Annotated in this window: 57 protein-coding genes, 1 tRNA gene and 1 pseudogene (1 of these 59 running past the window's edge); 35 read left to right on the top strand and 24 right to left on the bottom strand. The window is 71.1% G+C overall.

From position 1 onward, the window contains the following. Together ACWC5C_RS00550 and ACWC5C_RS00545 are read left to right on the top strand one after the other, a co-directional pair. Positions 1-470, top strand: partial view of a sigma-70 family RNA polymerase sigma factor gene (locus ACWC5C_RS00550; RefSeq protein WP_450872344.1) — the 3' portion only. Its footprint begins 139 nt before the window's first position; only the last 470 of its 609 coding nucleotides appear in the window; its start codon lies beyond the left edge, outside the window; it ends in the stop codon at positions 468-470. Between the two features lie 104 nt (positions 471-574). After that, positions 575-1,294, top strand: a complete 720-nt coding sequence (locus tag ACWC5C_RS00545) for a DUF1775 domain-containing protein (protein ID WP_450872342.1) — start codon at positions 575-577, stop codon at positions 1,292-1,294. Between the two features lie 338 nt (positions 1,295-1,632). On the opposite strand, the gene ACWC5C_RS00540 is transcribed toward ACWC5C_RS00545, so the two are convergent. Continuing rightward, positions 1,633-2,103: a hypothetical protein gene (locus ACWC5C_RS00540; protein WP_450872340.1), complete on the bottom strand. Its 471-nt coding sequence runs from the start codon at positions 2,101-2,103 to the stop codon at positions 1,633-1,635. Next, positions 2,100-2,756 carry a hypothetical protein gene (locus tag ACWC5C_RS00535; protein ID WP_450872338.1) on the bottom strand — a complete coding sequence of 219 codons (657 nt, stop codon included), beginning with the start codon at positions 2,754-2,756 and terminating at the stop codon, positions 2,100-2,102. The genes ACWC5C_RS00540 and ACWC5C_RS00535 overlap by 4 nt, the downstream gene beginning before the upstream one ends. A 123-nt stretch (positions 2,757-2,879) precedes the next feature. Here ACWC5C_RS00535 and ACWC5C_RS00530 point away from each other — a divergent pair, with 123 nt between their 5' ends. Beyond that, on the top strand, positions 2,880-3,398 hold the full coding sequence (locus ACWC5C_RS00530) for a GNAT family N-acetyltransferase (RefSeq protein ID WP_450872336.1): 519 nt from the start codon (positions 2,880-2,882) through the stop codon (positions 3,396-3,398). Positions 3,399-3,431: 33 nt separating this feature from the next. Here ACWC5C_RS00530 and ACWC5C_RS00525 read toward each other — a convergent pair whose 3' ends face one another. Further along, positions 3,432-5,519: a DHA2 family efflux MFS transporter permease subunit gene (locus tag ACWC5C_RS00525; protein WP_450872335.1), complete on the bottom strand. Its 2,088-nt coding sequence runs from the start codon at positions 5,517-5,519 to the stop codon at positions 3,432-3,434. Positions 5,520-5,705: 186 nt separating this feature from the next. On the opposite strand from ACWC5C_RS00525, the gene ACWC5C_RS00520 reads away from it, so the two are divergent. Together ACWC5C_RS00520 and ACWC5C_RS00515 are read left to right on the top strand one after the other, a co-directional pair. Beyond that, positions 5,706-7,106 (top strand): peptidoglycan-binding domain-containing protein, encoded by a 1,401-nt coding sequence (locus tag ACWC5C_RS00520; protein ID WP_450872333.1) that lies wholly within the window; start codon positions 5,706-5,708, stop codon positions 7,104-7,106. Positions 7,107-7,295: 189 nt separating this feature from the next. Further along, positions 7,296-7,967, top strand: coding sequence for an HAD-IA family hydrolase (locus tag ACWC5C_RS00515; protein ID WP_450873208.1), 672 nt, complete (start codon positions 7,296-7,298; stop codon positions 7,965-7,967). A 76-nt stretch (positions 7,968-8,043) separates the two neighbouring features. Here the strand turns inward: ACWC5C_RS00515 and ACWC5C_RS00510 are convergent, their stop codons facing one another. Next, positions 8,044-8,625 (bottom strand): TMEM165/GDT1 family protein, encoded by a 582-nt coding sequence (locus ACWC5C_RS00510; protein WP_450872331.1) that lies wholly within the window; start codon positions 8,623-8,625, stop codon positions 8,044-8,046. Positions 8,626-9,296: 671 nt separating this feature from the next. Here ACWC5C_RS00510 and ACWC5C_RS00505 point away from each other — a divergent pair. From ACWC5C_RS00505 to ACWC5C_RS00480, 6 genes are all read left to right on the top strand, one after another. Beyond that, positions 9,297-9,956 carry an HNH endonuclease family protein gene (locus ACWC5C_RS00505; protein ID WP_385444791.1) on the top strand — a complete coding sequence of 220 codons (660 nt, stop codon included), beginning with the start codon at positions 9,297-9,299 and terminating at the stop codon, positions 9,954-9,956. Positions 9,957-10,069: 113 nt separating this feature from the next. Continuing rightward, complete coding sequence (locus tag ACWC5C_RS00500) at positions 10,070-11,746, top strand: alkaline phosphatase D family protein (RefSeq protein ID WP_450872329.1); 1,677 nt, start codon at positions 10,070-10,072, stop codon at positions 11,744-11,746. A gap of 88 nt (positions 11,747-11,834) precedes the next feature. Further along, complete coding sequence (locus ACWC5C_RS00495) at positions 11,835-13,871, top strand: FAD/NAD(P)-binding protein (protein ID WP_450872328.1); 2,037 nt, start codon at positions 11,835-11,837, stop codon at positions 13,869-13,871. A gap of 141 nt (positions 13,872-14,012) precedes the next feature. Next, a complete protein-coding gene (locus ACWC5C_RS00490; RefSeq protein ID WP_450872326.1) occupies positions 14,013-14,492 on the top strand; it encodes a DoxX family protein in 480 nt (159 codons plus the stop codon). A 211-nt stretch (positions 14,493-14,703) separates the two neighbouring features. Further along, the gene (locus tag ACWC5C_RS00485; protein ID WP_450872325.1) at positions 14,704-15,393 is read left to right on the top strand and encodes a DedA family protein; all 690 of its coding nucleotides are present in this window, start codon (positions 14,704-14,706) and stop codon (positions 15,391-15,393) included. A gap of 122 nt (positions 15,394-15,515) precedes the next feature. Further along, a complete protein-coding gene (locus ACWC5C_RS00480; RefSeq protein ID WP_450872323.1) occupies positions 15,516-16,196 on the top strand; it encodes a lytic transglycosylase domain-containing protein in 681 nt (226 codons plus the stop codon). Here the strand turns inward: ACWC5C_RS00480 and ACWC5C_RS00475 are convergent. Continuing rightward, positions 16,177-16,959, bottom strand: a complete 783-nt coding sequence (locus tag ACWC5C_RS00475; protein ID WP_450872321.1) for an alpha/beta fold hydrolase — start codon at positions 16,957-16,959, stop codon at positions 16,177-16,179. The genes ACWC5C_RS00480 and ACWC5C_RS00475 overlap by 20 nt on opposite strands. A gap of 332 nt (positions 16,960-17,291) precedes the next feature. Between ACWC5C_RS00475 and ACWC5C_RS00470 the strand changes: the two genes are divergently transcribed. Continuing rightward, entirely contained in the window at positions 17,292-18,227 is a 936-nt protein-coding gene (locus ACWC5C_RS00470) for an MASE1 domain-containing protein (RefSeq protein WP_450873207.1), read from the top strand. A 156-nt stretch (positions 18,228-18,383) separates the two neighbouring features. Next, positions 18,384-18,536 (top strand): annotated as a pseudogene (locus ACWC5C_RS00465) (histidine phosphatase family protein); the annotation flags it as partial. A gap of 45 nt (positions 18,537-18,581) precedes the next feature. Here the strand turns inward: ACWC5C_RS00465 and ACWC5C_RS00460 are convergent. Both ACWC5C_RS00460 and ACWC5C_RS00455 read right to left on the bottom strand, forming a co-directional pair. Next, the gene (locus ACWC5C_RS00460; protein ID WP_450872319.1) at positions 18,582-19,094 is read right to left on the bottom strand and encodes a DinB family protein; all 513 of its coding nucleotides are present in this window, start codon (positions 19,092-19,094) and stop codon (positions 18,582-18,584) included. Positions 19,095-19,321: 227 nt separating this feature from the next. After that, positions 19,322-20,263 (bottom strand): phosphotransferase family protein, encoded by a 942-nt coding sequence (locus tag ACWC5C_RS00455; RefSeq protein WP_450872317.1) that lies wholly within the window; start codon positions 20,261-20,263, stop codon positions 19,322-19,324. A gap of 130 nt (positions 20,264-20,393) precedes the next feature. Here ACWC5C_RS00455 and ACWC5C_RS00450 point away from each other — a divergent pair, with 130 nt between their 5' ends. After that, positions 20,394-20,867: a hypothetical protein gene (locus ACWC5C_RS00450; protein WP_450872316.1), complete on the top strand. Its 474-nt coding sequence runs from the start codon at positions 20,394-20,396 to the stop codon at positions 20,865-20,867. Positions 20,868-20,889: 22 nt separating this feature from the next. Here ACWC5C_RS00450 and ACWC5C_RS00445 read toward each other — a convergent pair whose 3' ends face one another. Then, positions 20,890-21,255 carry an MmcQ/YjbR family DNA-binding protein gene (locus ACWC5C_RS00445; RefSeq protein WP_385445471.1) on the bottom strand — a complete coding sequence of 122 codons (366 nt, stop codon included), beginning with the start codon at positions 21,253-21,255 and terminating at the stop codon, positions 20,890-20,892. 117 nt (positions 21,256-21,372) lie between these two features. Between ACWC5C_RS00445 and ACWC5C_RS00440 the strand changes: the two genes are divergently transcribed. From ACWC5C_RS00440 to ACWC5C_RS00420, 5 genes are all read left to right on the top strand, one after another. Continuing rightward, on the top strand, positions 21,373-21,924 hold the full coding sequence (locus tag ACWC5C_RS00440; RefSeq protein WP_450872314.1) for an MBL fold metallo-hydrolase: 552 nt from the start codon (positions 21,373-21,375) through the stop codon (positions 21,922-21,924). 270 nt (positions 21,925-22,194) lie between these two features. Then, entirely contained in the window at positions 22,195-22,608 is a 414-nt protein-coding gene (locus ACWC5C_RS00435; RefSeq protein WP_450872312.1) for an SdpI family protein, read from the top strand. Positions 22,609-22,651: 43 nt separating this feature from the next. Continuing rightward, positions 22,652-23,329 carry a hypothetical protein gene (locus ACWC5C_RS00430; RefSeq protein ID WP_450872310.1) on the top strand — a complete coding sequence of 226 codons (678 nt, stop codon included), beginning with the start codon at positions 22,652-22,654 and terminating at the stop codon, positions 23,327-23,329. Beyond that, positions 23,326-23,958, top strand: coding sequence for an SdpA family antimicrobial peptide system protein (locus ACWC5C_RS00425; protein ID WP_450872309.1), 633 nt, complete (start codon positions 23,326-23,328; stop codon positions 23,956-23,958). Before ACWC5C_RS00430 ends, ACWC5C_RS00425 begins: the two co-directional genes overlap by 4 nt. After that, complete coding sequence (locus ACWC5C_RS00420; RefSeq protein ID WP_450872307.1) at positions 23,940-24,938, top strand: sporulation-delaying protein SdpB family protein; 999 nt, start codon at positions 23,940-23,942, stop codon at positions 24,936-24,938. The genes ACWC5C_RS00425 and ACWC5C_RS00420 overlap by 19 nt, the downstream gene beginning before the upstream one ends. Before the next feature lie 75 nt (positions 24,939-25,013). Here the strand turns inward: ACWC5C_RS00420 and ribD are convergent, their stop codons facing one another. Beyond that, positions 25,014-25,730, bottom strand: coding sequence for a bifunctional diaminohydroxyphosphoribosylaminopyrimidine deaminase/5-amino-6-(5-phosphoribosylamino)uracil reductase RibD (ribD, locus tag ACWC5C_RS00415; protein WP_450872305.1), 717 nt, complete (start codon positions 25,728-25,730; stop codon positions 25,014-25,016). Positions 25,731-25,767: 37 nt separating this feature from the next. Then, positions 25,768-26,988 carry a helix-turn-helix domain-containing protein gene (locus tag ACWC5C_RS00410; RefSeq protein WP_450872304.1) on the bottom strand — a complete coding sequence of 407 codons (1,221 nt, stop codon included), beginning with the start codon at positions 26,986-26,988 and terminating at the stop codon, positions 25,768-25,770. Positions 26,989-27,168: 180 nt separating this feature from the next. Between ACWC5C_RS00410 and ACWC5C_RS00405 the strand changes: the two genes are divergently transcribed. Genes ACWC5C_RS00405 through ACWC5C_RS00385 form a run of 5 tightly spaced genes read left to right on the top strand, consistent with a single transcriptional unit; the run spans position 27,169 to position 28,325 of the window. Then, on the top strand, positions 27,169-27,591 hold the full coding sequence (locus ACWC5C_RS00405; protein ID WP_450872303.1) for a hypothetical protein: 423 nt from the start codon (positions 27,169-27,171) through the stop codon (positions 27,589-27,591). Further along, positions 27,588-27,788 carry a hypothetical protein gene (locus ACWC5C_RS00400; RefSeq protein WP_450872301.1) on the top strand — a complete coding sequence of 67 codons (201 nt, stop codon included), beginning with the start codon at positions 27,588-27,590 and terminating at the stop codon, positions 27,786-27,788. Before ACWC5C_RS00405 ends, ACWC5C_RS00400 begins: the two co-directional genes overlap by 4 nt. Next, on the top strand, positions 27,785-28,003 hold the full coding sequence (locus ACWC5C_RS00395) for a hypothetical protein (protein WP_450872299.1): 219 nt from the start codon (positions 27,785-27,787) through the stop codon (positions 28,001-28,003). The genes ACWC5C_RS00400 and ACWC5C_RS00395 overlap by 4 nt, the downstream gene beginning before the upstream one ends. Further along, entirely contained in the window at positions 28,000-28,170 is a 171-nt protein-coding gene (locus tag ACWC5C_RS00390; protein WP_450872298.1) for a hypothetical protein, read from the top strand. The genes ACWC5C_RS00395 and ACWC5C_RS00390 overlap by 4 nt, the downstream gene beginning before the upstream one ends. Further along, complete coding sequence (locus ACWC5C_RS00385; protein ID WP_450872296.1) at positions 28,167-28,325, top strand: hypothetical protein; 159 nt, start codon at positions 28,167-28,169, stop codon at positions 28,323-28,325. The genes ACWC5C_RS00390 and ACWC5C_RS00385 overlap by 4 nt, the downstream gene beginning before the upstream one ends. Positions 28,326-28,503: 178 nt before the next feature. On the opposite strand, the gene ACWC5C_RS00380 is transcribed toward ACWC5C_RS00385, so the two are convergent. Next, positions 28,504-28,575, bottom strand: a tRNA-Val gene (locus tag ACWC5C_RS00380). A gap of 155 nt (positions 28,576-28,730) precedes the next feature. On the opposite strand from ACWC5C_RS00380, the gene ACWC5C_RS00375 reads away from it, so the two are divergent. The 3 genes from ACWC5C_RS00375 (at position 28,731) to ACWC5C_RS00365 (ending at position 31,201) form a co-directional block, all read left to right on the top strand. After that, on the top strand, positions 28,731-29,987 hold the full coding sequence (locus tag ACWC5C_RS00375; RefSeq protein ID WP_450872294.1) for a hypothetical protein: 1,257 nt from the start codon (positions 28,731-28,733) through the stop codon (positions 29,985-29,987). Between the two features lie 129 nt (positions 29,988-30,116). Then, positions 30,117-30,338: an FmdB family zinc ribbon protein gene (locus tag ACWC5C_RS00370; protein ID WP_450872293.1), complete on the top strand. Its 222-nt coding sequence runs from the start codon at positions 30,117-30,119 to the stop codon at positions 30,336-30,338. An 86-nt stretch (positions 30,339-30,424) separates the two neighbouring features. Continuing rightward, positions 30,425-31,201 carry a DUF4383 domain-containing protein gene (locus ACWC5C_RS00365; protein ID WP_450872292.1) on the top strand — a complete coding sequence of 259 codons (777 nt, stop codon included), beginning with the start codon at positions 30,425-30,427 and terminating at the stop codon, positions 31,199-31,201. On the opposite strand, the gene ACWC5C_RS00360 is transcribed toward ACWC5C_RS00365, so the two are convergent. The 4 genes from ACWC5C_RS00360 to ACWC5C_RS00345 form a co-directional block, all read right to left on the bottom strand. Then, positions 31,176-31,790 carry an O-methyltransferase gene (locus ACWC5C_RS00360; RefSeq protein ID WP_450873205.1) on the bottom strand — a complete coding sequence of 205 codons (615 nt, stop codon included), beginning with the start codon at positions 31,788-31,790 and terminating at the stop codon, positions 31,176-31,178. The genes ACWC5C_RS00365 and ACWC5C_RS00360 overlap by 26 nt on opposite strands. Positions 31,791-31,960: 170 nt before the next feature. Continuing rightward, the gene (locus ACWC5C_RS00355; RefSeq protein ID WP_450872290.1) at positions 31,961-32,821 is read right to left on the bottom strand and encodes an HAD family hydrolase; all 861 of its coding nucleotides are present in this window, start codon (positions 32,819-32,821) and stop codon (positions 31,961-31,963) included. 34 nt (positions 32,822-32,855) lie between these two features. Beyond that, positions 32,856-35,741, bottom strand: a complete 2,886-nt coding sequence (locus ACWC5C_RS00350) for a phosphoribosyltransferase (RefSeq protein ID WP_450872288.1) — start codon at positions 35,739-35,741, stop codon at positions 32,856-32,858. Next, positions 35,738-36,925 (bottom strand): HpcH/HpaI aldolase/citrate lyase family protein, encoded by a 1,188-nt coding sequence (locus ACWC5C_RS00345; RefSeq protein WP_450872286.1) that lies wholly within the window; start codon positions 36,923-36,925, stop codon positions 35,738-35,740. The genes ACWC5C_RS00350 and ACWC5C_RS00345 overlap by 4 nt, the downstream gene beginning before the upstream one ends. A 223-nt stretch (positions 36,926-37,148) precedes the next feature. On the opposite strand from ACWC5C_RS00345, the gene ACWC5C_RS00340 reads away from it, so the two are divergent. After that, the gene (locus ACWC5C_RS00340) at positions 37,149-38,210 is read left to right on the top strand and encodes a TerD family protein (protein ID WP_450872284.1); all 1,062 of its coding nucleotides are present in this window, start codon (positions 37,149-37,151) and stop codon (positions 38,208-38,210) included. Positions 38,211-38,220: 10 nt separating this feature from the next. Here ACWC5C_RS00340 and ACWC5C_RS00335 read toward each other — a convergent pair whose 3' ends face one another. From ACWC5C_RS00335 to ACWC5C_RS00310, 6 genes are all read right to left on the bottom strand, one after another. Beyond that, positions 38,221-38,949: a TerD family protein gene (locus ACWC5C_RS00335; RefSeq protein WP_385445452.1), complete on the bottom strand. Its 729-nt coding sequence runs from the start codon at positions 38,947-38,949 to the stop codon at positions 38,221-38,223. 136 nt (positions 38,950-39,085) lie between these two features. Beyond that, positions 39,086-40,258, bottom strand: coding sequence for a DUF475 domain-containing protein (locus ACWC5C_RS00330; protein WP_450872282.1), 1,173 nt, complete (start codon positions 40,256-40,258; stop codon positions 39,086-39,088). 51 nt (positions 40,259-40,309) lie between these two features. Then, positions 40,310-40,885 carry a TerD family protein gene (locus tag ACWC5C_RS00325; RefSeq protein WP_450872281.1) on the bottom strand — a complete coding sequence of 192 codons (576 nt, stop codon included), beginning with the start codon at positions 40,883-40,885 and terminating at the stop codon, positions 40,310-40,312. A gap of 169 nt (positions 40,886-41,054) precedes the next feature. Continuing rightward, positions 41,055-41,630, bottom strand: coding sequence for a TerD family protein (locus tag ACWC5C_RS00320; RefSeq protein ID WP_385445449.1), 576 nt, complete (start codon positions 41,628-41,630; stop codon positions 41,055-41,057). Positions 41,631-41,732: 102 nt separating this feature from the next. After that, the gene (locus tag ACWC5C_RS00315) at positions 41,733-42,191 is read right to left on the bottom strand and encodes a peroxiredoxin (protein ID WP_450872278.1); all 459 of its coding nucleotides are present in this window, start codon (positions 42,189-42,191) and stop codon (positions 41,733-41,735) included. 109 nt (positions 42,192-42,300) lie between these two features. Further along, positions 42,301-42,741, bottom strand: coding sequence for a DUF3052 domain-containing protein (locus ACWC5C_RS00310; RefSeq protein ID WP_014060347.1), 441 nt, complete (start codon positions 42,739-42,741; stop codon positions 42,301-42,303). Positions 42,742-43,234: 493 nt separating this feature from the next. On the opposite strand from ACWC5C_RS00310, the gene aceE reads away from it, so the two are divergent. Beyond that, positions 43,235-45,964, top strand: coding sequence for a pyruvate dehydrogenase (acetyl-transferring), homodimeric type (gene aceE / locus ACWC5C_RS00305; RefSeq protein WP_450872276.1), 2,730 nt, complete (start codon positions 43,235-43,237; stop codon positions 45,962-45,964). An 87-nt stretch (positions 45,965-46,051) separates the two neighbouring features. Here the strand turns inward: aceE and ACWC5C_RS00300 are convergent, their stop codons facing one another. Together ACWC5C_RS00300 and ACWC5C_RS00295 are read right to left on the bottom strand one after the other, a co-directional pair. Beyond that, positions 46,052-46,429, bottom strand: coding sequence for a peptidase inhibitor family I36 protein (locus tag ACWC5C_RS00300; RefSeq protein ID WP_450872274.1), 378 nt, complete (start codon positions 46,427-46,429; stop codon positions 46,052-46,054). A gap of 126 nt (positions 46,430-46,555) precedes the next feature. Continuing rightward, the gene (locus tag ACWC5C_RS00295; RefSeq protein WP_450872272.1) at positions 46,556-48,157 is read right to left on the bottom strand and encodes an MFS transporter; all 1,602 of its coding nucleotides are present in this window, start codon (positions 48,155-48,157) and stop codon (positions 46,556-46,558) included. Positions 48,158-48,274: 117 nt separating this feature from the next. Between ACWC5C_RS00295 and ACWC5C_RS00290 the strand changes: the two genes are divergently transcribed. The 5 genes from ACWC5C_RS00290 to ACWC5C_RS00270 all read left to right on the top strand — a co-directional run bounded on the left by ACWC5C_RS00290 (position 48,275) and on the right by ACWC5C_RS00270 (position 53,565). Next, on the top strand, positions 48,275-48,973 hold the full coding sequence (locus ACWC5C_RS00290) for a TetR family transcriptional regulator (protein WP_450872270.1): 699 nt from the start codon (positions 48,275-48,277) through the stop codon (positions 48,971-48,973). Positions 48,974-49,058: 85 nt separating this feature from the next. Continuing rightward, a complete protein-coding gene (locus ACWC5C_RS00285) occupies positions 49,059-50,264 on the top strand; it encodes an alpha/beta hydrolase (protein ID WP_450872268.1) in 1,206 nt (401 codons plus the stop codon). Positions 50,265-50,361: 97 nt separating this feature from the next. Then, positions 50,362-51,438, top strand: coding sequence for a DUF4429 domain-containing protein (locus ACWC5C_RS00280; RefSeq protein ID WP_450872266.1), 1,077 nt, complete (start codon positions 50,362-50,364; stop codon positions 51,436-51,438). 91 nt (positions 51,439-51,529) lie between these two features. Next, a complete protein-coding gene (locus tag ACWC5C_RS00275; RefSeq protein ID WP_450872264.1) occupies positions 51,530-52,888 on the top strand; it encodes a sensor histidine kinase in 1,359 nt (452 codons plus the stop codon). Continuing rightward, positions 52,885-53,565 carry a response regulator gene (locus ACWC5C_RS00270; protein ID WP_385445440.1) on the top strand — a complete coding sequence of 227 codons (681 nt, stop codon included), beginning with the start codon at positions 52,885-52,887 and terminating at the stop codon, positions 53,563-53,565. Before ACWC5C_RS00275 ends, ACWC5C_RS00270 begins: the two co-directional genes overlap by 4 nt. Here the strand turns inward: ACWC5C_RS00270 and ACWC5C_RS00265 are convergent. Continuing rightward, positions 53,529-54,215, bottom strand: coding sequence for a C39 family peptidase (locus tag ACWC5C_RS00265; protein ID WP_450872262.1), 687 nt, complete (start codon positions 54,213-54,215; stop codon positions 53,529-53,531). The genes ACWC5C_RS00270 and ACWC5C_RS00265 overlap by 37 nt on opposite strands. A gap of 112 nt (positions 54,216-54,327) precedes the next feature. Between ACWC5C_RS00265 and ACWC5C_RS00260 the strand changes: the two genes are divergently transcribed. Continuing rightward, a complete protein-coding gene (locus ACWC5C_RS00260) occupies positions 54,328-54,948 on the top strand; it encodes a hypothetical protein (RefSeq protein ID WP_450872260.1) in 621 nt (206 codons plus the stop codon). The last annotated feature ends 29 nt before the right edge of the window (positions 54,949-54,977 follow it).

Raw genomic sequence — 54,977 nt, 5'->3', positions numbered from 1 at the left:
GCGGCGATGTGCACGGCGCCGACGACCTGGCCCAGGAAACGTATCTGCGGGCGCTGGCCGGGCTGTCCCGGTTCGCCGGGCGCTCCTGCGCGCGCACCTGGCTGCTGTCGATCGCCCGGCGCGCGGTCGCCGACCGCTACCGCGCCGCGGCCGCCCGCCCCCGTATCGCCGACACGACCGACTGGCGGGCCGTCGCCGAACGGACGCAGCCGGTCGGGCTGCCCGGCTTCGAGGAGGGCGTGGCCCTCCTCGAGCTGCTGGCGACGCTGGACGCCCCGCGCCGCGAGGCGTTCATCCTCACGCAGCTCCTCGGGCTCCCCTACGCCGACGCCGCCTCGGCCACGGGCTGCCCGGTGGGGACCGTACGGTCCCGGGTGTCCCGCGCCCGCGAGCACATGACCGCGCTGCTGCGGGCGGCGGAAGAGCCCGCGACGGCGGAGCGGGGTATCCCCGTACCGTCCTGCGGCTGACCGCTGACCGCTGCCCGATAACGCCTGACCGATAGCAGCTGACCGATAGCAGCTGACCGCTGACAGATTTCACTATCTGTCATCTGTTTTGAGGAGTCTGTCCGATGTCAACTGTCCGCACGATGCGCCGTCTCGGTGCCGTGAGCGCCGCCGCGATCGTCGCGACGATCGCCTTCGCGGGCCCCGCGTCCGCCCACGCCGAGGTCACGGCCTCCAACCCGCAGGCGCTGGCCAAGGACGTCGTCCTCACCTTCACCGGCGAGGCCGAGTCGGAGTCCGGCGGCTTCACCGACGTACGCGTGGTGCTGCCCGAAGGCATCGCGCCGGGAGACGTCACGCTGGACGAGGCGCCCAAGGACTGGAAGATGAAGCCCACGGAGGACGGCTACACCCTCAGCGGTCCGAAGCTGGCCGTGGGGACGAACGCCGTCCACAAGATCAAAGTGCGGCAGCTGCCCGACGCGAAGTCACTGGCGTTCAAGACCATCGAGACCTACAGCGACGGCAAGGTCTCGCGCTGGATCGAACTGCCCAGCGACGGCCCGGAACCGGAGGAGCCCGCCCCGGTCCTCGAACTCAAGGCGGCGGCCCCCGGATCCAAGCCGTCGAAGCCGTCCGAACCGTCCAAGTCCCCGTCCTCGTCCCCGTCGAAGGACACCGCGGACGAGGCCTCCGACAAGGCGTCGGACGGGACGACGAAGAAGGCGGACGAGGAGAAGAGCAGCGGCAACGCGGGCGCCGCGACCGCGATCGGCATCAGCATCGGCGTCCTGATCGTCGCGGGCGCGGGCATATGGGTGTTCAAGCAGCGCCGCTCGTCCTGACCGGGGCAGCTCCCGGGGCGGCTTGGGGGCTACGCGTTCTTCTTGAAGCAGATGACGAACGAATCGGCGCCGCCCTGAGTGAGGGAGCCCGTCGGGGGAGATAGGACAAGTGCGAAAGCTCGGGCACGGGTGAGGAACCTCTGGATGGCAGGACAGGTGTATGGGCCACGCACGGGCGCGGCCCGCTGACCGCGGCGGCGTCCTCGTGGCCGAAGGGGGCCAGGAACCCCATCGAGGCGTCGTCGTCGACGGCGTCCGGCGCGATACCGCAGCTGACCGCCGCAGGCCGCCGCCCGGAGCGATGTCCGGGCGGCGGCCCTGGAGGGGAGACGGAGGGCTCACATGGTGAGCAGCCGCTCCAGAACGTTGCGGTAGCCGCGCATGGCCAGGCGCAGCTCCTCCGTCTCCGCGGTGCCCGCGGCGCCTTCGTGCCAGGCGGCGCGGAGGGTGTGGCGGCGTTCGGCGAGGAGGTCGACCAGCCGGGCCGAGATCTCTTCGAGCAGCGCGTCCGCCTCTTCCACCGAGCCGCGCGGGGCATCCACGAAGCCACTGACCGCGTACCGCAGACGCTGGTTCAGCTTGTCGTGCTCGCTCGTCGGCAGGACGGGGAAGCCGGGCCCGTCCGGGGTGCCCGTGATCTCCGTACCGCCCGTGGCCTCCGTACCGCCCGTACCGCCCGTACCGCCCATCGCCCCACCCAGCGGCGGCACTTCGTGCTTCTCCAGGCCGTGGCGGCGGTGGCCGTTGTTGTGCTCGGGGCCGTGGTCCGTCTCCAGGCCCTGGTTCCGCTCCGGGACGTTGTCCGTCATCGCGCACCGGCCTTCCCGATGTGCCAGCCGTGGGACTTCCGGCTCCGCCCGGTCCGCCCGGTCTTCCCCGGCATCCCGCTGTGCCCCTCGTGCCCGTCGGACGCGTGATGGGGCGGCTTCACCAGCTCCTCGAAGAACGGCCGGGCGTGCACCACGGCCTCGCGCAGCTCCTCGGTGTCGGCCCGGCCCTCACGGGCGCGGGCGGCCGCGACGTGGAGCTGCCGGTAGCCCTGCACACAGTCCGCGTGGTGCACGGACAGCGCCGCCACCTGCTCCTCGTAGCGGTCCGACGGATAGCCACGGTCCCGCGCGAGACGGGCGAGCAGCTGGTCGGCCCCGGCCACCGCGTGCTCCGGGGACTCGATGAACTGCTCCTGGGTGCCCACCCATTCGGCCAGGTAGCGCTCGCGCAGCTCGCCGGGGAGGGGTTCGGTCTTGAGATCGCGGTACCGTCGCAGCCGGTCGCCGAGTTCGCGCTCCGCCGCCTTGGTGTCGCCCGCGTGCTCGGCGACGTTCAGGTCGTACTCGGGCCCGAAGTGGCGTCGCAGAGCATTCTTCCCGCCGCCCCCACGCGCACGTACGATGCCCGCGGCGAGCACGGTCGCCAGGACGACCGCAGCGGCAACCACGATGATGATCGCGCCAGTTGACATGGTCTGCTTCTGCCTTCCCGCAGGTGCCCCGCTGTTCGGGGGCTCTACGACGCCGGGTAGCCCACTCCCCCGCACTCAAACTGCGGCAATTGGCGATGCGCTCGCCGACCGGCGGGTGCCAGGATGCCGCTCATGCCCCGTACGCCCTGGACCGTCGCCGCACGGCCCGTCACCGACCCGGTCGCGGCCGCGCTGCTGCGCGAGTACATGACCGATGTGGCCGACCGCTACTACCGGCTCCATGAGGGGCGGGACGCGACGTCCGGGGAGGTCGAGCGGGCGCTGCGCGAGATGCCCAGCGACGACCTGGCCCCGCCGGACGGGGTACTGCTGGTGGCGTGTCACGACGGCGAGGTGGCCGGATGCGCGGGGCTGCGCCGGAAGGATGGCCGGGAGAGCCGTACCGGGGAGCTGAAGCGGGTGTTCCTGCGCCCCGGCAAGCGCGGACTCGGCGGGGGCGCCGCGCTGCTCGCGGCCGTGGAGAGCGCTGCGGGGCGCCTGGGCGTCGTACGGATCGTGCTGGACACCCGGCGCGATCTGGTCGAGGCGCGGGCGCTGTACGCACGCCACGGCTACCGGGACGTACCGGCGTTCAGCGAGGGGCCGTACGCCGAAGTGTGGATGGCCAAGGACCTCGCTTGAGGGACGCCGTACGGCGGAACGACGCCGTACGGCTCACCCCGGCGACTCCCGGCGCCCCGGCGGCTCCCGGCGCCCCGGCGACTCCCGGCGCCACGGCCGCTCCGCGTCGCAGCCGCACATCTCCCGCGACAGCTCGTCCACCAGCTCGACCAGATCCGTCGGCCGGTCCGGTGACCACCAGTCGCCCAGCAGCTCGGCCAGCGACGCCTCGCGCGCGCGGAAGAGGCGGTCCGCGACCTCCCGGCCCCTGGGGGTCAGGGTCAGGTCGAGCCCGTAGCGCACGCCGAGCCCGCGTTCCTCGATCTGGCGCGCCGCGCCGGTGATGGCCCGCAGCGGTACGGGCGTGCGCTCGGCCAGCACGGCGGGCTCGACCGAGCCGTAGTGGCGGATGCGCAGCAGCATCCAGCTGGCGGCCGGGAGCAGGTCGAACCCGGCCCGCTCGGTGATGTCGACGTAGATCCTGCGGCGGCCCTCGCGGCTGCCCAGCAGCGACAGGGCGCGCGCGCACTCGTCGTACGAGGAGCGCTCGACGGGGTTGCTGGCCAGTATCTCGCCGCCCTCCGGCGCGGTGACGCTGGCCCGCAGCGGCTCCTCCCGCAGGAACCAGGCGAGGACGAAGGCGAGCAGCACGACCGGGACCGCGTACAGGAACACGTCGGTGATGGAGAAGGCGTACGCCTGCACCACCCCCGCCCGGTCCCCCGGTGGCAGCCGCCCGAGGGCGCGGGGGTCGGCGGCGAGCCCGGCGGGGGTGATGCCGGGCGGCAGCGGCCGCCCGGCGAGCGCGTCGGCGATCTTGGGGGTGAGGTTGCCCGCGAAGATCGCGCCGAAGACGGACACGCCGAAGGACGCGCCGATGGAGCGGAAGAAGGTCGCGCCGGAGGTGGCGACGCCCAGGTCCTGGTAGCTCACCGAGTTCTGCACGATCAGCACCAGCACCTGGATGACCAGTCCGAGGCCGCAGCCGAAGACGAAGAAGTAGACGCTGGTCTCGACGACCCCGCTGGTCGCGCGCAGCTGGTGCAGGAGCAGCAGCCCGATGCCGGTCACCGCGGTGCCCAGGATCGGGAAGACCTTGTAGCGGCCGGTGCGGCTGACCAGTTCGCCGGAGACGGTGGAGCACAGCAGCATGCCGAGGACCATCGGCAGCATATGGACGCCGGAGAGGGTCGGCGAGACGCCCTGGACGACCTGGAGGAAGGTCGGCAGATAGATCATGCTGCCGAACATCGCGAAGCCGACGACGAAGCCGATCACCGCGCAGAGCGTGAAGGTGCGGCTGTGGAAGAGCTTCAGCGGCAGCACCGGTTCGGCGGCCCGCCGCTCCACGTGCACGAACGCGATCAGCAGGACGACGCCGAGCGCCCCGAGCCCGAGGATCTGCCAGGACCCCCAGCCGAAGCTGACGCCGCCGAGCGAGGCCATCAGCACCAGCGTGGCGGCCACCCCGGCGATGAGGACGGTGCCGAGGTAGTCGATGGTGTGGCGGGTGCGGCCGACCGGGATGTGCAGGACGGAGGCGATGACGAGGAGCGCGACGACGCCGACGGGGATGTTGATGTAGAACACCCAGCGCCAGCTGAGCTGGTCGACGAAGAGCCCGCCGAGCAGCGGCCCCAGCACACTGGTGCAGCTGAAGACGGCGCCGAAGAGCCCCTGGTAGCGGCCGCGTTCACGGGGCGGGACGATATCGCCGACGATGGCCATCGACAGCACGATCAGCCCGCCGCCGCCCAGCCCCTGGAGCCCGCGGAAGGCGATCAGCTGCCCCATGTCCTGGGCGAGCCCGCACAGCGCCGACCCGGCCAGGAAGATGACGATCGCGGCCTGGAAGAGCTTCTTGCGCCCGTACTGGTCGCCGAGCTTGCCCCACAGCGGGGTGGCGGCGGTGGAGGCGAGCAGATACGCGGTCACCACCCAGGACAGATGGTCGAGACCGCCGAGGTCGCTGACGATGGTCGGCAGCGCGGTGGAGACGATGGTCTGGTCGAGCGCCGCGAGCAGCATGCCGAGCAGCAGCGCGCCGATGGCCACCAGGACCGTGCGCTTCGGCCCGCCCTCCTCGGGGCCCGGCACCACGGGGTCCGGGACCGGAGTCGGGCGACCGGCGTCCTGCGCCATGACGACTCCTCGGACTCCTCGGCTGCTCGCCCTCCCATCCTCACCCCAACGCGCCCTTTATGCCCTGTTACGGTCGGCCGGGCCGGTTCGTCCGTGACGTGACCCGCACCTCCCCTGACGACGAACGCATGCGCGGAAGCCGATCAGATGCGCATAATCGCAGCGAAATACAGGGAGGGAAATTACGTGACGGCAGATTCCTGCCCGCACTGCTACGCGCCGGTCCGCGCGGGCCGAGCCAGTTGTGCGTGCGGCGCACGCGCCACCACGACGGGCCGGGCGACCGGCCCCGTGACCGGCGTACACAGTTCGCAGACCACCGACGACCAGACGACCGACGGTCAGACCACCGACGGTCAGACCACCGACGCCCGGGCGACCGGCGGACGGGCGGCCCGACGGGCGGCTCGCACCCCGCAGGCCGACGGCCAGCCGCGCGCCGTACGTCCGTACCTCAGGCTCTCCGGCGACCGCTCGGGCGGGCCCCGTCCGCGCGACGTCGGGAAGTTCTTCCGCAAGGCGAAGGCCGAGGCGGAACCCGGACCGGCGGAAGCCGCCGCGGCGGAAGCCGGACCGCGGCACGGCCAGGGGCCCACATCGCAGCCCGGACCGCAGTCCGGACCGCAGTCCGCGGCGCGGCCCGGCGCGGAGGGGAACGCCGCCGACGAGACCCAGGTGATCGACCGCATCGCGCCCATCACCCCGGTCGACCGCATCACCCCCGGAGGGCCCGTCGACCGCACCCGGGTGATCGACCGCATCACCGCGGCGGGCCGTCGCGACAGCGACGCGCCGGGAGCCGCCGGGGACGGCGTCAAGGCAGCCGCCTTCAAGGGAGCGGGACGCGGCGGCGGGACCGACCGGCCCCACGACGAGACCCTCAGCAGCGCCGACGACGACGGCGGCCGCCACCGCAAGAACCGCCGCAAGCCCGTCGCCACGGCGGTCGCGGGGGCCGCCGCGGTGGTCGTGGCCGGAACGCTGGCCTTCACCACCGGCCTGCTCGGCGGGAACAGGGACAGCGGCAAGCGCAGCGACGGCGCGCTCGCCGATACGCAGACCAGCACCCCGGACCTGCCGCCGGCCGAGGACGAGGGCGCCACCCCGCCCAGCAGCTCCCCGCCGACCAAGAAGAAGAAGCCCAGCTCCCCGCCGTCCCCGGCGAAGCCGCCGAGCACGAGCCGGAGCCAGAACCGGGTGGCCCCACCGGCGCCGACTACGCCCGCGGCGCCGCCCACGACCAACCGCCCGACCACCCCGCAGACGCCGGAGGACCCGGGCACGCCCAGCTCACCGGAGAAGACGAAGGAGCCGACCAAGCCGCCGACCAGCGAGCCCCCGAAGACTCCCGAGCCCACCGGCCCGCCGGTGCTCAGCGAGGGTGACAGCGGGGCCGAGGTCGAGGAGCTGCAGAAGCGGCTGACCCAGCTGCTGATGTACATCGGCATCGCGGACGGCAAGTACGACGACGGGCTGAAGGACGCGGTCGCGGCGTACCAGGACCGGTACGGCATCGAGGACGACCCGGAGGGCGTCTACGGCGAGAACACCCGCCTCGACCTCGAATCCCGGACCGACGAACCGTAGACCGACGTCGAGCGCGAGACGGGTGGGTGTCGAAAGACACCCCCCGCCCCTGGCGTACGGGCGGGCCGCTTTGTATCGTAGAGGAACAAAGTGGTTCCGCCCGTTTTCCCTGACCGGCGGGCGGAGCCACTTGTGTCTCTTTGGCCTGCCCGCGTCCTGCCCGCCTCCCGCCGCGCCCTGGAGTCCCCCATGCCGCTCACCGCCCGCGCCCTGCTGCTCGACATGGACGGCACGCTGGTCAACTCGGACGCCGTGGTCGAGCGCTACTGGCGGATCTGGGCCACCGAGCAGGGGATGGACCCGGCCGAGGTGCTCCAGGTGGTCCATGGCCGCCAGGCGCACGCCACCATGGCGGCCCTGCTGCCGGACCGGCCCGTGGAGCAGAACCTGGCCGACAACCGGTGGATGCTCGAACGGGAGACCGCCGACCTCGACGGCGTCGTACCGATCACCGGCGCACCCGCCTTCATGGCCGCGCTCGCCGATCTGCCGCACGCCCTCGTCACCTCCGCCGACGACGGCCTGGCCCGGGCCAGGATGGGCGCGGCCGGACTGCCGCTGCCCACCGTCCTGGTGACGGCGGAGCGGGTCGGGGCGAGCAAGCCGGACCCGGAGGGCTTCCTGAAGGGCGCCGCCGAACTGGGCTTCGCGCCGCGGGACTGCGTGGTCTTCGAGGACTCGGAAGTCGGCATCGCGGCGGGCCGGGCGGCCGGGATGCGCGTGGTCGGCGTCGGACCGCGCGCCGCGGCCCACGCGCCGGACGCCCACGTACGGGACCTGGCACAGCTGCGGGTCGAGGCACTGCCCGGCGACGAGGGCCTGCGGCTGCACCTCGCGGACGTCGCTGACGTCGCCGACTGAGCGCGGCCCGCGCCCGTATACGCCTACGGGACCGGGCCGCTCAGCCTTCTCACGCCGTCTACGCCGTCTACGCCGTCTACGCCGCCACGGCCTCGTACAGGCTGAAGCCGCCCAGCGCCAGCATCACCAGCGCCGCGACCTTCGTGATCAGCCGCAGCGGTACGTACTTCATCAGGGTGCGGCCGCCCAGGATGCCCAGCGCCGCGACCGCCCACAGGGCCAGCACCGCGCCGACGCCGACCGACACCGGGTCCTCGTAGCGGGCGGCGAGGTTGGCGGTCATGATCTGGGTGAGATCGCCGAACTCGGCGACCAGGATCAGCATGAAGCCCGCCCCGGAGACCTTCCAGAACGACTGGTCGGCGGGCTTGGTGATCTCCTCCTCATCCTCGTCCTTCTTCAGCAGCAGCATCGCCGCGCCGCCGAGGAAGAGCAGGCCGACGATCGTCTGGAGCAGCCGGTGCGGCAGCAGCCCGAGCACGCTGCCCGCCGCGATGGCGATCCCGACATGGACGGCGAAGGCGGCGGCGACGCCCGCGAAGACGTACGAGGCGCGGTAGCGGGTGCCGAGCATCAGCCCGGCCAGGGCGGTCTTGTCGGGCAGCTCGGCGAGGAAGACGACGCCGAAGACCACGGCGGCGACGGTGAAGCTGAACACGGGCTGGATACCTCTTAGGGTCGGGCCGCACCGAGGGGCCCGGGGAAAGGGGTCGCTTCGGCACGGCAGCGTCGGACACTGCGGCCGAAGGTCTCGCTGGCGTACGCGCCTCGCCCGATGCGGCGGTGGCCTCGTACGCTCCGGGCGCCGGCTCGCACCTCTAGGTCCTGTCCGTCGGGTCTTCGTGGATCAGGCCGCGGCGTCTGGTGCCGTGCATCGCAAGGCGGAGGATCGTCCTCGTACTGGGCGTACTCGGACGACTCCGACAACGCAGCGAGGCGCGGTGCCAGGCGTCGGGGCCCCGCGAAGATCCGTCGGGCAGGGCCTAGGGGGCGGGCAGTATGTCGACGGTCCGGCGAGGAGCTACTCCCCTTCTGCTGCCGACCAGCCTACGGGACACCTCCGGCGCGACCGCCCGCGGGTCCGCCACCAGGCACGACCGGTGGCGGCGCGGGGGCGGCGCGAGGGGGCGGACCGGTGGCACACGGCCCCGCCGCGGCGGGCGACGGCGGCGCCGGAGCGCAACCGCCACCCCTCCACTTGCGGAAGCCCCTTGCGTTGACATGACCGCGTCGCCACTCTGTTACCTGGCGCCCGCCCCACCGACATCTGGCGCCACCACGATGGCCCCGTTGCCGTGGCCAACGACCCCCCACTCCTAGGGAGTTCGCATGTCGCACATGCATGACCGCCGGCGCGTCTACGCGCGTCGCGCCGCCGTCTTCGGCGGGTTCGCCGGGCTGCTGGGCACGCTGGTACTCAGCGGACCCTCCGCCCAAGCGGCCCCGCCCACCCCGCCGAGCGCCGCCACCGCCCGCACCCAGCTGGCCGCCCTGACGGTCAAGGCCGAGGGGTCGTCCGACGGTTACAGCCGGGACAAGTTCCCGCACTGGATCACCCAGAGCGGCGCCTGCAATACCCGCGAGGTAGTCCTCAAGCGGGACGGTACGAACGTCCAGACCGACTCCAGCTGTGCCGCCACCAGCGGCACCTGGAAGTCCGCGTACGACGGCGAGTCCTGGACCGCGGCCTCCGACGTGGACATCGACCACGTGATCCCGCTCTCCGAGGCATGGAAGTCCGGCGCCAGCAGCTGGACCACCGCCCAGCGCCAGGAGCTGGCCAACGACCTGTCCCACTCGCAGCTGATAGCCGTGACGGACAACGTCAACCAGGCCAAGGGCGACAAGGACCCGGCCAAGTGGCTGCCGCCGCTGTCCTCGTACCACTGCATGTACGCGCGCATGTGGGTCTCGGTGAAGTCCACCTACAAGCTCAGCGTCGACTCGGCGGAGAAGTCCGCGCTGAGCGGCATCCTCAACAGCTGCTGATCGGCTGACGACCAGCGGAACCGCGACGCCGCCCCCGTCGTTCCGTACCTTACGACGCCGTCCGTACCGTACGGGCGTACGGTACGGAACGCGGAGCGACGGAGGAGGGCCGGATGGCCGGGCTGCGCCTGGGACCACTGCTGCGGCACGTGGACTGGGAGACGGGGACGGACGCGACCGTCTGGGTGGAGGCCGACCGGCCCTGCGAGGCCGAGGTGCGCTGCGCCGACGGCGCGGGCGGCACGGCCCGCACCTGGCAGATCGCCGGGCATCACTACGCGCTGATCCCGGTCACCGGGCTGCGGCCGGGCGGTGAGACGGCGTACCGGGTGCTGCTGGACGGCGAGCAGGTGTGGCCGCTGCCGGACTCCCGCTTCCCGGATTCCACGATCCGTACGCCCCACGTGTCCGATGGCCCGGCTGATGATCCTGAGCCCGTCCGCGTCGCCTTCGGCTCCTGCCGGTGGGCCGCGCCGCCGTCCGACGCCTCGCACGACCCGGTGGGGCCCGACGCGCTGGACACCCTCGCGCACACCCTCGCCACCTCGTCCGACGCCCCGCGCCCCGATGTGCTCGTCCTGCTGGGCGACCAGGTGTACGCGGATGAGACATCCGAGGAGACCCGCCGCTGGCTCGCCGAACGCCGCGATCTGTCGGAGCCGCCGGGCGACCAGGTCGCGGACTACGAGGAATACACGCGGCTGTACTACGAGTCCTGGCTCGACCCCGAGGTGCGGTGGCTGCTGTCCACCGTGCCCAGCCTGATGATCTTCGATGATCACGACGTGATAGACGATTGGAACACCAGCGAGGCGTGGCTGAACCGGATGCGCACCACCCCGTGGTGGCGCGAGCGCATCCTGAGCGGTCTGATGTCGTACTGGGTGCACCAGCACCTGGGCAACCTCTCCCCCGCCGAACTCGCCGCCGACGGCCTGTTCGCGGCGGTGCGGGACACCGAGGACGGCACGGAGGCGCTGCGGGCCTTCGCCTCCCGGGCCGACGCCGACCCCTCGTACACCCGGTGGAGCTATCGCCGCGACTTCGGCCCGGTGCGGCTGCTGATGGTCGACACGCGCGGCGCCCGGGTACTGGGCGAGGGCGCGCGGGCCATGGTGGACGACAAGGAGCTGGCCTGGGTGCGGCAGCAGGCCCTGGACCGGGCCGGATCGTACGACCACCTCCTCATCGGCACCTCGCTGCCCTGGCTGCTGCCGCACTTCGTCCATGACGTGGAGGCGTGGAACGCCTCGGTGTGCGGCGGGCGGCGCGGGGCGCGCTGGGCGCGGATCGGCGAGGATCTGCGGCAGCGCGGCGACTTGGAGCACTGGGCCGCCTTCCCCGAGTCCTTCGACGCCCTGACCGATCTGATCGCCGAGGTCGGCGAGGGTCCTGACGCGCCCGCGACGATCAGTGTGCTGTCGGGCGATGTGCACCACGCGTACATCGCCGAACCGGACTGGTCCCGCTGGCCGCGCCGCCCGGTCAGCGAGGTCCGCCAGCTGACCTGCTCCCCGGTGCACAACAGCATCCACGCCTCGATCCGCCTCGGCTTCCGCTTCGGCTGGAGCCGGGCGGGCCGCGCGCTGGGCCGCCTCTTCACCCGCCACGGCCGCGTCCCGAAGCCCCGGCTGAGCTGGCGCAAGACCGGCGGCCCCTGGTTCGGCAACCAGCTGATGACGCTGACGCTCCAGGGCAGAACCGCGCGGCTGCGCCTGGACCAGGCCGTCCAGGCGGCCGACGCCCCGGAACCTCGTCTGACCACCCCGCTGCGGACGTCCTGGCCGTAGAGCCCTCGCGGGCGCTCGCCGGAGTGATACAGGACACAACGGAGGGAGACGTTCCGGCCCGCGGGTGGAAACCCGGGGAGCGAACGGCATGATGGGCGAAATCCTGCGTCACATCTGCCCCGGGAGAAACACCTTGGCCGGAGACCCCCACGCCATAGCCATCGTCGGGGCCGGTCCCCGTGGCACCAGCGTGCTGGAGCGCCTCTGCGCCTCCGCGCCGGAGCTGACGCCCGGGACCCGGCTGACCGTGCACCTCGTGGACCCGTCCCCGCCGGGCGCGGGACGGGTGTGGCGGACGGCGCAGCCGGGCGAGTTGCTGATGAACACCGTCGCCTCGCAGGTGACCCTGTTCACCGACGAGAGCGTCGAGTGCGACGGCCCGATACGCACCGGGCCGAGCCTGTACGAGTGGGCCACCGGCCACGGCACCGGCACTCCCGGCCACGGCACCGGCACCGGCACTCCCGGCCACGGCATCCCCGGCACCGGCACCCCCGGCGACGACGCCCCCGCTCCGTCCCTCGGCCCCGACGACTATCCGAGCCGCGCCCTCTACGGCCGCTACCTGGAGTGGGTGTTCGCCGAGGTCGTCCGTACCGCTCCGGACGCCGTCACCGTCCGCCCGCACCCGGCCCGCGCCATCGGCTTGGCGGAGGCGGCGGACGGCACCCAGAGCCTGGCCCTCGACGACGGCACGCGCCTCGGTGGACTGCGCGCCGTCGTTCTGGCCCAGGGTCATCTGCCCCGCACCCCCGACGAGACGGAGCGACGGCTCGGCGCCCACGCGGCCCGGTACGGGCTGCGCTACTACCCGCCCGCCAACCCCGCCGATGTCGACTTGTCACCCATCGCGCCCGGTGAGCCCGTACTGCTCCGCGGCCTCGGCCTCAACTTCTTCGACCACATGGCGCTGCTCACCGAGGGCCGCGGCGGTTCGTTCCGCGCTGTCGCCGACGGGCTGGTCTACCACCCCTCCGGCCGCGAGCCACGGCTGTTCGCGGGCTCGCGGCGCGGCATTCCGTACCACGCGCGCGGCGACAACGCGAAGGGCGCGCACGGCCGTCACACCCCGCTGCTGCTGACCCCGGACGTCCTCGGCGGCTTCCGCAAGCGGGCGGAATCCGGCGATCCGCCGGACTTCCTCACGGAGGTGTGGCCGCTGGTGGCGAAGGAGGCCGAAACCGTCTACTACGAGGCTCTGCTGTCCCGCCAAAGCCCGGGCGCCCCACCGCACTTCCGGCGTCACTTTTTGGCCACGTCGCACGGGTCGGCCGAAGAGGCCGAGGTGCTGCTGGCGTTCGGTATCCCGGCAACCGGGCGCTGGTGCTGGGAGACGATCTCGCAGCCCCACCGCGAACAAAAGTTCACCACGCGTGACGCCTTCCGGCGGTGGCTGCTGGCCTACGCGCGCGCGGACGCGGCCCACGCCCGGCTCGGCAATGTGACCGGTCCGGTCAAGGCGGCGCTCGACGTCCTGCGCGATCTCCGTAACGAGGTGCGGCAGATCGTCGACCACGGCGGGCTCACCGGGTCCTCGCGGCGGACCCATCTCGACCGCTGGTACACCCCGCTGAACGCGTTCCTGTCGATCGGCCCGCCGCGCCGCCGGATCGAGGAGATGGCCGCGCTGATCGAGGCGGGGGTGCTGGAGATCCTTGGTCCGGGTCTGGACGTCACGTCCAAAACACCTGATGGGCCGTCAGGCCAATCCGGGTTCACCGCCCGCTCGACGCTCATCCCCGGCCCTGCGGTGATCGCCCGGACCCTGATCGAGGCGCGGCTTCCGGAACCGGATCTGCGCCGCACCGCCGACCCGCTGCTGAACGGACTGTTCCGCTCCGGGCAGTGCCGACCGCACCGGGTGGACGGCTACGAGACGGGCGGACTGGACGTCACCCCGGCCCCCTTCCGTGTCGTGGACGCTCAGGGACGGCCGCATCCGCGCCGGTTCGCGGTCGGCGTGCCGACGGAGGGCGTCCACTGGGTGACGGCGGCGGGGGCGCGTCCCGGCGTGAATTCGGTCACGCTGTGCGACACGGACGCGGTGGCGCGGGCCGCGCTGAGCCTCGTCACGACACCCGAACCGCGCCGGAAAACCGCGCCGATGTGCGCCGTTGGGCTCTGAGGAGCAGCCCCAGGCACGGCCCCGAAGCCCCTTCCCGGGCCCTCACATTGGCAGGTTCTTGAACTTGCAACAAAAGATGAGGGGAACCTAACCTGTCGGTCCGTTGTTTCTCCGTCCCCAGGAACAAGGAGCAATCCCCTCATGTCCCCCGACACCTCTCCACGCTCACTCGAAGGCCTGCTGGACAGCGGCAGACCGTACGCACTCTCCCTCTTCCGGATCGTCGTCGGCCTGCTCTTCTTCTGCCACGGCGCCTCGTCGCTGCTCGGCTGGATGGGCGGCGCGATGGGCACCGGCAAGACCCTCGAAGCGGGCACCTGGCCCGGCTGGTACGCCGCGGTGATCCAGCTCGTCGGCGGCGCCCTGGTGATGCTCGGCCTCGGCACCCGCGTCGCCGCGTTCATCTGCTCGGGCTCGATGGCCTACGCGTACTTCCACGAGCACCAGCCGGAGAAGCTGTGGCCGCTCCAGAACGGCGGCGAGGCCTCGGCCATGTTCTGCTGGGCGTTCCTGCTCCTCGTCTTCACCGGCCCGGGCCCCTGGGCGCTGGACCGCATCTTCGGTTCGTCCCGTACGGCCTCGGCGGCGGCCGAGCCGCGGCGCCAGCCGAGCGCGGTCTGACCGACGGGTCGCCGTAACACGACCGTGAACTTGCGGTGAATCGCGCCATGCGGGGTCACGTGCCCCGCATGGCGTGATTCGAACAGCATCGTCACCCCTTACCGGTATCCTCGATCGTCACAGGCGTACGCTGTATGGCTGTAAGGCCGCTCCCGCCCGCTCCACGCGGACGAGGACGCGGCGGCGGGGGAACGGGATCGGGAGAAGAACGTTGTTGGAACATTTGGGGCTGCTGACCAACACCCCATGGATCTACGCAGTCATCGCGGCTTCGGTCCTGCTCGATGTCTTTCTGCCCGTCCTGCCGAGCGGCTTCCTCGTCATCACGGCCGCCACCGCCGCCGCCGGAACCACCGTCGACCCGGTCGGCGTGGTGCGCCAGGCCGACGCGGCCGACTTCCCCGAGATGTTCGCCCTGCTGCTGTGCGCGGCGACCGCGTCCGTCCTCGGCGACATGGTCGCCTACCGGCTGGCCTGGCGCGGCAGCGACCGGCTCGACCGGGCCATCGCCCGCTCCCGCCGACTCACCTCGGCCCAGGAGAAGTTGGGCACCGCGCTGGTGCGCGGCGGCGGACCGCTCGTCGTCATAGCGCGCTTCGCCCCCGCCGGGCGGTCGGTCGTCAGCCTGAGCGCGGGCGCGGCACACCGTCGGGTGACGGAATTCCTGCCCTGGTCGGTGGTGGCCGGTCTCGCCTGGGCCGCGTACAGCGTGGCGCTCGGGTACGTCGGCGGCCAGTGGCTCGGCGCCAGCTGGCTGGGCACGGCGGTGTCGGTCCTCGCCCTGTTCGCGGCGGGCGCGGGCGCGGCGTATGTGATGAAGCGTCCGGCCGAGGACGAGGCCGGGCCGCTCGCGGCCCCGATGGCCACGGTCCCGGCTCCGGCTCCGGCTCCGGCTCCGTAGGGGATGTAAGGCCCGCAAGGGCTACGTGTGCGGCCGATTACGGATCACCCCGGAATAGCCGTTACGGTCCTCCCCATGCGACTCATGCGTCCCATGCGTCACTTCGTCCTCCCGGTCCCCGCGTGCTGAGCCGTGCCGCCGGGATGTTCGCGGCGTTCGTCGCCGGCCTCGCGCTGGTCATCGCCGCCGTCCTCGTCGTACGGCAGATCATGACGCCCTCCGAGCCCAAGCTGCCCGTCATCCCGGACGCCCGGCGTCCGATCGTGGAGCGGGCGGCGAAGGTCTGCGCCCCGCTGAGCGTGCCGCTGCTGGCCGCGCAGATCCACGCGGAGAGCAACTGGCGGCCTGACGCGGACTCCGGACACGCCCAGGGCATCTCGCAGTTCGCCCCGGACACCTGGAAGGAGTGGGGGCGGGACGGCAGCGGCGACGGCAAGGCCGACATCTGGGAGCCCCGGGACGCGATCCCCTCGCAGGCCCACTACATGTGCCATCTGTACGGCGTGGTCGAGGAGCTGCCCGGCAACCGGACCCGGCTCGCCCTGGCCGCGTACAACGCCGGGCCTGGCGCGGTGCTCAGGGCGCGCGGCGTCCCGACCATCCACGAGACCCGCGGCTACGTCGACAAGATCATCAACACGCTGCTGCCCAAGTACCGGAAGAGCGAGACGGTCTACCAGCGGAGCGAGGCGAAGCGCGAGCGCGCCCGCAGCGCCTCACCCTCCGCCTCCGCCTCGCCCTCCCCGCGGCCTCCGTCCCCGCTTTCCGCGCTCTCCCCACGGGCTAGCCGCCCGCGGCTATGAAGTCCTCCACGGCCCGGACGAGTTCCAGCGGCGTCTCGTCGGCGGGGTAGTGCCCCGCCGAGGCCAGCTCGACCAGGTCGGCGTTGGCGTACCAGCGCAGCCAGGTCCGGCGCATCACCTCCGCGGTGAGCGCCGGATCATGGGCGCCGACCACCACCCGCACCGGCAGCTCGGCGCCGTCCACATCCTCGTGGAAGTCCTCCAGCGCCCAGGAGTCCAGCCACGCCCGGAACGCCTTGGCGTCGCTGTGCTCCAGCGAATGCCGCACCATCAGATCGAGCCAGGCGTCCGGATGGCGCCCGCCGGTGGTGATGTCGATGATCGCGCGCCGGGACTCGGGCCGGTCGGCGGCCGACGCGAACAGCTCCCACTGCTCGCCCTCCATCGGCACCCCGCTCGCCGGTACGGGAGCCACCCCGACCAGCCGCCGGACCCGGTGCGGGGCCGCCGCCAGCACGCGCTGGACGACAGCGCCGCCCATCGAGTGCCCGAGCAACGAGAACCGCTCCCACTCCAGGTGGTCCGCGAGCGCGAGCAGATCCCGGCCCGCCTCGCTGGTGGTGTACGCGCCGGGGACGTCGCGGGCCTCCCCGTAGCCGCGCAGATCGGGCAGTACGTAGGTGAAGGCGCGCCGGTCGATGTGCGGCAGCATCGCGGCGTAGGCGGCGCGGTCCGAGAACCAGCCGTGCACCGCCATGACATGGTGCGGGCCTTCGCCGACGGTCTCGTACGGTGGAACGAGGGGTGGAACGAGCGGTCCCATGGCACCTCCGGTCCCAGTCGAATGCGGGCACGCGGCGCGCGCCCGCTGGTGGACAACGGTGGCGTCTCGCGCGGAAGTGGGCAAGCCCGGTGCGCATATGCGCTGGGCGTCACCCGTACGGGTCACCCATACGGCCCACCGTGACGGCGCCCGCCGAGGCTCACCCGTACGGCGGGCCGCCCGCGCCGGTCCGCGTGTCCGGCCGTGCCCGCCGGGCGGTCCGTAGTGTCATGGCCGCTGTGGTGCGCGAGGGAGACGGCGGGGACGAGAGCGAGGGCGCGGGCGCGGGCGGCGGCGAGGGCGAGGGCGGCGACGGGACGACCCGCACTCAGATGCCCCTGCGCACCGCCGCCCTGACCCTCGCCGTGGCCGCGGTCTACTACGCAGGCGCCCAGCTCGGTCTCCTCCAGGAGCTGGTACGCGACCAGGTCACCCCGCTGTGGCCGCCGACCGGGATCGCCCTGGCCTGTCTGCTCCTGCTGGGCCCGCGCAGCTGGCCCGGGATCGCCCTCGGCGCCCTCGCGGTCAACGCCCCCATCGGGCCCGCGCCCCTCCCCGTCCTCGCGATCGTCGCGGGCAACACCCTGGCCCCGCTGTGCGCGTATCTGCTGCTGCGGCGCGCGGGCTTCCGTACGGAGCTGAACCGGCTGCGGGACGCGCTGGCCCTGGTCTTCCTCGGCGCCCTGGCCGGAATGCTGATCAGCTCCACGCTGGGCACCGCCGTCCTCGTCCTCGCGGACGCCCTCCCGGCGAACGCCTTCTGGCCCACCTGGTCGGTGTGGTGGACCGGGGACGCGATGGGCGTCCTGGTGGTCACGCCCCTGCTGCTGGCCGCCCGCCGGGCCCGGCTGCCGCGCGGCGTCACCCCGTACCGCTGGCTGGAGGCGGCGGCGCTGCTCCTGGGCACGGCGGCCGTCATGCTGGTGGCCACCCGCTCGGCCGCCAGCCTGCTCTTCCTCGTCTTCCCCTTCCTCATCTGGGCCGCGCTCCGGTTCCAGCTCCCCGGCGCCGCGCCCTGCTCGCTCATCGTCACCGTCCTGGCGATCCAGGCCACGGCCGAGGGCGTCGGCCCCTTCACGGGGCATTCGCTGCTGACCCGGATGGTCACCCTCCAGGCCTTCAACGGCTCCACCACCCTGACCGCCCTGCTGCTCGCGGCGATCATCGCCGAGCGCGACCACACGCGGCGGCAGATCGAGCAGGTGTGCGTCCAACTCGCGGAGACCGTGGTGCGGCTGACCCCGGACGAGCGGGAACCCGGCCGGTAGGTACGGCATCTAGCAGTCCGTACGCTCACGCACTGCTTGCTGCTCGCTGCCGCTGCCGGAGGAGACGGACCCATGACCGCTGCGCAGGCCACCCGCCACCTCTATCTGACCCGGCACGGCGAAGCGACCCCGGACGAGCGCGCGCTGACGGACGACGGCTGGCTCGTCCGCGCCGCACTCGACGCACCGCCCTGGCGCTGGCTGGGCCTGAACCACGACAACGCGGCCCTGACCGTGATCCGCTACCGCCCGGGCTTCCCCGCCTCGTTGCTCTTCTACAACGACACATCACACCTGCCCGCCGTATAACCGGCCGCCCAGGGCACCGGGCGAAGTCGTCCTCCGCGCCGCCGCTCAGTAGTAGCCCCTCCCACCGTCGATCAGCTCCCGCATCGCATCCATGTGCCCGACGTGCCGGGCGGTCTCCTCGATCATGTGGAACACGATCCACCGCAGCGAGGCAGCGGCGACGGGCAGCGTCGGGTGCCGACCGACGTCGTCCAGCGCGTGGTCCGCGATGATCGCGTCCGACACCGCACACTGCTGCTCGTACTCGGAGAGCAGCTGGTCCAGCGGAACGCCCTCGACCCGCATGTCCGCGTCCTCGGGCCCCTCATCGAACTGCGGCCCCTCGGCGGGCCCACCCCTCAGGACGACCTCGAACCAGAGGTGCTCGACCCACCGCATATGCGACACCACACCGGCCATCGTCATCAGCGGCGAGGCGGGCAGCACCGCCCGATGGGCATCCTCGGGGGACAGCCCCTCACACTTCCAGTGGACGATCGACCGCTGCATGTCCAGCCAACCGACCAACTGCGTCCGCTCATCGGCCTCGTACGCGGGCCTCACCCGGGCAGGAATCATGCCCGCCGACGCTACTCCTCCCCCTCGCACTCCGCACCGGAGTTTCCGCCAGACCGAATGACTGCCGGACCGAATGACTGCCGGATGAAGGCCGGACCCGTGCTGTAGGGCCCGGCCTTCCGCATCCGAGTCACGCGCAGCCCAGCAGCGTGAATAAGGACAGGAATCACGGTACGGCCCACCACCGACAACCGCCGGAGCCTGTGGATCAACCCGACCCCAACGGGTCACAGGGTTGTCCACAGTTCCTCGTGCAGCCCTTCCAGGGCGGTGTGGTCGTCGTCGGTGCCGGTGTGCGGCGCGGCGAACCAGCGGGCGTACTCGTCGATCTCGGACAGCCGCCAGTCCAGCGCGAACAGCTCGACCATCGCGGGGTCGGCGTGCAGGCGGTCGCCCACGTCCGCGCTCGCGTTCGCGCTCGCCGCGAGCAGATCGGCGTAGTCCCGCTCGCGCGGCGCGAGGGCCAGCGACTCCCAGTCGACCAGCCTCAGCCCGCAGGCGTCCACGACCTGGTTGGCGTGGTGCGGCTCGCCGTGGGTCGGCACCCAGGAGTCCTGGTGGGCGCGGGCGAGGTCCGCCAGGTCGAGGTACCGGCCCGTCCAGCGCGCGATCGCCTCCTCCCGGTCGGCGATCGCGGCCCGGGCCTCCTCGGCCAGCGGCCCGGACGTCCAGGGCCGGGCAGTGCGCACCCGTAGCTCCTCGGCGAACCCGGGCCCGACCCGCGGAGCCCACCGCCGCAGACCGTCCGGCGGCGCGGCGCCGTGCAGCGCGGCCAGCGCGGCGAGGACTTGCCGGACGTGGTCCGGCTCGCGCGCCTCCGCCTCCGTCGGGGACCGCCCCTCCAGCCACGGCGTCACGCTGAGCACCCCGGCCCCGACGTCCACGGTGAACCGCCCGGACCGAGCGGGCAACGGCGCGCACACCACACCCAGCCCTACGGCCCCCAGCGCCGCGGCCCCCGCGTACGCGGCCTCCAGCGACGCCGCGGTATGGCGGGGCGCCAGCTGGTCCAACGTAACGAAGAGCGTCGCCCCGCCCCCGCCCACCCGCCAGTGGTGCGCACCAAACCCCCAGGGCAGATACCCCACCTCGACGGCCTCGGGCAACCAGTGCGCGGCGACCGCACGCGCGACAGTGTCATCGCTGATGAAGGAAGGACGGGACAGCACAAGACCCCACCCTAGAAACCACGCGGCCCGCCGTCACCGCGTTTAGCCGTTCAACTGAGACGTTGTCAGCACCGGTGGACCAGCCCTAGGTTGGCCGGGCAGACGATGCCGACGGAGGAGTCCGGATCACATGGCTCGCACGCGCTGGCACCCGCCGGAGAGCTTGTTCAACGCCGCGAACCGCGTCGTCCGCCCGCTGCTCCGGTCCCGGCTGCATCCGCTGGTGAGCGGGCGGCTCATGCTGCTCGCCTATGCGGGCGCCAAGACCGGCCGCACCTACGCGATCCCGGTGGCCTACTACCGGTGGGCCCCCGACGAGCTGTGGGCCTTCGGCGCGCGGACCGGTTGGATGAGCAACTTCCGGAGCCCTCGCGCCGTACGCCTGCGGGTGCGCGGCCGGGAGGTGCGGGCCGAGGCCACGGCCGTCGAGGACCGCGAGCAGGTGGCGGGCTTGCTGGAGGAACTCGTCCGGCGCGATGGCCCCGGGGCGATCCGGGACCCGTTCGTCGGCTTCCCGCGCGACCGCCACCCGACGCACGAGGAGGCGCTGGCGGCGGCGGACGGGGTACGCATCGCGCGCTTCCGCCTGTCTGCCGGGCCCTGACACGGCTCGACCGGTCCAGACCTCAGGGCCGGTCGAGCCGCAGCCGCTCGGCGCGCGGCAGCCCCGCGACGACCAGATCGTAGGAGTCCTCGATCAGCTCCCGGACCAGCTGGTCCGGGAGGTCGCCGTCCACGGTGACCGTGTTCCAGTGGCGCTTGTTCATGTGCCACCCCGGCGCGATCAGCCCCGGGTGGTCACCGCGCAGCCGGATCGCGGCCTCCGGGTCGCACTTCAGGTTCACGGTGAGCGGCCGTGCGTCCAGGGTCGTCAGCGCGAACATCTTGCCGCACACCTTGAACACCGAGACGTCCGGGACGCGGGGGAAGGGGAACTCCTCCACGGCCGCGTTGAAGGAAACGCAAAAGGCCCGCAGCTGCTCGGGGGTCACTCCAGGTCTCCTCGATCTCGGCCGATGGGGTTGGCACCACAGCTCTACCAGTCCCGCGACGATCTCTGCCACCGAACGGCCGGACAACGGCGAGGCCGGTCGTGCAGGCTGCGTCGTATGGAGTCCATCGAGGTACTACCGAGCCTGCGCATGCTCCGCTTTCCCGTGGGGGCCGCCTACCTGTGGCGGGACGGCGACGAGCTGACCCTCATCGACACCGGGACGGCCGACCGCGCGGCGGACATCGAAGCCGCGCTGGACGGGGCGTTGCGGCGGATCGTGCTGACGCACTGGCACGAAGACCACACCGGCTCGGCAGCCGAACTGGCCGACCGGCACGGCGCGGAAGTCGTCGCGCACCGGCTGGAGGCCCCGGTGATCCGGGGCGAGGCGACCGGGGCGCCCCCGGTGCTGGAGCCCTTCGAAGTACCGATCAAGGCATCCCTTCCACCGCCCCGCCCCGGCCCGAGGGTGCTGTTCACCGGCGACGCGGTCGCCAACGTCGGCCGGACCACGCTGGGCATCTTCAACACCGACCGCGCCCGGGCCGTCCAGTCCCTGCACCGGCTGGCCCAGCTCGACACCGAAACGGCCGCATTCGGCCACGGCGCCCCGATCCCGCACGACGCCGCGGCCGCCCTGCGGGGAGCATCCGCCGCGACCGCATGACGCGTGCAACATGAAACAAGACCCCCGCACCGCCATCACCAGTTTCCGGAATCACTCCCTCCGCAACTGGGCGAAGGCATCAACCGGGAGGTGTTTTGAAATGACCTTGAGATGCCCGAGCATGATCATGTTACGGTTGCAGTACTGCAAAGCCCTGCAAACGGCTTGCGCATATGCAGAGTGGACGGGGGTCCCGATCTGACGCATTGACAGGTGACCTGACCCCTGTTAGCGGATGGGGACGTAGGGCGTCTCCCATGGGAAACGAAGATGTCTACGTTCTTGGGAGGGCGGGCAATGAATCCGGGTGCGGGCTTTGTGTTCGGCGTAGGGCTGATCACGCTGGGCGCGATGATTCATTACGTGAAGAATCAAGTTGCGAGTGGAAGCATCGAGCGCAACTCTGTGATCGGCATCAGGACCAAGGCAACGATGTCTTCGGACCACGCATGGCAGGCAGGGCACGCCTCAGCGGCTCCGATGCTGACGGTGACTTCCTTGACCGCCTATGCCGTGGGTGCGATTTCCTTGGCAATCAGCCTGGTGTTGACGCTGAGCGACACCGAAAACCCGGCTGTCATCATTGTCCCGTTGACTGGAATCGTCGTGGTTCTCGCACTCCTCACCGCAGCAGCGGTCAAGGCAAATTCGGCTGCACGCGCGGTCGATAGTTCAGATAGCTAGTTCAGCTCTCGCTGAAATGCATCACATGTCGGGGGAAGACACTGTGAAGTTCAGTTCCGGAAAAATAGTCGCCGCGGTAGCGGCCGGTTCCATCCTTGTGGCGGGCGGCGTGACCACCCAAACCGCCTTGGCCGACGACGGCCGCGGAGCTTCCGCGCCGGGCAAGGCGCAGCTCAAGGAGACCGCGAAGGGGACCGCCAAGTACAGCGACGCGCAGTTTCTTCAGCTGCTGCTCGCCGCCCAGGGGCCGATCGCAGATGCGAACCCCGAGCTGAAGCGAATGCTCGGATTCGATCCCGATAAGCCACACACCAACGAAAAAGCGCTGAACAAGGTCATCGCAAGGTATCTGGCGGCCCACCCCGGGTTCCACCAGGATATGGCGGTTCCCTTCCAGTCCGGCGATCCTGTGCGTGTCAATGCCGCTCTCCGCGACTTCTCGATTTCCTTCAACAAGTGGATCAAGGAGACCGGTAAGCCTGCGGCCAGCGGCAAGGCGCGGGCACAGGAGAGCGGCTGGTTCTGGATGGGTGCGTACGTGGCCATCTACGTGAACGCCGCGGGGGCCGCCAACGCCGTCGCGTACACGAACGCCGGAGTTGCCACCAACGCCCTCGCAACCCTCGTGGTCGTCACGTGGTACCTCGAGGATGGCAGCCCGAGCGGCTCGGGCATCGAGCGCGACACGTTTGTCAACGCCCTGACCACTGCGCTGACATGAGTCACGGCCCGGCGATCACCGAGCAGAACACTGACGAGCAGACCACCGAGACGGGAGGCCCTGAGCCGATTCACTCGGTACCAGGCCTGGTCGCTGCCGTGGGCGGCATTCTCCTCGTCGGAACCATGCTAGCTGGATCAATCTTCTTTTCCCTTCCGAGCAACGTGCTCTCCACGCGCGACGGAGGCGAACTTCGGTCGCTGTCAGCGAGGTTATTGCCCCAGAGCTGGGCGTTCTTCACGAAACCTCCGAATGACCCTGAGTTCGTTCCGTACACCGTGTCCGACGATGGTGTTTCCTATGCGGCGCGACTACCGAATTCGCGCTCGGACAATCTCTATGGGCTCACCCGGCGCCAGCGTGCGCAAGGCCCAGAGGTTGCCAGCATGGCGAATCAGGTACACGCATGGAAGGACTGCGAGGAGATAGAGGGAGATTGCCCAGCGGTGGTCGCCGGGTCCTCGGGGCCCGCCTCTGTCACGAACTCGTCTCCGGTCCCCACTGTTTGCGGGCGTTTGGTCCTGGTGGAGTCGGCACCTGTTCCGTGGAAGTTTCGCGACAAGTATGAAGGATGGCGCCTCGACAAGAAGGCCGCTCTTGTGGAGGCGAAGTGTTCGCACAGCAAATAGCCGTAGCGATGGAGCGGTCCGTCCGACGCTTTCCCGCCGAGTCCCGGGCTCTCGGCATCGGCAGATCAATGATCGCGCTTGCCCAGGCATCCATCTTGGTCTTCACTCCGGCCTCTCATCTCTTCGTTCCGGTGGGCGGGGATGAGATCACGATTGACTGTTCGACCCCGGTCCAGGGCGTGTCGCTCTACTGCCTGGCAGGCTCTGCGGATCGTCAGCTCCTCGACGTCCTGGTGCTGGCCTTGCTGCTGATCGTCGCGAGCGGGATTCTGCCTCGGTACACCACCGTGTTGCATTTCTGGGCGTCCCTCTCCATCGGTCAGTCGGTATCGCTACCTGACGGCGGAGATTCTGTTGCACAGGTCGTCACCTTCTTCCTCGTTCTGGCTTGCGCCAATGACCGGCGGAGATGGCATTGGCAACAGTCCACCAGCGAAGAGGGGAAGGGGTCGATCCAGCAGGGCCTCGCCTGGGCAGGCTGGTGGGGCGTGCGGCTCCAAGTCGCGTACATCTATCTCAATAGCGCCCTGGCAAAATTGTCCGTCGGCCCGTGGGCGGAAGGAAGTGCGACGTATTACGTCGCGCGTATGGAGAACTTCGGGGCAGCCGGTCTGTTCGCCGACCTGTTTCGCTGGGCGACGGGCATCACCCTTATCGCTCTTCTGTCCGCATGGGGGACGATTTTCGCGGAAGGCCTGATCGCGCTGTTCCTGTTGCGGGGCGGATCCCGGCAGATGGTGGCTGCGGCTATGAGCGCATGCCTTCACGTTCTGATCATCTTGCAGCTCGGGATTATCTCCTTCGGGTTCATCATGTTGGGAGCGGTAATCTGCGCGGCATCCCGGGGTATCGACGCGAACGCCCCGCGCTTGAAGAGTCCGCTCTCGCACACCCGTAGTTCCCCTGGGGCGAGCCACTCGTCCATGCCGACGGATCCTGAGCCGACCAGCAAGACCGACGCGGTGAAGCTCGGGTCGTAGAGCGAGAAGCCAACGAGGCTCCTGTGCCGATGGGTTGAGGCTTCGAGCCAGCCTTACGGCGGACGGCCTGTGCGGTCAGCGCCTCGGGCGGGCGATCAGTCGGACGTCCGGGCCGGAGCGGGACACGTCCACCAGCTCGCATCGCAGGATGTCGTCCATCGTCTCGATGGTGCCGCCCTGCAGGGCGCTCTTGCCGCGGCCGAGGAGCGCGGGCGCGATATAGGCGATCATGCGGTCGACCAGCCCGGCCGATACGAACGATGCGGCGAGGGTCGGGCCGCCCTCCAGGAACATGCCGCGTACGCCCCGCCCATCCAGCTCGCGCAGGAGCGCGTGAAGGTCCAGGCCCTCCTTAGCACGCGGCAGCCGGACGACGGTCGCCACGTCGTCCAGGTGCGTGGCGTCCGCGTCGTCGGCGACGGCGATGATCGTGGGGGCCGCGTCGTCCAGCACCCGGGCGGCGGCGGGGGTCCGCGCGTTGCTGTCGACGATCACGCGCCACGGCTGCTCGTCGACCGGCACAGCCACCTTCAGCTTCGGGTCGTCCTTCGCGGAGCGGACGGCGAGGTGGGGATTGTCGGCCTGCTGGGTACCGGAACCGACCACCGTCGCCTGGCACGCCGCGCGCAGCGCGTGGACCTCTGCCCGCGACTCGGCGCTGGTGATCCACTGGCTGGTGCTGTCCGCTGCCGCGATGCGCCCGTCCAGCGTGGCCGCGTACTTGTAGACGACGTACGGCCGCCCTTCGACGCTGTGCCACTCGTCCGCGCCGACCAACTCGTTGATGTGCATGGGCTCCTCCAGCAGATCTTGGTTCCGGGCAGCCTAGTCACACCGCCGCGACGGCCTCCGTCAAGTCCCGCACCATCGCCGTACGTCGCCATGGCGCCAGGCTGGTCACCACCCGGCGAAGCTCCTCGGTCGTACGGCGGGACTCCGTCTCACGGCTGATGTTCAGCGCATCCATGGCGGTGGCACAGGCTGCGTCCGGGGCTCGGTGGGCGGCGTGCGCGTTGGCGAGCCGGGCCAGATGCAGGCCGCGTTCACGCTGGTATATGGCGGGCCAGTGTTTCAAGGCCTGCTGGTAGGTGGCCACGGCGTCCGCAGGATTGCCCAGGCGCAGATGGCACGCGGCACGCTGGGCACGGGCGTAGGCGGGGTTGCAGTAGCCGCCGAGCTGATCGTTCACCGCTTCGTCTCCGTCGACGAGTTCCTGGGCGGCATCGAGCGCGCGGAGGGCTGGCAGCTCGCCTCCGAGGAGAGCATGGCCATGTGCTGCTTGAAGGTGGGCGGAAGCTCGGATACGTGCGGGCACGTCGCCACGGACTCGCAGGGCCGCCGATGCCAGGCCGATGGCCCGCTGCCGCTGTCCGAGCCCGACTGACTGCTGCGCCTTGCGCATCAGAACGAAGGCTTGCCGCACGGGATCGTCGGCTTCCTGAGCCCATTCCATCGCCCGGTCGGACCACCAAAGGGACTGCTGGGGGCGGCCCAGATCCTCGTACAGCCAACCGGCGAACTCGGCCCACTCCGCGCCGGTTTTGAGGATCTCCCGGCGGAGGGGACCACGGGCTGCGGGGAGCAGTTGCCGCTCGATGACGGTGAGGTGGTCGTGGACGGCGCTGATCGCCGCGTGCGGTCCGTAGAGCCCGTCCGACTGGACCAGGGTGGCGCGGAGCTGCTGGAGGTGGCCGACGACGGCCGGATTGACCGGGCGGCGAGTCGCGCCACCGGCGGCGCTGGCAGGGACGGGGAGGATCCCGAGACCAGCCGCTGCCGCCGTCGTGCCCAGGAAGTCACGACGTTTCACCGCAGCATGGTGTGGCGCCTCTCCGGCGAGCCCGACTACGGCAGGGGCCATACCGAGCCGATCGGCGACGAGAGCAAGCACCTCGATGTCGCGCGCGGACTGTAGGCCGCGTTCCCGACGGCTGATCGTGCTCTGGCTGTACCCGCACATATCGGCCAGATGCTGCTGGGTCCAGCCGCGTTCGTGGCGGGCGGCGGCGATGGCCTCACCTGCGTTGGGGTGGTTCGCTAAATGCGCCATGTCCGGTCCTGGTGTGCGGTGGCGTGGCTCGATAAGGGATACCCACAGTAGCGACCCGGGTCGCATGCGTATGCAGGGTCTGCATACGCGCAGCGTGTGCCGCATGCGCCTGAGACGGCGGGCGGGGAGTCGCGTTTGTCTGGACGTACAAGGTGAGACGCACCCGCCGGAGGCTTCTTCATGACGTTTACTCAACCCGCGGCCGAGCCGTGGTCCTCGCCGCGTGGCGAGGTTGAGATGGTCCAGGTCGGCCCGCACTGGGACATCCTTCGCGCCCCCGCTGAGATCGGCGAACGCGTCCTCGCATTACTCGGCGACGCGAGCGGTGCCGTCATCGCCGACTACGGCCTGATGTACTGGCTCATCCCGAGCGGCCACGCTGAGCGCTGGGGGCGCCTCCAGAGGGGCATCCACGCTCTCGGCGCGCACGGAGCCGAGGTCACGTACGTCGGCGTGCCGCCCGCGCATTGGAGGGGCGGTCCGCGCCTGCACTGGCGAGTGCCCGTGGGCCCGGACCGGTACCTGACCGACCCCGGACGGCTTCACGAGGCCCTGGTGCGGGCGATCGCCGCCGAGCCCGCCGAGGAGGCGACGGCGCGGTGAGCGTCCAGGTCTGCGCCCGCTGCCAGACGCCCACCAGGGAACCGGTCGTCGTCGCGATCGGTTACGGCGGGAGCGGTGGCGGCGGCACGGTGTATGCCTGTCCCGGTTGCGCGCCCACGTTCCCGAAGCAGCGCGACCCGTTCGACTGCAGCCGCCGTCTCCTCGACCGCAACGAGCCCGTCAGGCGGCAGCGGTGAGGGCCTTCAGGAGGGAGCGCCGCCGGGAGCCCGCAGCGGTCGTCCACGTCCGGCCGACCGCCTGGAGCCGGTTCCTCGACCACGTCATGGCCTGCCCCGACTGCTGGGACGGCGAGCGGTGCGACTACGGGGACAGGCTGCACCGCGCGGTGCGAGCGGCCCTCGACACCTCGGCCTCATCAACATCCCTGACACGCCTTCTGGAGGCAGCGTGAGCGACTACAAGGAGTACGGGGACAAGGCCCAGGAGAAGGGCCGCAAGAAGCCGGGCCCGGGCGGCGACATGGGCAACGGGCAGACCAGCGGCTGTATGGTCATGGCGCCGGTGGCCGTCGTCTTCCTCTGGGCAGCCGCGGTCATGACGCGTCGGAGGCAGGTATGAAGATCAGGACTCACCGGGTCGTCCGAGACGGCGACGAGGTGCACCCCGACGGCGAGGGCACCCGCTTCTTCGGCCTACCGGCGTGGAGGATCTGCTTCGTGCTGTGCGCGGCGATGCCGGTGGCGCTGCTGGCCTACACCTACGCCAGCCGCTGACCTCCATCTACCTGCAGTAACGCGTACCGCCGGGTAGCCGCAGCCGTATTCAGCGGCCGTCCCTGCACACCGCTGCATCCGTGGAGATGTGGACTCCATGTGGACTCTCAGCATGAAACAGCCCCCAACCCAAAACGATTGGGGGCCGAAACAGGCTCTCACCTGCGGTCAGTCACTGTGGGCGCAGACGGATTCGAACCGCCGACATCTGCCTTGTAAGGGCAGCGCTCTACCGCTGAGCTATGCGCCCTGGGGGAGCTGTCAGCCTACCCTGTTCGCGGGGTGGCGCCGCAATCCGGTTGTGGTGGGAAAAAGCCGAGGACGCGAACCCTACCGACCTCTGTGTTCGTCCCTGGTGGGTGGGAGAATGACATCCGGGCCCGGGCGATCCATTGGGAGAGGTAAGTGGCGGCGACACCTGCGCGGCGGTGGTTCGGGGGACGCGGGGAGAGCCAGCGGGCGGAGGCGCAGGCGGCGAAGGATGCCGCGGCGGCCGCGTTCTACGAGCTGGACACCGCGCAGCGGGATCTGCGGATCTCGATCGAGACGATCACGGCGGTGGACGACTCCCCCGCCGCCCGCCGGGCCGCCGCCGACTTCGCGGCGCTCGGGCAGCGGATCGACCAGGTCAGCCACGACTACATCACCGCCGTGGACGCCCACGACCTGGACCGGGACGGGCTGGACGCGGCGGCGGCCGGGCGGGCGCGGGCGGAGCTGACCCGGGCGCGGGACGAGCTGCGGCGGACCAAGGCGGACCTGGACCGGTTCGGGCAGGGGCTGGGGTCGCTGCTGCAGCAGGCCGAGACGCAGCTCGCGCGGCTGGCACCGGCCGTCGAGCGGGCGCGGCAGGCATTGCTGGCGGCCACGAACGCGCTGGACGAAGTGCGCGGCTCCGGGCTGCGGGCGGACGATCTGGCCGCGCGGCTTGCGGCGCTGTCGCCCGAGCTGACCAAGCTGAACCAGGGCGCCGGGCAGCACGGCGTGCAGGAGACCATCCGGCGCGCGGACGACGTGCTGCGCCGGGCGGAGGCCGTGCGTGGGGAGGCGGAGCGGCTGCCGGAGCGGGCGGCGGAGATAGACCGGCGGCTGGTGTCGCTGCGTACCCGCGCCCAGGCGATCACCACCCGGGCCGCCGGGGTCGAGCCGGTGCTCAGCGAGCTGCGCCGCCGCTACAGCGCGGCCTGCTGGCAGGATCTGCAGTCGGTGCCCGGGCAGGCGGCGCGGGACGTGGCGCAGGCCGAGGCGAAGCTCGGCGAGGCACGGGCGGCGCGCGAGGAGCAGCGCTGGCCGGACGCCACGGCACTGCTGAGCACGGTGCGGGCGCTGCTGAACACCACGGACGAGGCGGTATCGGCGGCCGGGGACCGGCTGCGGCGGCTGGACGAGGTGTCGTTCAACCAGGACAAGGAGATCGACCGCACCCGGTTCGCGATCCGCGACGCCCAGCGGCTGGCGATGGCCGGGCGCAGCACCCCCGACCCACGCCACGCCCGCCCCCTGGACGACGCGGTGGCGCGGCTGGACCGGGCGGTCGCGGGTCTGGAGGGGCGGCACCCGGACTGGTGGCACTTCCTCACGGAGACGGAGGCGGTCCGGCAGTCGGTCGCCCGGGTGGTACGGGAGATCCGCGACGAGCTGGGCGGCGGAGCGGCGGGCTGAGCGCTGGGCGGCGGAGCGGCGGGCTGAGCGCTGAGCGGCGGAGCGGCGGGCTGAGCGCTGGGCGGCGGGGCGGCGGGCTGAGCTGCGGAATGGGGTTCTGGGGGCGTTCGGGGTGGTTATGCTCCTGACATGCCTCGCTACGAATACCGCTGCCGCGCCTGCGGGAACACCTTCGAGCTGACCCGGCCCATGGCCGAGTCCTCGGCGCCCGCGTCCTGCCCGGAAGGGCATGAGGACACGGTGAAGCTGCTCTCGACCGTCGCCGTCACCGGCGGCTCCGCCGCCTCCTCCGCACCGGCCGCGCCCGCCTCTGGTGGGGGCGGATGTTGCGGGGGCGGGTGCTGCGGCTGATGCTGGGAGGTACGTCAGGGGGTGCGTAAACCGGTACGTACCCCCGCGTACCCATCGGGTACGGCCTCGCCGGTTAGGAGGCCGACATGGCTACTGGCCGCCCCTCCCCCATCGGTCCGCACCCCGCAGGCACCGCGCGGCATTTTCCGGAGCGGATCGGTGGGCACACCAAGCTGGACGAACACCTGCCGGTCGACCACCGGCTGAGCCGGGTCTACCGCATCGGCGCGGGGCTGATGGGGCTGGTCCTGGTCGCCTTCGGGATCCTCGGCCTGACCGACAACATCGGGTTCTTCGACACCGGCGGCGCCACCGTCGCCGAGCTGAACACCAACGGCGCGCTGAGTGTGCTGTCCATCGTCATCGGTGTGCTGCTCTTCGTCGGCATGGTCATCGGCGGCAATTTCGCCTCGACGCTCAATATGGTGCTCGGGCTGCTCTTCCTGCTGAGCGGATTCGTCAATCTCGCGCTGCTGGAGACCAGCTTCAACTTCCTGGCCTTCCGGCTGCAGAACGTGCTGTTCAGCTTTGTGGTGGGCCTGATGCTGATGTGGTTCGGGATGTACGGGAGGGTCAGCAGCAAGCTGCCGCATGACAACCCGTACTGGATCGCCCGCCACCCCGAGCAGGCGCAGCGCGAGGCCCGGGCGCGCGAGGCCATGGCCGCCCGGCGGCAGGCGGGGCAAGGCGGCGAGGAGGCCGTCGACCGCACCAAGGACACCAACGAGGAGGGCGGGCAGCCGCCGGGGAAGTGGGGGAAGCTCGACCGGGGGCCGGGCGACACGGAAACCCCCAAGCGCCGCCGACTCCGCCGCCACCGCCCCGCACCGCCGCAGGTCAGCCCCGGCGACGAGCCAGGGTGAGGCCATCGGCGATCGTGAGCATGACCGCCTCCATGCGGTCATCGGCCGCCACATGGTCGTTGAACTCCTTGATCGCCGCACCGCCACCGGAGGCCGCCGGGTCGACGACGGCCCCGTGGTAGAAGACGTTGTCCGCGACGATCAGCCCGCCCGGGCTCAGCCGCGGCACCAGCTCCTCCCAGTACGGGATGTAGTTGCCCTTGTCCGCGTCGAGGTAGGCCAGGTCGATGTGCGGTTCGGCGGGCATCGCGCGCAGGGAGTCCAGGGCGGGCGCGATCCGCAGGTCGATACGGTCGGCCACCCCCGCCTTGGCCCACGCCTCGCGCCCGTACGCGGTCCACTCGTCCGATACGTCGAGGGCGACCAGCGTGCCGTCGGCGGGCAGGGCCTGCGCCATGGACAGCGCGGAGAAGCCGGTGAAGGTGCCGACCTCGACGATGTGCCGGGCGCCGGTCAGCCGGACCAGGAACGCCAGCAGCGGGCCCTGCTCCTCGGCGGACTGCATCCCGGCGACCTCCGGCAGCCGCGCGTGCGTCACCTCGACCAGCTCGCGCTGCACGGGGTCGAGCGGCGGGTTGTGGGCCAGCATGTAGCCGTACAACTCGCTGGTGATCGGGGTGCTCTTGCTCTCGGCCACGGGGCCCCTTCGTCAGTCCGAGTCAGGTCCAGTTCCGGCTCGACTGTAGCGCGGACGGCCGCGCGGGGGCCGGGGCCGCGCCCCGTACCCCGCGCGGCGGACAGCACGGCGGACGGCGCGGCTCAGCCCCGGCCGCGGGAGACGGCGCGGATGACCTCGCGGCGGGCCTTCGCCCGGTGCAGGGAGGCGTGTTCGGACAGGGCGCGGGCGATCGCCTCGCCCGCCGCGACGCCCTGCTCCTCCACCGCCGTGACCTGCGGTGCCGTCCAGCCCGCGGTGGCCAGTTCGCCGTGGCCGGGGCGCCAGGCGTGGTCGGCGGCCGCCAGCAGGTCGGCGTCGAGGAACGAGTCGCCCGCGGTGATCACCTCGTCCGCGCCCGTGCGGCGCTTGACCTCGGCGACCGCCGCGCTCTTGGTGAGCGGCTTCGGTACGGCGTAGATCTTGCGGCCCTGGAGCGAGACGGTCCAGCCGCGCGGCTCCGCCCACACCGCCAGCTCCTTGACCCACTCGTCGGGCAGCAGCTTCCGCTCCACGACGAGATACGCGAACAGGTCCTCCGCGACCCGCTCCTTGAGCAGCCACGCCGGGTCGGCGGTGGCGGTGAGGTGGGCGCGAACCTCGGCCAGGGGGGCGCACGCGTCGGCCAGCGCGCTGCGTACGCCCGCGTGCCACTCGGGGTCGGACTCGCCGTCGACCAGCAGATGGCCGCCGTTCGCGCAGATCGCGAAGCGCGGGGCGGGGCCGGGGAGATGGACCCGCCGGTACTGCTCGGGGGTGCGGGTGGTCGTCGGTACGAAGACGTCGGTACGGGCCAGCTCCGCGAGCAGCCCGGCCGCGGTCTCCGTGACGTACGACAGCGGCTTGCCCTCGTACACCTCGACGCACAGCAGCCGGGGCGCCTCCGCGTCGGGCATGTCCAGCCCGAGCGCCGCCGCCGAGTAGATCAGCGTACGGTCGAGATCACTTGCCACCAGAACGGTCATCGGGCCGCCTCCGCGGAGTAGGTCATCGTCACGTTCATCTGGACGCCACCGCCTTGCCGTCCGCGCCCGTGGCGCCTCGGGTGTAGCGCGGATGGATCAGCCCCACGCAGGTGTACGGCAGGCCGTCCGTCTCCTCGACCGGCACACCGCGCTGCTCGGCGAGCAGCCGCACATGGTCCAGGTCCGCGCCCGCGCCCCGCTTGGCGAGGATCTTCCACGGGACGCGGCGCAGCAGCACGCGCGTCGTCTCGCCGACGCCCGGCTTGACGAGGTTGACGTCGTGGATGCCGTACTCCTCGCTGATCCGCTCGACGGCCCGCCAACCCTCCCAGGTCGGGGTGCGGTCGGCGGCGGCCAGCTCCTTCGCGTCGGCCGCCACGTCGTCGGCGACCTCCGCGAAGCGGGCCGTGATGGCGTCGAGGAAGGCGCCGGAGAGGTCGGCTCCGGACAGCTCGCGGTAGAACTTCGCGCCGTGGAAGTCGTCAGGGCCGACGAGGTCGGCGCGGAGCACGGTGCGCGATATCAGCCCGGAGACGGTCGAGTTGAGGCACGCGGAGGGGACGAGGAAGTCGTCGCGGGTGCCGTAGGTGTCGACGCAGCGGCCCGGGTCGGCGAGGACGGCGATCCGCGGGTCGAAGCCGGGGTACGGGGCGAGGGCGTCCGACAGCTCGCGGGTGATCGCGCCCTTGCCGGTCCAGCCGTCGACGAAGACGATGTCGGCCGGGTCGTGGTGGTCGGCCAGCCAGCGCAGCGCGGCGGTGTCGATGCCGCGGCCGCGCACGATGGAGACCGCGTAGTGCGGCAGATCGAGCCCGTGGGCGTGGCGCGCCCAGCGGCGCATCAGCACGCCGACCGGCGTACCGGCCCGGGCGAGCGAGACGAGGACGGGGCGCGGGGAGCGCTCGGCGAGCACGGTCTCGGTGACGGTGCCGACCGCGCGGGCGATGCGGGCGGCGGAGGTGTCGAGCGCGGCGCGGAACAGCTCCTGGTAGTCCTCGCTGGGCTGGTACTCGACGGGCAGCGACTCGGCGTAGTGCGCCCCGCCGCTCTGGATCGCCTCCTCGCGCTCCTCGGTGGGGGCTTCGAGGGTGACGTGGGAGAAGTCCTGGAGCAGCCAGCCGACGTCATCGGCGGCGTAGGACGAGAACGCGGGACCGCGCAGCGGCTCGGGCGGCGGTTGGTGCATGAAGGGGGCCTGTCGTTCGGGGACGGGAGCGGGAGCGGGGACGGGAGCGGTGGGGGACGGTACGTACGAGGGGACGACGGCCAGCAGCAGCCGGTCGGTGTGCGCGGCCAGCCGCGCGAGCAGCCCGTCGGGGGCGTGCAGCGCGGGGGTGTCGGCGGCCGAGTCGACGACGGCGACGACCGCGTCGAAGCGGCGCGCGGGGTCGGCGCCGGGCGCCACGTTGTAGGCGTAGCGCGCGCCGGGCCCATCGGCGGGGGCGTCATGGGCGGGGAAGGTGAGCGCGGTACGGATCGCGTACCCGGGGTCGTCCACGGCGAGCACGGGCGACCGCGTGGTGGTCGAATACCGCACCTCGGCCGCGTCGAGCGCGCCGTCCAACGCCCCGGCGATCCGCAGCGGCGCGTACATCAACTCCTCGCAGCCGAGCACGAGGACGCTGCGCGGCGTGGCGGCGAGGGGGTTCCGGCCCGGCAGCCCGGCGGCGTCCACGACCCCGGCGGGCGCGGGCGCCGGGCGGTCGGCGGGCGGTACCGAGCCCGACTGCGCCTCTGCCACGTCCGCCCAGGCCGGGGCGGCATCGTCCCACCCGGGCGCCCCGGCACGCGATGCCGACGCCGAGTCGACGTCCACCGCCCCGGCGGGCGCGGGCGCGGGCGCCGGGCGGGCGGCGGGCGGCGCGGCGGGGGCGGGCGAGTCCGGCCCTGCCTCGGCCACGTCCGCCGGGGCGCGGCGCGGCGCGGCCCCGGGCGCGCCGCCGTGCGGCGATGCCGACGCCGCACCGGCGGCGGTCAGCGCTTCCGCGATACGTGCCGCCATCGCCGGAAGCGCGGCCTCCAGGCGGGTGCGGTGGGCGGGGGTGAAGCCGTGGCGGCCGCCGTCCGGCAGGCCTTCGGGCCAGCCCAGGTCGACCCGTACGGCCTCCGGGACGCCGTCCGTCCGGCCCGGCCCGGCCTCGGCGGCGGGGGCCGTATCCCCGGCGGCCGGGGGCGCGGCGGGCGCCCCCGGCGCCTCCGTGCCGTGGGCCGCCACCAACGCCCGGCCGCGCTCCAGGACGTCGTCCGGGAGGTGGACCGTGCCGGTCGCGGCGGTGACGAGGTCCACGCGGGCGCCCAGGTCGGACGCGAAGGCGTCCAGGTGGGCGCGGTCCTCGGGGGAGCGCATGTCGACCAGGGCGACCACCACATAGCGGTCGCGGGGGAAGCGGCGGTGGAGGGCGGCGATGGTGTTGAGGACGGTGCGGCCGGTGGAGAACTCGTCGTCCACCAGGACCAGCGGGCCGTCCGTGGACAGCAGCCGGGGGTCCTCCGGGAGCAGCAGATGGGACGTGGCATGGCTGTGCTCCTCCTCGAAGCCGCCCACCGTGGGCACGCCCGCGACCGGGCGGCGGGTCGAGTGCAGATACGGGGCCAGGGCCAGGCCGTCCGCGACGCTGTGGCCGAGGCCGGTGGCCGTCTCCGCGTAGCCGAGGACGACGGCGCGGGCCGCCGCCTCCTCGCCCAGCAGGGCGCGCACCCGCTCGCCGAGCGCCACGCCCGCGCCGTGGACATCGGCGGGCCGCTGGGGCACGTGTTTGCCGAGCACGTTCGACACGAGCAGATGCGCCCGCTTGGGGTTGCGCCGCAGCGCGAGTCCGAGCAGCCCGGGCAACCGCTCGTCGCCGTCGAGCCGTACGCCGAGCCGGTCCGCGACCCACTGTCCCGACCACACCACGCTGTCTGCCTCAATTCCTCTCATGCGGTCCGCAGGCCGGCGGCCAGCAGTTCCACGAAGCTCACATCCTCCCGGGCGACGCCGAAGACCTCGGCGCGCTGCAGGGTCCGTTCGGCCCAGGCCCGGTGGGGTTTCACCTCGTTCATTTTGTTGGTGTACGAGGAGCGCAGCACACCGCCCCCGCAGCGCTCGGGTTCGAGGATGTCCACCGCGTCGCTGAACTCCTCGTGGCTGACGACGGACAGGGCGTGCACCGGGGCGACATGGGTGGGGTGGATGCAGGTCTTGCCCTGCAGCCCGTTGGCCCGGTCGAGTTCGATCTCGCGCAGCAGTCCGTCCATGTCGTGCTCGATGAGCGCGGCGCGCAGCGATTCGGCCCGCCCGGAGAAGGGGCTGAGCCGGAGCTGCGGCTTGAACATGCGCTCGTGCTGCTTAAAGTACTCCCACACCGGGCCGGTGACGATGAATCCGGTGCCGTCGGCCCGGCCCAGCATGTTGACCACGTCGCCGATGACCGAGGCGACGAGCTGGACGTCGTACGCGGTCATGTCGGGCGCCCGGCGCAGCGCGTACGCGGAGCACAGGTCCGTCACCCCGAGCCGCAGCGCCAGCACCCGCTCCCGGTATTTGTCGACGATCCGGCCGATCCCGGCGAGGGTTTCGGTGCGGGTCTCACGGTGCATCAGCTCGGGCGACTCCAGGACCGGCATCGCGTACAGCCGCCGGTTCCCCAACACCTCGGCCACCTCACGGTTTTCGGCCGATATCAGCGCCTCCAGGAACGGAACCCCGCGCTCCTCGGTGAACTTGGGCAGTACGAATCCAGACAGCAGCCGAACGGCCGGTCCGAGCCGCCGGACGAGGTCGACGATCTGCTCGGGGGTGCGCACCCGGATGAAGAGCAGCGGCAGATCGGTGACCGCGCCGCGCTCGGCGAGGGCGGCGAACTGCCGCACGAGGTTCTCCTCGGCGCCCGGCACCTCGGCGTCATGGATCGAGTCCTCCAGGCACAGCACCATGGAGACAACGCCCCGACCTGCCTGTTTGAGGATGTCCTCGACGAGGGCGGGCCGGGTGGCGGGACTGTAGAGGGTGGCGCCGAGTGCGACGGCGAGGGTCCGGGCCGGTGAGTCGACCGAGAATTCGACGGGCTGCTGATGGAAGAGACGCGTCCGCACCTCGTCCGACAGATGTCCAAAATGCCGCATGCTTCTCCCCGCACTGCCGGTATCCCCACCCGGGCCACACGACCCTCGGGTGGCCGATTATCGTACGTCCGAGCGCTGGTCAAAAGTTCCCCAAGACCGTGAAAATCACGTAACTCCTACGCGTCGCTCCGGTATCCGGCATGCCCGTCCTGCCGCATCCCACCAGCACTTCCCGGCCCCCCTGCGTTGTCTGGGCACCGGGCGGGAGGGCAGGATTACGGCCATGACGCACGCGATGCTGAAGGGATCGAACATCCCGCTCGAGGCCACGGCCATACGCGCGGTGCTGCGCTGGACCCCCGGCACGGACGTACCGGACGTGGACGCCTCGGCCCTGCTGCTCAACGGGGACGACCGCGTGCGCTCGGACGAGGACTTCGTCTTCTACAACCAGCCACGGCACCCCTCGGGGCTGGTCCGGCACCTGCCCAAGAAGCAGGCGCCCGAGGGGCTGACGGACACCATCGAGGCCGAGCTGACCGCGCTGGAGCCGGAGGTGCACCGGGTGGTGCTGGCGGCCTCGGCGGACGCCGGGACCTTCGGGCAGGTCCGGGATCTGAGCCTGCTGCTGTACGACGCGTCGCCGTCGGCCGCCGAGGAGCCGCTGGCGATCTTCGCGGTGCTCCCGGAGACCGGCAAGGAGGCCGCGCTGGTCTGCGGTGAGCTGTACCGGCGCGGGGACAGCTGGAAGTTCCGCGCGCTGGGGCAGGGCTATGAGACCGGGCTGGTCGGCCTGGCCACGGAGTACGGCATCTCGGTGGACGACGGCGAGGGCCCGGACTCGGTACGGGACCGGCGCACCGGCCGGGGTGCCGAGGAGCCGGAGGCCGCCATGCCCGAGCCCCTGCCCTCCATGGACCCTGGCCCGACCCCCAGCCAGGCCGAGACGGCCGCTCTGCCGCACCCCCGGCCCCTGCCGCAGCCCGACCCCTGGGACCCGCAGGCGACCCAGCCGTACTCCCCCGGGCAGGGCGCCACCACGGGCGTCACGGGCGGCGCGGCGGGCGACGGCGACTACTACCTGCCGCCGCAGCCTCCCGTACCGCCGCAGGCACCCCCGCAGGCGCCCCCGCACGCCCCGGCGGCGGCCTACCCGCAGCAGCCCGCCCAGCCCTCGTACGGCTACCCGCAGCAGCCGTCGTACGGATACCCGCAGCCGCCCGCGTACGGCTATCCGCAGCAGGTGCAGCGGACCGATCCGCCGCCCCCGCCGCCGCTGCCGATGCCGTTCCCGGACCCCAACTTCGCCCTGCCGCCGCAGGGACCTCAGTTCCAGAACCGTTAGCGAGCCGCGGCTACACCTTCGACTTGTAGCCGCGGCCCCACTGGAGGCCCCACCCGTAGAGCCGGTCCAGCTCGGCCTGGAAGCCGTACACGTACTTCACCTCGCGGCGGACGACGAGTTCGCCCTTGACGTTCTCCAGCATGACCACGGCGCAGGAACGGGCCTGCGGGGCCCGCTCGTCGAGCGCGATCTCCACCCGGGGGCCGTTGCTGGGGAAGAGCGTGACCATGCCATGGGTACGGTCGAAGGCGGGGGTGCCGTCGTAGATGTAGACGAAGACGAGCAGACGCTTGATGTCGTCCTTGTGGTCCAGGTTGATGTAGATCGTCTCGCCCATGCCGGAGCCGAACCGGTCATCCCCGCTGAGCTTGACGTACGGCGCCTCGTTGAGGTTGCCGAAGAAGTCGCCGAGCGGCTGGACCACGCCCTTGGCGCCGCTCTTCAGCTCGTACATGACGGCCAGGTCCAGGTCGACGTTGACCATGGCGGGCCCCTGGGCCTGCACCACCTGCGGCTTGAACATCTGCAGCGGGTGGCGCAGCAGGCTGGGCCCCTTGGCGTTGAAGTCCGAGGTCCGCATCTGCCAGGACAGGTTGATCCGCAGGTTGCCGCTGGCGGCGCCCTGTTTGGTCAGCGAGATGCTCGGATTCCGCTTGGTCAGTTCGACCGCACCGGTCGCGTCGCCGCTGTCGAACTCGCGGCGCCACGCGGACCGCCCCCAGTTGCTCCAGAACGCCATCGTGCGCACCCCCACCCTTCGTGGCTCCCACTGCCTCAACACCGCTCCATGAGCAGCGGGGCGGCCGGGAGGTCGGTAGACCTCGGCCGCCCCGCTGAGAGCGTTCCTCAAACGCCGGTGCGTCACACTCCGGAGGTCAGACTCCGGACGTGACTTCCGATTTCTCCTCTGATCCGGCTCCGCCGCCGTGTCCCGCACGGCGGTTGCGGACGACCGAGGACCAGTACGAGGCGCCGATGAGGGCGACGCCCACCAGGCCGGTGATGACCTCGTTGATCTCGTACTTGATGGTGACCAGCAGGATGGCGGCCAGCGCGCCGATCGCGTAGTGCGCGCCGTGCTCCAGGTAGACGTAGTCGTCCAGGGTGCCCTGGCGGACCAGGTAGACCGTCAGCGAACGGATGTACATCGCGCCGATGCCCAGACCCAGCGCCATCTCGAAGATGTCGTTGGTGATCGCGAAGGCGCCGATCACGCCGTCGAAGGAGAACGAGGCGTCGATGACCTCAAGGTAGAGGAACATGAAGAACGCGGCCTTACCGGCCAGGCCGACCACCGTGGCGCCGCTGCTGCCGCGCTCACCGCCCTTCGCCTGGGCGGTCTCGGCGGGCTTCTTCTCGTCCGCGCCGTCTTCGTCCTCGTCGTCCTCGTCGTCCTCTTCGAGCTTGTTCTCGAAGAACTCGGAGACCCCGCCGACGATCAAGTACGTCATCAGACCGGCGACCCCGGCCAGCAGCACCGTCGAGCTCTTGTCACCGCCGCCGTGGGCCACGTCGGTGGCGAAGGTGGTGGCGGAGATCAGCAGCACGGCCAGGGCGACGACGACCGAGAAGGTCTCCAGCTTGCCGAGCTTGGACAGCGGCCGCTCAAGCCAGCCCAGCCAGCGGATGTCGCGGTCCTCGAAGATGAAGTCGAGGAAGATCATCAGCAGGAACATCCCGCCGAAGGCCGCGATCGACGGATGGGCGGCCGTCACCAGGTGTTCGTACTTTTCCTTGTCGTTGATCGCGAGATCCACGGCCTCGATCGGCCCCAGTTTCGCCGTGATCGCGACAATGACCACCGGGAAGACCAGACGCATGCCGAAGACGGCGATGAGAATGCCGATCGTCAGGAAGATCTTCTGCCAGAAGGCGTTCATCTTCCGCAGAATGCCCGCGTTGATGACCGCGTTGTCGAATGAGAGCGAAATCTCCAGGATCGAGAGGATCCCGACGATCGCGAGCCCCTTCCACCCCCAGAGGACGCCGGCCAAGGCCAGACCGCCCGCCGTGACGGCGAACGACCAGCCAAAGGTTCTGAGGAGCACTGGCAACCCAATCCTTCTTCGTACGGTCTCCCCCGCGCCTAGTACGCGGCTTTACGAAACGTTGACCCCGAAGTCTAGAGCGATGCCCCGGAGCCCTGACGCGTACCCCTGTCCCACCGCCCGGAACTTCCACTCGCCGTTGTACCGGTAAACCTCGCCGAAGATCATCGCGGTTTCGCCCGAAGCGTCCTCGGAGAGGTCGTAGCGGGCCAGCTCATTGCCGTCCGCCTGGTTCACCACCCGGATGAACGCGTTGCTCACCTGTCCGAACGTCTGGCGCCTGGCGTCGGCGTCATGGATCGAGACCGGGAAGACGATCTTGTCGACCCGCTCCGGGACCTTGGTGAGGTCGATCAGCAGCGACTCGTCGTCGCCGTCGCCCTCACCGGTGAGGTTGTCGCCGGTGTGCTCCACGGAGCCCTCGGGGCTCTTGAGGTGGTTGTAGAAGATGAAGTACTCATCGCCGAGCACCCGCCCCGACTCGCACAGCAGCGCGCTGGCGTCGAGGTCGAACGGTGCTCCGGTGGTGGAGCGCGCATCCCAGCCCAGGCCCACGAGCACCTGGGTGAGATTCGGCGCGGCCTTGGAAAGGGAGACATTGCCTCCCTTGGCGAGCGTGACGCCCATGATCTGGTCCCTCCCCGGGGGTAATGCGTGGTGCGACGCGCATCCGGCGCCGCACTCCCGCCGCTCTGCTGCAGGGGTGCGGCGCCGGACGTGGCGGCCCGGAGCGCCCGGCCGAGGGCTTACGACGTAAGGCTTGCCGTAAGGCCTGCGGCCGGGCGCCAGGGCCGGTTCAGACGTTGACGCCGAAGTCCTGCGCGATGCCACGCAGCCCCGAGGCGTATCCCTGACCGATGGCACGGAACTTCCACTCCGCCCCGTTCCGGTACAGCTCGCCGAAGACCATGGCGGTCTCGGTAGAGGCGTCCTCGGAGAGGTCGTAGCGGGCCAGCTCATTGTTGTCGGCCTGGTTCACCACGCGGATGAACGCGTTGCGCACCTGGCCGAAGCTCTGCTGGCGGGTCTCGGCGTCGTAGATCGACACCGGGAAGACGATCTTGGTGACCTCGGCCGGGACACCGGCCAGGTTCACCTTGATCTGCTCGTCATCGCCCTCGCCCTCACCGGTGATGTTGTCACCGGTGTGCTCGACGGAGCCGTCGGGGCTCTTGAGGTTGTTGAAGAACACGAAGCTCTGGTCGTTGGCGACCTTGCCCTCGGCGTTGGTCAGCAGGGCGCTGGCGTCGAGGTCGAAGTCAGTGCCCGTGGTGGTGCGGGCGTCCCAGCCCAGACCGACGACCACCGCGGTCAGGTTAGGGGCTTCCTTGGTCAGCGAGACGTTGCCGCCCTTGCTGAGGCTGACTCCCACGAGTCCTCCCAATAAGGTTCGTCAGGAGCACGGTGTGCCCCTATCTCCATGAGGTTTCCCATCAGGATCAACGCATCGATCCTGGCGAGCGGTTCCCGCTCGTTACAGGCTTTCGAGAGCCTTGGCGTAGTCGCTCAGGTCCCGGGCGTCGGGCAGGCCGTTGACGACCGTCCAGCGGACCACGCCCTCCTTGTCGATCACGAAGGTGCCGCGCACCGCGCAGCCCTTGTCCTCGTCGAAGACGCCGTAGGCGCGGCTGGCCTCGCCGTGCGGCCAGAAGTCCGACAGCAGCGGGTACTCCAGGCCCTCCTGCTCGGCGAAGACGCGCAGGCTGAACGGCGAGTCATTGGAGACCGCGAGCAGCTGCACGTCGTCATTGACGAACGTCGGCAGCTCGTCGCGGAGCGCGCACAGCTCGCCGGTGCACACACCGGTGAAGGCGAACGGGTAGAAGAGGAGAACGACGTTCTTCTCACCGCGGAAGTCGGAGAGCCGGACCGACTCGCCGTGCTGATTCTTCAGCTCGAAGTCCGGAGCCTTCGTACCGACCTCTATGGCCATGGGAGCCATCCCTTCGCATCAAAAATCGACTGATCACGCCCACCCTACGCGCCGAGCCCCCCACCGAAAGGGAACGGCGGGGGGCTCGGTTGTGGAGAGGCCTTCAGCCTCAGCGCTTGCCCGAACGGGCGGCCTTCGGAGTGACCAGGCGGCTGCCGGTCCAGTCCTTGCCCGCGTTGAAGCTCTTCGTCTGGGACAGGCCCGCGGTGGTCGCGGCCTCGTTGATGTCGCTCGGCTCGACATAGCCGTCACGGCCGGTCTTGGGCGTCAGCAGCCAGACCGGTGCGCCGTCGTCGATCATCTGGATGGCGTCCACCAGCGCGTCCGTCAGATCGCCGTCGTCCTCCCGGAACCACAGCACAACGGCATCGGCCACATCGTCGTACTCCTCGTCGACGAGCTCCTGGCCGGTGATCTCCTCGATGGACTCGCGGAGCTCCTGGTCGACATCGTCGTCGTAGCCGATCTCCTGGACCACCTGCTCGGGCTGGAAACCCAGCCTCGCGGCAGGGTTGGTCCGCTCCTCCGCGTGGTCCGCGGTCGCGCTCACGGATTGCCTCCTGTCATCTTTCGTTCACTCTTCGAGTCTGGCAGCGCCCCGCGCGCGTACGCGAAGCATTGGGGCGTAGTCCACACGGGCCGGGCGGATCGCGCAAGTACCCGGCCAGCGATCCCGCCCAAACGTTGACGTGTCGCCGCAACTCCCATCAGGGAGGAACGGCACGGAACGGCGCGCGGCTGCCCGGATCACCCCGTTATGCCCAGCTTACGTGTGTGTATCGACACCCTACGCCGCCCGGAGCCGAACGGCCGTACGCAGGTGCCCCCGGACGTGGGGTTAAGGTTGCGATTTGGCCGTCGCGACGCCGACCGCACGCCGACCGGTACCGTTCCGGCCCAGTGAGCGCCCATCTCACCAGGTGTTGGTTACCAATCGGTAGAGGTGACGTATCCCGTACCCGAGGTACACGATGGAGACCGGCGCGACAGCAGAGCACGAATCCATGTGCGTGCACAGCACGACCGAAAAGCGAAGGAATAGCGTGGCTTCCGGATCCGATCGCAACCCGATCATCATTGGCGGCCTTCCCAGCCAGGTCCCGGACTTCGATCCCGAGGAGACCCAGGAATGGCTCGACTCGCTCGACGCAGCCGTCGATGAGCGAGGCCGGGAACGTGCCCGCTACCTGATGCTTCGCCTGATCGAGCGCGCCCGCGAGAAGCGGGTGGCGGTGCCCGAGATGCGCAGCACCGATTACATCAACACCATCGCCACCAAGGACGAGCCGTTCTTCCCCGGCAACGAGGAGATCGAGCGCAAGGTCCTGAACGCGACCCGCTGGAACGCGGCGGTGATGGTCTCCCGTGCCCAGCGCCCGGGCATCGGCGTCGGCGGCCACATCGCCACCTTCGCCTCGTCCGCCTCGCTGTACGACGTGGGCTTCAACCACTTCTTCCGCGGCAAGGACCAGGACAGCGGCGACCAGATCTTCTTCCAGGGTCACGCCTCCCCCGGTATCTACGCCCGCGCCTTTCTGCTCGACCGGCTGTCCGAGGACCACCTGGACGGATTCCGCCAGGAGAAGTCCAAGCTCGGTCACGCACTGTCCAGCTATCCGCACCCGCGGTCGATGCCGGACTTCTGGGAGTTCCCGACCGTCTCGATGGGCCTCGGCCCGCTCGGCGCGATCTACCAGGCCCGGATGAACCGCTACATGGAGGCGCGCGGCATCGCCGACACCTCCGACTCCCATGTCTGGGCGTTCCTCGGCGACGGTGAGATGGACGAGCCCGAGTCGCTCGGCCAGCTCTCCCTGGCCGCCCGCGAGGGCCTGGACAACCTGACCTTCGTCGTCAACTGCAACCTGCAGCGGCTCGACGGCCCGGTGCGCGGCAACGGCAAGGTCATCCAGGAGCTGGAGTCGCAGTTCCGCGGCGCCGGCTGGAACGTGATCAAGCTGGTGTGGGACCGCACCTGGGACCCGCTGCTCGCCCAGGACCGCGACGGCCTCCTGGTCAACCGGCTGAACACCACGCCGGACGGCCAGTTCCAGACGTACGCCACCGAGACCGGCGCGTACATCCGCGACCACTTCTTCGGTGACGACCAGCGGCTGCGCAAGATGGTCGAGCACATGACCGACGACCAGATCCTGCACCTGGGGCGCGGCGGTCACGACCACAAGAAGATCTACGCGGCGTACTCGGCGGCCAAGGCCCACAAGGGCCAGCCGACCGTGATCCTCGCCCAGACCGTCAAGGGCTGGACGCTCGGCCCGAACTTCGAGGGCCGCAACGCGACCCACCAGATGAAGAAGCTGACGGTCGACGACCTCAAGGGCTTCCGCGACCGGCTGCACCTGCCGATCCCGGACAAGGAGCTGGAGTCCGGCGTTCCGCCGTACTACCACCCGGGCCCGGAGTCCGAGGAGATCCAGTACATGCACGACCGCCGCAAGGCGCTGGGCGGCTACGCGCCGACCCGCGTCGTGCGCGCGAAGCCGCTGCAGCTCCCCGGCGACAAGGCCTACGCGGCGGTCAGGAAGGGCTCCGGCCAGCAGCAGATCGCCACCACCATGGCGTTCGTGCGGCTGCTGAAGGACCTCATGCGGGACAAGGAGATCGGCAAGCGCTTCGTGCCGATCGCCCCCGACGAGTACCGCACCTTCGGCATGGACTCGCTCTTCCCGTCGGCCAAGATCTACAACCCGCTGGGCCAGCAGTACGAGTCGGTCGACCGTGAGCTGCTGCTCGCCTACAAGGAGTCGCCGACCGGGCAGATGCTGCACGACGGCATCTCCGAGGCGGGCTGTACGGCCTCGCTGATCGCGGCCGGTTCGGCGTACGCCACGCATGGCGAGCCGCTGATCCCGGTCTACGTCTTCTACTCGATGTTCGGCTTCCAGCGCACCGGCGACCAGTTCTGGCAGATGGCCGACCAGCTGGCGCGCGGTTTCGTCCTGGGCGCGACCGCCGGTCGTACGACCCTGACCGGTGAGGGCCTCCAGCACGCGGACGGCCACTCCCAGCTGCTGGCCTCGACCAACCCGGCCGTCGTCGCGTACGACCCGGCGTTCGGCTTCGAGATCGCCCACATCGTGCAGGACGGCCTGCGGCGGATGTACGGCGAGAACAGTGAGGACGTCTTCTACTACCTCACCGTCTACAACGAGCCGATCCGCCACCCGGCCGAGCCCGAGAACGTCGACCGCGAGGGCATCCTCAAGGGCCTGCACCGCTTCCGGCAGGGCGAGTCGGGCACCCACCCGGCCCAGATCCTCGCCTCCGGCGTCGCGGTCCCGTGGGCCCTGGAGGCCCAGCGGATGCTGGCCGAGGACTGGGACGTCCGCGCCGACGTCTGGTCCGCCACCTCCTGGAACGAGCTGCGCCGCGACGCGGTGGAGACCGAGGAGCACAACCTGCTCCACCCGGAGGAGGAGCAGCGCGTCCCCTTCGTCACCCGCAAGCTCGCCGACGCGCAGGGCCCGAAGGTCGCCGTCTCCGACTGGATGCGCGCCGTCCCGGACCAGATCGCCCGCTGGGTGCCCGGCACGTACCAGTCGCTCGGCGCCGACGGCTTCGGCTTCGCCGACACGCGCGGCGCGGCGCGGCGCTTCTTCCACATCGACGCCGAGTCGATCGTGCTGGGTGTGCTGACGGAACTGGCCAAGGACGGCAAGGTCGACCGCTCGCTCCTGAAGCAGGCCATCGACCGCTACCAGCTCCTGGACGTAACGGCCGCCGACCCCGGCCCCGCAGGCGGCGACGCCTAACCGCCACCCGACGGCGACATCCGAAGCGCCGGGCGAGCTGGAGAAGTCCAGCCCGCCCGGCGTTTCGCGGTTCCGCCCCCGGCGGGGTCAGCGCTCCCAGATCTTGATGGCTCGTACCTGGTAGGCCGTTTCGGGGGTCCAGGAGCCGGTTGGGTAGGTGCGGTATTCGCCGGTCTCGGCGCATTCCGCGCTCTGGTAGGCCGTCACGGGCCGTCCCGTGCGGTTGGCCAGGGACGCGGCCGAGGCGCCGCGTGGCAGGGGGACGCAGCTCTCGATGTCGGTGTCGGCCAGTTCGTGGACCTGGCGCGCCCCCGTGAACGCCGCCTTGTGCCAGAGGCACAGCTGCCCGGTGGCGCAGCTTCCGAGCCGGGGTCCGGGGGCCGCGGAGACGGTGGCGGCAGGGGTCAGGGCACAGGCCAGGGCGAGGGTCGCCGTGGCCAGGATGGTCTTGCGGATCTTACTCATGTGGATCACTCCCCGTGTGGAACAGACGAAACGGGAGCCAGCCTGTCGGCCGGCTCCCGTTCGCACCACGGGGTCGATCAAGGTCCACCCGAATAGGGGGCTTGACCCTGAGGGTCGGTCGCGGGGTCAGATGTGGACGCCCCCGCCACCCGCTTCCGCGTTCTCACCGCGCTTGGTGAACACCGCGACCAGCGCCGCGACCGCCGAGACGACGGCGGCGACGGTGAAGGCGAGGCCCATCCCCGACACGAACGTGTCATGCGTGACACTCGTGATCTTCCCGACGATCTCCGCCGGAGCCTTCGGCGGCACCGGCGGCATGCCGACCGCGACCGCGTCACCCGCCTGGGACGCCTGGTCCCCGCGCAGCGGCGGCAGCCCGGCCTTGGCCCACTTGTCCGGCAGGGTGTCGTCCACCTTGCCCGCCATGACCGCGCCGAGTACGGCCGTACCGAGGCTGCCGCCGACCTGCATGGCGGCCTGCTGGAGGCCGCCCGCGACACCGGCGTGCTCGATCGGCGCGTTGCCGACGATGACCTCGGTGGCGCCGACCATCACGGGGCCGAGGCCGAAGCCGAGGAGGGCGAACCAGATGGACATCTCCAGCGTGCCGGTGCCGACCTCCAGCTGGGAGAGCCCGAACATGGAGACGGCGGTCAGCGCCATGGACGCCACCAGCGGCCCCCGGGGCCCGAACTTGGTGATCAGCCCGCCGGCGATCGGCGAGGAGACGATCATCGTGGCGGTCAGCGGCAGCAGATGCAGACCGCTGTTGACCGGGGACATGCCGTGCACGTTCTGCAGGTAGAAGGTGACGAAGAACAGCCCGCCCATGAAGCCGAAGGCCATGAGCACCATCAGCACGGTCCCCGCCGTCAGCGGCACCGAGCGGAAGATGGACATCGGCAGCAGCGGCTCGCGGGTCTTGTTCTCCCAGAGCACGAACACCACGAAGAGGGCGACCGCGGCGCCGAGGAACATCAGCGTCTTGGCGCTTCCCCACTGCCAGTCAGAGGCCTTGATGAGGGCCCAGATCAGGCAGAACATGGCGCCGGACAGCAGCACGATGCCGGGGATGTCGAAGGACCTCGGGGCGTTCTCGGCCCGGTGGTCCACCAGGATGATCAGGCCGAGGACGAGGGCGAGGATGCCCACGGGCAGGTTGATGAAGAAGACGGACTGCCAGTTGACGTGCTCGACGAGCAGCCCGCCGACGATGGGTCCGGCGGCGGTGGAAGCGCCGATCACGGCGCCCCAGATACCGATCGCCATGTTGAGTTTCTCGGTGGGGAAGGTGGCCCGCAGCAGGCCGAGCGCCGCGGGCATCAGCAGCGCGCCGCACAGGCCCTGCAACACCCGGAAGCCGACGACCAGCGCCACATCGCTCGAAAAGCCGATCGCGGCGGAGGAGACCGCGAAGCCCACGACGCCGATGAGGAAGGTCTGCCGGTGGCCGAATCGGTCACCCAGCTTGCCCGCGGTGATCAGTGCGACCGCGAGGGCCAGCAGATAGCCATTGGTGATCCACTGGACGTCGGCGAGCGAGGCGCCGAGGTCCTTCTGGATGGCCGGGTTGGCGATGGCGACGATCGTGCCGTCGAGGGCGACCATCGTCACACCGATCGCGACGGTGAGGAGCGTCAGCCAGGGATGTCCTCGCAGCCCCTTCGGGGGATCCGGTATAGGAGGTTCCGGCGCCGCATCGGCGACGGTGGTCTCAGACGTCATGCTCGGAGGCTAATGTCAGCGTCTGACAATTGACAAACTGATTCATCAGCTGGTCTCTGTCGTGTTGGCCACAGGTAAGGTGGCCTGCCGAAAAGCGATAGAAAGCGAGCACGAGAGGTGACAGCGGACGAGGCGGTGGCACCACCACCGACCGGACTGCGCGAACGCAAGAAGCAGCGGACCCGCGGCGCCCTGGTGCGCTCGGCGCTGGTTCTGTTCACCTGTCAGGGGTACGACCACACGACGGTGGACGAGATCGCGGAGTCGGTGGACGTCTCGCAGCGCACGTTCTTCCGCTACTTCGCCAACAAGGAGCAAGTGGCCTTCGCCACCCAGGACTCGGCGGAGTCGCACTTCTTCGCCGCGCTGTGCGCGCGCCCCGCCCACGAGGCCCCGCTGGCCGCCCTGCGCAACGCGGTGCTCGACGCGTGGGGCAGTATCGGGGACACCCTGGAGGAGCTGGTTCCGGCCGAACTCCACATGCGGATGTACCGGGTGATCGAGTCGACGCCCGCGCTGCTCGCCGTCCATCTGCGCCGCACCGCGGAGTTGGAGGAGCGGATCGCCTCGGAGATCGCCCGCCGCGAGGGCCTCGACGTATCCGTCGATCCCCGGCCGCGGCTGCTGACCGCGATGTTCGGCGGTGTGATCCAGATCGCGGGGAAGCTGTGGGGGCAGGGTGACGACGACTCCACGGACGCCCTGCGGGATATCACCGCGTTTCACCTGGACCATGTGGGTCCGGCCCTCGCCAGGAACTGGCGCACCGGACAGCAAAACCGACAAGAGTCACTAAAGGCATCAAATCCGACATAAGTTTCCGTCATTTCCATGCCCTCAAACGTGATGTAGGTCACGGCATTTGGCACCTGTGGGCGCGCTTCTCCTAGGGTGTCCCGCGGTGACTTCCTTCTCGGAGCTCGGTTCTCCCTCCCCCGGTTCCACCGCCTGGCGCGCTCTGCTCGCCCTGGCGGTGGTGTTCGTCCTGCTCGCCACCACCGGCTGGACGGCCATACGGAGCCACAGAGGAGCCTCTGACCCGCTCTCCGCGTCGGTCAGCGCCTGGCGCCACGGCAGCCTCGGCGGCCACGCCCTGCCCGACCCGTACGCGTCGCCGCGCTTCCTCGGCCGCTGGCTGGATTCGCTCACCAAGGCCCAGCGCGACCGTCTCGTCCACCGCTATCCGCTGGTCGTCGGCAACCTCAACGGCGCTCCGGCCCAGCTGCGCTACCGCGCCAACCGGATCGCGCTGACCCAGGCCCGGGACATCGAGCGGCGCCGGATGCACAGCGGCGAGCTGACGCCGCTCGGGCGCCATGACGCCGGGCGGCGGATGCACCGGTACGAGGACCTGCTGAGCGGGCAGCGGCAGATCCTGTCGTTCGACCCTTCGGGCCCCGGCCGGGCCGCCGAGGTCTTCGGTGACCTCGCCGACGCGCGCCGGGTGTCGGTCGTCGTCCCCGGGGTGGACACCAACATCCTGACCTTCCAGAAGTCCGACCGCCCGTACACCGCGACCGTCGGCATGGCCCGTGCGCTCTACCACAACGAGCGCGCCCAGGCCCCGGACACCAAGACGGCCGTGATCGCCTGGGCCGACTACACCTCACCGGCCGGGATCGGCATGGACGCGGCCACCGGCAAGCTCGCCGCGCAGGGCGCGCTGCGGCTGCGGGCACTCGTGGGCGGACTGCCCGAGGCGGCCCGCGTCTCGCTGATGTGCCACAGCTACGGCTCGGTGGTGTGCGGGGTCGCCGCCCGCGACCTGCCGTCCAGCGTCACCGACATCGCGGTGGCCGGGAGCCCCGGCATGCGGGCCGACCGCGCCTCGGACCTGGGCTCCGGCCGCCGGGTGTGGGCGATGCGGGACTCCGGCGACTGGATCCAGGACATCCCGCACCTGGAGGTCGGCGGCCTCGGCCACGGCGCCGATCCGCTCTCCTCCGGCTTCGGGGCCCGCGTGCTGTCCGCCGCCGGGGCCCAGGGACACGCCGGGTACTTCAACCCCGGCACCACCAGCCTGGACAACTTCGCCCGGGTCGGGGTCGGCCGGATCAAGAACGTGAGCTGCGGGGACGGTGCCGCGTGCACCGCCGGACTGAGCTGACCCGCGGAACTGGCGCGTACTGGCATTCGACTAGACGTTTGACGCGCGTAGCGCTCAAGGGGGGACGGGCGGGCCACCGCCGCATACGATGAGCCGCATGGGTGATGTGCTGGCCGGTTTTCAGACCGTCTGGGAGTTCGACACCGACTCCGTGCTCATCCGCTTCGAACGGGGGATCCGCACGCCGAAGCTGCTGCAGGCGCTCGGCGAACGACACATCCCTTACGAAGCGCTGTCCGCGGTCGATCTCACTCCCGGTAAACGCGGAACGGTGGTGCTGCGCGCGGTGCCCAGACCGGGCGCCGATCCGCTGATGGACGTCGCCGACGGGCAGCTTCGGGAGGGGTACGACCCGTACCGCCTGGTGCTGCCCGCCGAGCGCGCGTCCCTCGCCGAGTACTACGCCGAGGAGATCCGCGGCGCGCTCGGCCCCGGCGCGGGCACCGCCGTCGAGTCCCATCTGGTGGCGGCGCCGCCACCGCCGCTGTCCTTCAAGGCGTACGACGGCAAGGCGTCCTTCGACGGCAAGGCGGTGTCGTTCCGCTGGTTCTGGACCGGCGCGTCCTCGACGAAGTGGAAGGCCGGGGACCAGCGGTTCCGGATCGACGAGCTGGCCGGGGTGGAGTGGCGCTCGCCGGAGAACCGGGGCTCGGGCGGCGCGGCCGCGAAGGCCTCGGGCGCGGCACCGGCGGAGGACGCGGAGGAGCGGGGGCCGGACGGGCAGGGCGCGGCGGCCGCGAAGACCGCCGGGGCCAGGACCTCCGGTGTCAAGGGCTCCGGTTCCAGGAGTTCCGCTTCCAAGGGCTCCGGCTCCCGGGGCTCGGCCCCCAAGGGCGGCGGCTACGGCCATCTGCGGCTGGTGCCGCGCGGCGCCGAGGACGAGCCCGCTGGCCGCCCCGACCACGATCCGGCGGCCGTGGTGTTCGGGATGGGCTACGGGCTCGTCCACGAGTCCCTGCCGTTCGCCGCCGCCGTACTGGAGGCCGTACGGGCGTCCGCCCCCGCACCCGGTGCCGAGGGCGCCCCCGCACCGGCCCGCGCCTCGGCCCCGGCGCGCCGCGACCCGGCCGACATCGCCGACCGCATCCGCCACCTCGGCGAGCTGCACACGGCGGGGCTGCTGACGGACGAGGAGTTCAGCACGAAGAAGGCGGAGCTGCTGGCGGAGCTGTAGGCGAGGAGGCCACCCCTACCCAGGTATGAGCGCCAAGTGGGCTCTCAGGTATGACGTGCGCGAGAGGCGCCGACTCTACGCTGAGGCGACCATGTCCTCACCGTCGACCTTCTCCACCGCCGCCTCCGCGTCCACGGCGTCCACCGCCTCCAGCGCGCACGAGAGCCTGCCCGCGGCCGCCCGGCGGCAGGTGAGCGCCCTCGCCCGGGGCCTGGTGACGCCCAGCTATCCGGCGACGCCGCTGCTCGCGCGGTCCACCCGGCGCTGGCGGCGGAGGGTGCCGTATGCCGTCGCACTGATCCTCGTCGCCATCCTGGTCCCGGTCGGCGCCCGCTTTCTGATCGATACCTACGGGGTGAACAGCGGTCTCGCCACCCTGCTCGGGGTCGCCCAGGCCACGCCGCTGCTGCTGGCGGTCACCCGCCCGCTCCAGGCGTGGTGGATCGTCCTGCTCGCCGATGTGACGACCGCCCTGGTGGTGCTGGGCGGCACCTCCGACCAACTCTGGCCGTGGCAGCCGCCCGCCATCATCGGCTATCTCTTCCTCCTCTTCGCCCTCGCACTGCGCGAACCGCGCCGCACCCTGGTGGCGGTGTGGCTGGTCACCGGCGGCGCCGGGCTCGTCCTCGGCATGGTGTGGCAGAGCAAGAGCGACGGCAGCAATGTGCTGCTGTTCGTGCTCAGCGGTGTGGTGCTGCTGGTCGGCGGCGCGCTGCGGGAGCGCGGCGACGTCCAGCGGCGGCTGGCCGAGCAGGAGACCATCAGCGAGGCCGAGCGGGCCCACCGCACGCTGCTGGAGGAGCGCGCCCGGATCGCCCGCGAGCTGCACGACGTGGTCGCCCACCACATGTCGGTGATCACGGTGCAGGCGGACAGCGCGCCCTATCGGATCGGCGGGCTGCCGCCCGAGGCGGAGGCGGAGTTCGGCACCATAGCCGCCACCGCCCGCGAGTCCCTCGCCGAGATGCGGCGGCTGCTGGGCGTGCTGCGCAGCGAGGAGACGCGCGGCGAGCGCACCCCGCAGCCGGGGCTGCGGCAGGTTCCGCAGCTGGTCGAGGCGACGGTGCGGGCCGGGATACCCACCGAGCTGTCCATCGCCGAGGACGTGGCGGGGCTCGGCCCGCTGCCGCAGGCCGTGGACCTGTCCGCGTACCGGATCGTGCAGGAGGCGCTGGCCAACGTCGTCCGGCACGCCCCGGGCGCCGCCACCCGCGTATCGGTGTCGGCGGCCGAGGGCGGCTCCGGGCTGACCCTGCTCATCGTCAACGGCCCTCCGGCCGGGGCCCCGGCCAAACCCCTGGAGACCAGCGGCACCGGCCACGGTCTGGTGGGGATGGTCGAGCGCGTCCGTCTCGTCGAGGGCATGCTCGACACCGGCCCGCTGCCGGACGGCGGCTTCCGGGTGGCGGCCCGGCTCCCCCTCGTCGACCTGGAAGACAAGGACACATGACCATCCGCGTGATCATCGTCGACGACCAGGCCATGGTCCGCGCGGGCTTCGCCGCGCTGCTCGCCGCGCAGAGCGATATCGACGTGGTCGGCGAGGCCCCGGACGGCCGTCAGGGGGTGGACGTCAGCCGCAACACCCACCCGGACGTCGTCCTGATGGACGTCCGCATGCCCGAGATGGACGGTCTGGAGGCCGCCCGTCAGCTCCTCGAACCACCCCGTGGGGTGACCCACCGCCCGAAGGTGCTCATGCTCACCACCTTCGACGTGGACGACTACGTCTACGAGGCGCTGCGCGCCGGTGCCAGCGGCTTCCTCCTCAAGGACGCCCCACCGGCCGACCTGATCTCCGCGGTCCGCGTCGTCGCGGCGGGCGAAGCCCTCCTCGCCCCGTCCGTCACCCGCCGCCTGATAGCCGAATTCGCCCGCCAGCGCCCGGCCCCCCGCCGCAGCACCTCCCTCCTGCGCCGCAGCGGCCTCACCCCACGGGAGACGGAGGTCCTGGAACTGATCGCCCGGGGCCTGTCCAACCAGGAGATAGCGGAGTCCCTGATCCTCGCCGAACAGACGGTCAAGACCCACATAGGCCGCGTCCTCGCCAAACTCGGCCTGCGCGACCGCGCCCAAGCGGTGATCTTCGCCTATGAGTCGGGCCTGGTGACCCCGGGCAGCGGCTGACCAGCCGCGGTGCCTTTGGACGCTCCGTGCCCCAGCACGACACCCCGCCCCGCGAAGAACCGCCCCAGATCCGCCCAGGGCACCGGGTGGTACTCCTGGGAACGCCCCGGGAACCCGGAGGGATTGTGCAGCACGACGCCCTCGGGCCCGGACCCCACCGCGAGCACCAGATGCCCGCCCCGCTGCGGGGGCTCCGGGTCGAGCGTACGGATCGAATGGTGCACCGACAGCATCACGAGCCGCCCCCGGGCCACCTCGGCCCCGATGTCCCCGGCCGCCAACTCGGGCCGCGACCGGGCGTACAGACCCCAGCGCCGGACGACCCAGTCGGCGAACGGAGCGTAGATCAGCCCCTTGACGGTGGTCTCGCCGGTGCGCACGTACGCGCCCGCGTCGAGGGCGTCGCGCAGCAGCGGAATCGACGGCGGCACGGGATGCCCGAAGTGGTCCAGCGCCATGCGCAGACAGGCCATGCCACAGATGCGCGCCGCCCAGAACCCGTACTCCTCCCGGCTCCCGGCCCCGCTCTTCTGCCACAGCGGATCATCGGCCGCCGCCCGAGCGCCCGTCACGAACTCGGGCACGAGGTCGGCGGATTCCCACTGCGCGTAGTAGGGCACGTGATGCGTCGTCGAAGAGGCGGCGGTCATGGCCACAGTCTGCACGCCGGGCGGGCATCGGTCGTGCCAGCGCTGACGGTCCGGGGGATGCGGGACGATGTCCGGTGCGGCGTCGGCGTAGCACGCACTAGGGGGACCGATCGTGGGAAAGTCCAGCTTCTGGGCGGTGGGGGCGCTCGGCGCGGAGGACATCGCGGAGCTGAAGCGGTGTGCGGCGGCGGCCATCGAGGCCGCTGCGGCTCGTCCGTCCGCGGTGGCGGCCTGGGAGCGCTGGGAGCGGGATGCCGCGCGAGGTGGCGGGGCGGTGCCGGTGTGGGGGCCCGACGGGTACAGCACGGAGGAGGCGCTGCGCCTGTACGACATGGTCAACGACTCCGCCTTCGACGCCCTGGACGCGTCCTGCGAGGTGCATGTCATGGAGTGGTGGGAACGGTTCAGCGGCGATGTCGAGCCGGTCATCGTGTCCGTCCGCAAGGACAATCCGGTGGCGGCCCTCTTCCACGGCCTCGGCCCCGCGCGGGCGGCGGCGCTGCCGGGGTGGGCGGGGGACGCGGTGCTCACGTCCGACGCGGTCCGCCGTCTGCTGCCCGCTGTCGAGGCGGCGTTCGCCGTGACCGGAGCGGAGCGCGCCCGGCTACTGGCCCGGATCGATGACTGGACGGGCGACCAGGAGCCCGAGGAGCTGCTCGACGGGCCGCTGCGGGTGTGGCGGGACGCGGCCGGGGCCGGGATGGGGCTGCTGGCATCCCGCGTCTGGCACTGAGAGACGAGTCGCGGGGCCGCCGAGGCGCC

This window comes from Streptomyces sp. NPDC001700 (genome assembly GCF_053596435.1).
The sequence above is the reverse complement of the archived record's forward strand: the minus strand, read 5'-3'. Positions and strand labels throughout refer to the sequence as shown.

Bases quoted from the DNA above. Each gene is read 5' to 3' on its own strand.
- ACWC5C_RS00545 (WP_450872342.1), top strand. From the start codon at position 575: ATGTCAACTGTCCGCACGATGCGCCGTCTCGGTGCCGTGAGCGCCGCC.
- ACWC5C_RS00410 (WP_450872304.1), bottom strand. From the start codon at position 26,988: ATGGCGCATTTAGCGAACCACCCCAACGCAGGTGAGGCCATCGCCGCC.
- ACWC5C_RS00265 (WP_450872262.1), bottom strand. From the start codon at position 54,215: ATGACCGCCGCCTCTTCGACGACGCATCACGTGCCCTACTACGCGCAG.
- ACWC5C_RS00530 (WP_450872336.1), top strand. From the start codon at position 2,880: ATGCCGCTCATGCCCCGTACGCCCTGGACCGTCGCCGCACGGCCCGTC.
- ACWC5C_RS00355 (WP_450872290.1), bottom strand. From the start codon at position 32,821: ATGACCGTTCTGGTGGCAAGTGATCTCGACCGTACGCTGATCTACTCG.
- ACWC5C_RS00495 (WP_450872328.1), top strand. From the start codon at position 11,835: ATGATGGGCGAAATCCTGCGTCACATCTGCCCCGGGAGAAACACCTTG.
- ACWC5C_RS00515 (WP_450873208.1), top strand. From the start codon at position 7,296: ATGCCGCTCACCGCCCGCGCCCTGCTGCTCGACATGGACGGCACGCTG.
- ACWC5C_RS00275 (WP_450872264.1), top strand. From the start codon at position 51,530: ATGTCCTCACCGTCGACCTTCTCCACCGCCGCCTCCGCGTCCACGGCG.
- ACWC5C_RS00490 (WP_450872326.1), top strand. From the start codon at position 14,013: ATGTCCCCCGACACCTCTCCACGCTCACTCGAAGGCCTGCTGGACAGC.
- ACWC5C_RS00440 (WP_450872314.1), top strand. From the start codon at position 21,373: ATGGAGTCCATCGAGGTACTACCGAGCCTGCGCATGCTCCGCTTTCCC.
- ACWC5C_RS00280 (WP_450872266.1), top strand. From the start codon at position 50,362: ATGGGTGATGTGCTGGCCGGTTTTCAGACCGTCTGGGAGTTCGACACC.
- ACWC5C_RS00475 (WP_450872321.1), bottom strand. From the start codon at position 16,959: ATGGGACCGCTCGTTCCACCCCTCGTTCCACCGTACGAGACCGTCGGC.
- ACWC5C_RS00300 (WP_450872274.1), bottom strand. From the start codon at position 46,429: ATGAGTAAGATCCGCAAGACCATCCTGGCCACGGCGACCCTCGCCCTG.
- ACWC5C_RS00270 (WP_385445440.1), top strand. From the start codon at position 52,885: ATGACCATCCGCGTGATCATCGTCGACGACCAGGCCATGGTCCGCGCG.
- ACWC5C_RS00360 (WP_450873205.1), bottom strand. From the start codon at position 31,790: ATGCTGGCCCACAACCCGCCGCTCGACCCCGTGCAGCGCGAGCTGGTC.
- ACWC5C_RS00405 (WP_450872303.1), top strand. From the start codon at position 27,169: ATGACGTTTACTCAACCCGCGGCCGAGCCGTGGTCCTCGCCGCGTGGC.
- ACWC5C_RS00365 (WP_450872292.1), top strand. From the start codon at position 30,425: ATGGCTACTGGCCGCCCCTCCCCCATCGGTCCGCACCCCGCAGGCACC.
- ACWC5C_RS00450 (WP_450872316.1), top strand. From the start codon at position 20,394: ATGGCTCGCACGCGCTGGCACCCGCCGGAGAGCTTGTTCAACGCCGCG.
- ACWC5C_RS00505 (WP_385444791.1), top strand. From the start codon at position 9,297: ATGTCGCACATGCATGACCGCCGGCGCGTCTACGCGCGTCGCGCCGCC.
- ACWC5C_RS00295 (WP_450872272.1), bottom strand. From the start codon at position 48,157: ATGACGTCTGAGACCACCGTCGCCGATGCGGCGCCGGAACCTCCTATA.
- ACWC5C_RS00500 (WP_450872329.1), top strand. From the start codon at position 10,070: ATGGCCGGGCTGCGCCTGGGACCACTGCTGCGGCACGTGGACTGGGAG.
- ACWC5C_RS00385 (WP_450872296.1), top strand. From the start codon at position 28,167: ATGAAGATCAGGACTCACCGGGTCGTCCGAGACGGCGACGAGGTGCAC.
- ACWC5C_RS00335 (WP_385445452.1), bottom strand. From the start codon at position 38,949: ATGGCGTTCTGGAGCAACTGGGGGCGGTCCGCGTGGCGCCGCGAGTTC.
- ACWC5C_RS00470 (WP_450873207.1), top strand. From the start codon at position 17,292: ATGCCCCTGCGCACCGCCGCCCTGACCCTCGCCGTGGCCGCGGTCTAC.
- ACWC5C_RS00370 (WP_450872293.1), top strand. From the start codon at position 30,117: ATGCCTCGCTACGAATACCGCTGCCGCGCCTGCGGGAACACCTTCGAG.
- ACWC5C_RS00345 (WP_450872286.1), bottom strand. From the start codon at position 36,925: ATGCGGCATTTTGGACATCTGTCGGACGAGGTGCGGACGCGTCTCTTC.
- ACWC5C_RS00540 (WP_450872340.1), bottom strand. From the start codon at position 2,103: ATGACGGACAACGTCCCGGAGCGGAACCAGGGCCTGGAGACGGACCAC.
- ACWC5C_RS00315 (WP_450872278.1), bottom strand. From the start codon at position 42,191: ATGGCCATAGAGGTCGGTACGAAGGCTCCGGACTTCGAGCTGAAGAAT.
- ACWC5C_RS00340 (WP_450872284.1), top strand. From the start codon at position 37,149: ATGACGCACGCGATGCTGAAGGGATCGAACATCCCGCTCGAGGCCACG.
- ACWC5C_RS00460 (WP_450872319.1), bottom strand. From the start codon at position 19,094: ATGATTCCTGCCCGGGTGAGGCCCGCGTACGAGGCCGATGAGCGGACG.
- ACWC5C_RS00435 (WP_450872312.1), top strand. From the start codon at position 22,195: ATGTCTACGTTCTTGGGAGGGCGGGCAATGAATCCGGGTGCGGGCTTT.
- ACWC5C_RS00525 (WP_450872335.1), bottom strand. From the start codon at position 5,519: ATGGCGCAGGACGCCGGTCGCCCGACTCCGGTCCCGGACCCCGTGGTG.
- ACWC5C_RS00535 (WP_450872338.1), bottom strand. From the start codon at position 2,756: ATGTCAACTGGCGCGATCATCATCGTGGTTGCCGCTGCGGTCGTCCTG.
- ACWC5C_RS00350 (WP_450872288.1), bottom strand. From the start codon at position 35,741: ATGAGAGGAATTGAGGCAGACAGCGTGGTGTGGTCGGGACAGTGGGTC.
- ACWC5C_RS00425 (WP_450872309.1), top strand. From the start codon at position 23,326: ATGAGTCACGGCCCGGCGATCACCGAGCAGAACACTGACGAGCAGACC.
- ribD (WP_450872305.1), bottom strand. From the start codon at position 25,730: ATGCACATCAACGAGTTGGTCGGCGCGGACGAGTGGCACAGCGTCGAA.
- ACWC5C_RS00325 (WP_450872281.1), bottom strand. From the start codon at position 40,885: ATGGGCGTCACGCTCGCCAAGGGAGGCAATGTCTCCCTTTCCAAGGCC.